This window comes from Burkholderia sp. YHN3-13 (assembly GCF_055810675.1).
In genome coordinates, this window is sequence record NZ_JBVVNQ010000007.1 from 230,687 (window position 1) to 286,706 (window position 56,020).

Consider the following 56,020-nt stretch of genomic DNA (forward strand, 5'->3'; position numbering starts at 1 on the left):
GATTACGCGGCGCCGGATCGACGACGGCACGAAGGATTGACGGCGCGTGGCGGTCGGCCGGCGCATGACCGGCGCATCAGCCGGCACGTAACACGCACGTCAACGACAAACGGCGCCCCGAGGGGCGCCGTCGCGCAGGGGTCCGCACCGGCCACCGCGCCGGCCGCGCCGCTCAGAACGGCTTGATCACGACCAGTGCGACCGCGGCAAGCATGCCGAGCACCGGCAGTTCGTTGAACACGCGATACCACTTGTCGGTACGCTTGTTCTCGCCGCGCTCGAACACTTTCAACAAGTGCCCGCAGTACGCGTGGTAGATCACGAGCAGCAGCACGACCGTCACCTTCGCATGGATCCAGCCCTGCCCCTGCCCGATGCCGATCACGAGCCACAGCCACAGCCCGCAGGCCAGCGCCGGCACCGCGATCATCGTCATGAAGCGGAACAGCTTGCGCGCCATCAGCAGTAGGCGGCGTACCGCGGCCGGATCGGTCTCCATGGCCAGGTTCACGTAGATGCGCGGCAGGTAGAAGAGCCCCGCGAACCACGCGGCGATCAGAACGATATGGAACGTCTTGACCCAGAGCATTGCCATTGGTGGTGCGCCTCGCGGGTTACTGGCGGCCTTCGCCGTGTCCGAGCACGACGTACTTCAGCGACGTCAGCCCTTCCAGGCCGACGGGGCCGCGTGCGTGCAGCTTGTCGTTCGAGATGCCGATTTCCGCGCCGAGGCCGAACTCGAAGCCGTCCGCGAAGCGGGTCGACGCGTTGACCATCACGCTCGCGGAATCGACCTCGCGCAGGAAACGCATCGCGCGGTCGTGATCCTCGGTAACGATCGCATCGGTGTGATGCGAGCCGTAGTGGTTGATGTGCTCGATCGCGGCGTCGAGGCCGTCGACGACCTTGATCGCGAGCACCGGCGCGAGATATTCGGTATGCCAGTCTTCTTCGGTCGCGTCGACGAGCGGACCGACGCCCGCATCGGCGAGCACCGCGCGCGCGGCCGCATCGACGCGCAGCTCGACCTGCTTGTCGCGATACAGCTTGCCGAGCGGCGGCAGCAGCGCAGCCGCGATGCCGCCCGACACGAGCAGCGTCTCCATCGTGTTGCAGGTGCCGTAGCGGTGCGTCTTCGCGTTGTCGCAGACGGTCAGCGCCTTGGCGAGATCGGCGCGATCGTCGACGTACACGTGGCAGATGCCGTCGAGGTGCTTGATCATCGGCACGCGCGCCTCGTTGATCAGGCGCTCGATCAGGCTCTTGCCGCCGCGCGGCACGATCACGTCGACGTATTCGGTCATCGTGATCAGCTTGCCGACCGCCGCGCGATCGGCCGTCGCGACGACCTGCACCGCGTCCTGCGGCAGGCCGGCCGCCTCGAGCCCTTCACCGATCAGCTTCGCGAGCGCCGCGTTCGATTCGAGCGCTTCGGAGCCGCCGCGCAGGATCGTCGCGTTGCCCGACTTCAGGCACAGCGCGGCCGCGTCGATCGTCACGTTCGGGCGCGATTCGTAGATGATGCCGATCACGCCGAGCGGCACGCGCATCTGGCCGACCTGGATCCCGCTCGGGCGATACTTGAGGTTGCCGATCTCGCCGATCGGATCGGCGAGCGACGCGACCTGGCGCAGCCCTTCGACCATCGTTTTCAGCGCCTTGTCCGACAGCGTCAGGCGGTCGACGAACGCTGCATCGAGCCCCTTTTCACGGGCGCGGGCGACGTCGCGCGCATTCGCGTCCTTCAGCACCTGCGCGTCGCGTTCGATCGCGCGGGCCACCGCGTCGAGCGCCGCGTTCTTCGCGGCCGTGCTGGCGCGCGCCATCGCGCGGGAAGCGTGCCGGGCGCGACGGCCCAGGTCGGTCATGTACTGATCGATATCCATCGTGTGACTCGAGAAGCGAGCCGCGCGGAGCGGCATGAATTCGTGGGGGAGCGCGCGGACGGCCATCCGGGGCGGCCATCCGCGCCAGGCCGCGGCAGACACGCCGCGCCGGCAATCGAAATATTGTAAGCGGGTTGCGCCGTGCGCGCTGACGGCCCGGACGGGACCTAGCGTCGCACGCGACCCGCGGTCGGCGGTCGTTCGCCGCGCGCGCCCGCGACCGTCATCGCGAGCTGGAACAGCCCGTCCCACGGATCGGGCGGCGGCTCGTCCTGCGTGCGGCGGCCCGGCACGACGGCCGTGAGCCCCTTGACCTGCCGGTCGAGCTTCGCGGCGAACGCGAGCGCCTTCTCGAGCACGCCTTCCGACACGCGGTTCAGCGCGGGGCCGATCAGCCGCTCGCGCGGCCCCCATACGCGGTTCTCGCGCAGCAGCGTCGCCAGCGGCTTGCCGGCCGTCGCGCCGCGCTTGATCCGCAGCAGCGTGCGCAGTTCCTCGACGACGGCCCACATCACGAGCACGATCGCCTCGCCCTCGCCCTTCAGCCCGTCGATCATCCGAGCGAGCCGCGCGGCGTCGCCGGCGAGCATCGCTTCGTTCAGCTTGAAGACGTCGTAGCGCGCGACGTTCAGCACCGCGTCGTGCACCTGCTCGAACGACAGCGTCCCTTGCGGATACAGCAGCCCGAGCTTCTGGATTTCCTGGTGCGCGGCGAGCAGGTTGCCTTCGACGCGCTCGGCAATGAACTGCAGCGCGCGCCGCCCGTCGTCGCCGGGCGCGGCCCGCTGGCCCTGCATCGCGAGACGCTGGCCGATCCAGTTCGGCAGTTGCGCGCGATCGACCGGATCGATCTTCAGCGCGACGCCGCCGTTCTGCAGCGCGGTAAACCACGCGGATTTCTGCGTGGCCGCATCGAGACGCGGCAACGTGACGAGCATCAGCGCGTCGGGATTGGGCGCGGCCGCGAGCGTCTTCAGCGCATCGGCGCCTTCCTTGCCGGGCTTGCCCGACGGAATGCGCAGCTCGATCAGCTGGCGCTCACCGAACAGCGACATCGCCTGGGTCGCGCCGAGCAGCACGCTCCAGTCGAAGCCGCGCTCGACCGTATGCACCGAACGCTCGGTGAAGCCGGCCGCGCGTGCGGCCGCACGAATGCGGTCGCACGCTTCCTGCGCGAGCAGCGGCTCGTCGCCGTAGACGGTATAGAGCCCGGCCAACCCCTTCGCGAGGTGCGGCTCCAGCGCATCAAGTCGCAATTGCATCGCTACGTGCGCCGTCGATCAGAGCGGCGGCGGCGGCAGCGGCGCGCGCGGCGCGACACCCGGCACCACGTCCTCCGGCGCCGGCGTCAGCGAATGGACGATCGCGAGACGTCGCATCAGCTGGTCGACCGCGTCGTTCTGCATGTCGCCGTACAGGATGTCGGCTTCCTGCGCCTTCGCGTTCGTGTACTGGTCGCTGTACGTCATCGCGCGGTTCAGCGCGATCGCGCTCGGCGGGATCAGCACGGTGCCGTCCTTGCTCGTCAGCGTGTAGTTCAGCGTATAGAACAGCGCGTATTCCTGCGCCGAGCCGAACTTGTTGAGCGTCAGCGTGTTCTGCCCACGCGACTCCCACATGCGCAGCACGGCGTCGGCGTCGTCCGCCGACTTGACGATCTTCGTGTCGCTGCCGGCCTCGACGAGGCGCGTGAGACGCGCCTCGACGGGCGCCGGCGCACCGGCCACCAGCAGGTGCTTGAACGCGTAGTCCTGCTGGCCGCGCAACTGGAAGCCGCATGCCGACAGCGCGACCGCGCTGCCGACGAGCATCAAAAACGATCTGCGGATCACCTTCGCTCCTTCTGGGTACGTCCGACGGCCGGCGGCCGTCAGACGACGATGTTCACGAGGCGGCCCGGCACGACGACGATCTTCTTCGCCGGCTTGCCGTCGCTGAACTTCGCGAATGCTTCGTCGGCCACCGCCGCGGCTTCGATCGCCTCGCGGCTCGCGTCCTTCGCCACCTTCAGCGCGCCGCGCACCTTGCCGTTCACCTGCAGCACGAGTTCGATCTCGGCCTGCTCGAGCGCGGCCTCGTCGACCTTCGGCCACGGCGCGTCGAGCAGCGGGCCGAATTCGTCCGCGTAGCCGAGTGCCTTCCACAGCTCGAACGTGACGTGCGGCACGACCGGGTACAACACGCGCAGCAGCACGCCGTACGCTTCGCGCAGCACGCCGGGCGTCGCGCCCTTCGCGCCGTCGATCGCGTTCAGCATCTTCATCGCGGCCGACACGACCGTGTTGTACTGCAGGCGCTGGTAGTCGAAATCGGCCTGCTTCAGCACGCTGTAGATCTCGCGGCGCAGCGCCTTGTCGGCTTCGCCGAGCGCGGCTGCATCGAAGCCCGCGCGCGCGGCGAGCGCCTCGCGGTTGCCGTAGCCGAAGCTCCACACGCGGCGCAGGAAGCGGCTCGCGCCTTCGACGCCCGCGCCCGACCATTCGAGCTGCTGCTCGGGCGGTGCGGCGAACATCGTGAACAGGCGCGCGGTGTCGGCGCCGTACAGGTCGATCAGCACCTGCGGATCGACGCCGTTGTTCTTCGACTTCGACATCTTCTCGATGCCGCCGAGCACGACCGGCTGGCCGTCCGTATTCAGCGTCGCGCCGACCGGGCGGCCCTTGTCGTCGTGCGTGACCGTCACGTCGGCCGGGTTGTACCAGGTCTTCTTGCCCGAAGCGTCCTCGCGGTAGAACGTCTCGTTCAGCACCATCCCCTGCGTGAGCAGGTTCTTCGCCGGCTCGCCGAACTTCACGAGGCCGAGGTCGCGCATCACCTTGGTCCAGAAGCGCGAATACAGCAGGTGCAGGATCGCGTGCTCGATGCCGCCGATGTATTGGTCCATCGGCATCCAGTAATCGGTGCGTGCGTCGACCATCGTGTCGGCGTCCGGCGCCGTGTAGCGCGAGAAGTACCACGACGAATCGACGAACGTGTCCATCGTGTCGGTTTCGCGCTTCGCGGCCGCGCCGCACTTCGGGCACGAACAGTTCAGGAACGCTTCCGACTTCGCGAGCGGGTTGCCCGAGCCGTCCGGCACGAGGTCTTCCGGCAGCACGACCGGCAGGTCCTGTTCCGGCACCGGCACGTCGCCGCACGACGGGCAGTGGATGATCGGGATCGGCGTGCCCCAGTAGCGCTGGCGCGATACGCCCCAGTCGCGCAGGCGCCACGTGACCTGCTTGTCGCCGAAGCCGCCGGCGTTCAGGTCGGCCGCGACCGCGTCGACCGCTTCCGCGTAGCGCAGGCCGTCGTACTTGCCGCTGTTCACGCAGACCGCGGTTTCCTTGTCGCCGTACCACTCCTGCCATGCGTCGAGCGAGTACGTCTGGCCTTCGGCCGAGATCACCTGCTTGATCGGCAGGTCGTACTTCTTCGCGAACGCGAAGTCGCGCTCGTCGTGGCCCGGCACGCCCATCACCGCGCCTTCGCCATAGCTCATCAGCACGTAGTTGCCGATCCACACCTCGACCGGCTCGCCGGTCAGCGGGTGCTTGACCGAGAAGCCCGTCGCGACGCCCTTCTTTTCCATCGTCGCGACGTCGGCTTCGGCGACGCCGCCGCGCTTGCATTCGTCGATGAACGCGAGCAGTTCCGGCTTGTCCTGCGCCAGACGCGTGGCGAGCGGGTGCTCGGCCGCGATCGCGCAGAACGTGACGCCCATGATCGTGTCGGCGCGCGTCGTGAACACGCGCAGCAGCTTCTGCTCGCCGTCGAGTTCGTACGGGAAGCCGAAGTTCACGCCGAAGCTCTTGCCGATCCAGTTCTGCTGCATGATCTTCACGCGCTCGGGCCAGCCGAGGCCGTCGAGGTCGTTCAGCAGTTCATCGGCGTACTGCGTGATGCGCAGGTAGTACATCGGGATCTCGCGCTTCTCGACGAGCGCGCCCGAGCGCCAGCCGCGCCCGTCGATCACCTGCTCGTTCGCGAGCACGGTCTGGTCGACCGGGTCCCAGTTCACGGTGCCCGTCTTCTTGTACGCGATGCCCTTCTCGAGCATCTTCAGGAACAGCCACTGGTTCCACTTGTAGTAGTCGGGCTTGCACGTCGCGATCTCGCGCGACCAGTCGATCGCGAGGCCCATCGACTGCATCTGGCCCTTCATGTAGTCGATGTTGTCGTAGGTCCACTTCGCGGGCGGCACGCCGTTCGCCATCGCGGCGTTCTCGGCCGGCATCCCGAACGCGTCCCAGCCCATCGGCATCAGCGTGTTGTAGCCGTTCATCCGCAGATAGCGGTACATCACGTCGTTGATCGTGTAGTTGCGCACGTGACCCATGTGCAGCTTGCCGGACGGGTACGGCAGCATCGACACGCAGTAGAACTTCGGCTTCTGCGAATCTTCCTGCGTCTTGTAGGCATCGGCTGCGCGCCAGTCGCCCTGGGCGGCGGCTTCGACGTCGGCGGGTACGTATCTTTCGTGCATGGTGTGGTTCGGGCTAGGCTTTAAGCGGCGCGACGGCTCGCGCGCAGAAGTGGATCGAAAGGCGTGCATGCCCGGCGCGGGAACAGGCGGGCTGTTGCCGGACCGGGAAAAACGACGATTATACCGCCCGCGCCGGCCCGCACGGCCGGTCTCGCGGGCCGGGGCCCGCAACCGGGGCGCGTCAGGGTTTCGCCGGGGCGGCGGCCGGCGCGGCGGCGCCCGCCTGCGGCGGCACGTCGGTCACGAAACCGATCCGCGTGAGGCCCGCGGCCTGCGCGGCGCCCATCACCTGCGCGATCACGTCGTAGCGCGTCGCGCGCGACGCGCGCAGCCGCAGCTCCGGCGGCGCGGCGCCCGCGGCGGCGGCCCGGAAGCGCGCGGGCAGCGCGTCGAGCGCGACGGGCGCGTCGTCCCAGTACAGCTTGCCGGCGTCGTCGATCGACAAGGTGACGGATAACGGCGTGTCGCGCGCGACGCTGGCCGCGACCTTCGGCAGGTCGAGCCGGATCGCGTGCGTCATCAGCGGCGCGGTGATGATGAAGATGACGAGCAGCACGAGCATCACGTCGATCAGCGGCGTCATGTTGATCTCCGCCATCGGCGCGGACGTCTTGTGGTGCTCGAGCCCGCCGAATGCCATGGTCGTTCCTCCCGCGCCCGTCGGTCAGGCGCCCGCCGCGCACACGAACACGTGCAGGTCGCGCGCGAAACCGTCGAGTTCCTCGGCGAGCTGCCGGACGAGCCGCCCGAGGATGTTGTAGGCCAGCACCGCGGGAATCGCGACGACGAGCCCGAACGCGGTCATGATCAGCGCCTCGCCGACCGGCCCCGCGACGTTCTCGATCTGCGCCTGCCCGCTCGCGGCGATGCTGCCGAGCGCGTGGTAGATGCCCCACACGGTGCCCAGCAGCCCGACGAACGGCGCGGTGCTGCCGATCGACGCGAGCAGCACCTGGCCGAATTCGAGACGCCGCTGCGAGCGCAGCATCGCGTGGCGCAGCGCGCGCAGCACGCGTTCGCCGCGCTCCACGCGCGCGGCCAGCGCGGCCGGGTCATGGTCGTCGGCCGCGTCGCGCGCGGCTTCGGCGAGCGGCACGAACACGCGCTCGCGATCCGCGCCGGCGAGCGCGGCAATGCCCGCGTCGAGCGACGGCGCGCGCCAGAACGCGGCGAGCGCGCGCGGCCCCTGGCGCTTCGCGCGGACCAGGAGCCAGGCTTTCATGAAAAGGAAGCACCAGCTGGCGACGGACATCGCCAGCAGCACATAGGCGACCGCATGCGTGATCGCATCGCCGCTTTCGAGGTAGTGGACAACGCCGGTGGGTATCGCCATCGGAGTTTCCCCGTGGGTCAGCGCAGGCCGAGCACGTCCTGCATGTCGAACAGGCCGGCGCCGCGCGCCGACAGGAAGCGGACCGCGCGCAACGCGCCCTGCGCGTACGACACGCGGCTCGACGATTTGTGCGTGATCTCGATGCGCTCGCCGATCCCGGCGAACAGCACCGTGTGATCGCCGACGATGTCGCCGCCGCGCACGGCCGCGAAGCCGATCGACGACGGGTCGCGCTCGCCCGTCACGCCGTGGCGGCCGTACACCGCGCACTCGTCGAGCGAGCGGCCGAGCGCGCCGGCGACGGCCTCGCCCATCATCAGCGCGGTGCCCGACGGCGCATCGACCTTGTGGCGGTGGTGCGCCTCGATGATCTCGATGTCGTAGCCGTGCGAGAAATGCTTCGCCGCGAATTCGAGCAGCTTCAGCGTGACGTTCACGCCGACGCTCATGTTCGCCGCGAACACGATGCCGATCCTGGCCGCCGCGGCCTGCAGCTCGGCCTTCTGCTCGGCGGTGAAGCCGGTCGTGCCGATCACGAGCTTCACGTCGTGGCGCAGCGCGGCCGCGATGTGGGCCATCGTGCCTTCCGGGCGCGTGAAATCGATCAGGTAGTCGGCCTGCGCGAACACGGCGTCGAGGTCGTCGGTCAGCTTGATCCCGGTTTCCTTGCCGAGGAACGCACCGGCGTCCTGGCCGAGGAACGGCGAATCGGCGCGGTCGAGCGCGCCGATGAGCTGCGCGTCGGCATCGTTGAGAACGGCTTCGATCAGCATCCGGCCCATTCGGCCCGATGCGCCGGCAATCGCAATCTTCATGGCTTTCTACACGACAGGTCTAAAGGCGGGCGGCGCGAGCCGCCCTGGTTCCGCAACCGCGCTTACTGCGCCGGCGCGGTGAGCGGCTGGTTCTGCAGGTTGTCCGAACCTTGCGGACCGACGGGCGGCGACGCCTCGTTCGACACGTTCGGCTGCGGCGGGCGGTGGAACTGGAACTGCGGCTGGATCGCCGGCGCGGCGCCCGGCGGCTGGCCGCCCGGCACCGGTGCGCCGCCCGAGGCCTGCGCGGACGGCGTGAAGCGGCGTGCGGCCGAACCCTGTCCCGACACCTGGTTGGTCGCGCGGTTCGCCGCACGGGCGGCCTGCGCGTTCGCATCCTGGTCGACCGCCGCGCCGGAGGCCGGCACGACGGACGGGCTGGCGACGACATCCGGCACCGGCGTACTCGCCGCCGCCTGCGCCTGCGCGGCGCTCGCGGCAGCGGCTTCCGACGCCTTCCGCGCCGCCGCGGCCGCCTTCGCCTTCTTGCCGCCGCGGTCACCGTCGATGTCGGCCAGCAGGTCGAGCTCGGACGGCAGGTTGTCGGCGCCCGTCCAGCCCGCGAGGCGATCGCCCGCGAACGTCACGACGAGATCGCGCTGCTGGACGATCGACGTCGAGCCGCGCTTGAAGTAGAAGAGGTAATCCCAGCGGTCGGCGTGGAACATGTCCGCCAGCAGCGGCGTGCCGAGCAATGCCCGGACCTGCTCGCGCGTCATGCCGACCTGCAGTTGCGCGGCTTTCTCCTGCGATACGAAGTTGCCCTGCACGACGGTGATCCGATAGGGCGTGATGCTCTGCGCAATGCGCTGCGTCACGCTGTCGTACGACGAACAACCCGCCAGCGCGACGACGGCGGCGGCAGCGATGATGGCACTCCGCATGCGACTCCTCTGAAAGTGCGAAAGCGATTCTGGGATCATTTCCTTCACCGTGCTGGCCCGCGTGCAGGCCGCGCGTGTTTCTGGAACGGCGAAAAGCCGGTAACATTGAAGCCCTGCATTGTACTCTAGGGATGCCTAGCCATGACCAATCCGACGGATCTCAAGAATATCGGGCTAAAGGCCACCCTACCGCGCCTCAAGATTCTCGAGATCTTCCAGCAGAGCCCGGTGCGCCACCTGACGGCCGAAGACGTCTACCGGAACCTGCTCAACGAGCAGCTCGACATCGGGCTCGCGACCGTCTACCGCGTGCTCACGCAGTTCGAGCAGGCCGGCCTGCTCACGCGCAGCAACTTCGAATCGGGCAAGGCCGTGTTCGAGCTGAACGAGGGCTCGCACCACGATCACCTCGTGTGCCTCGATTGCGGCCGCGTCGAGGAATTCTTCGATGCCGAGATCGAAAGCCGCCAGCAGGCGATCGCGAAGGAGCGCGGCTTCCGGCTCCAGGAGCACTCGCTCGCGATGTACGGCTCGTGCACGACCGAGAACTGCCCGCACCGCAAGCACTGAGCCGCCGATTCGCGTGCGTCGCGCACGCAGCACGGCCCGGCCGGCATCTCGCCGCCCGGGCCGTTTTTCTTTTCGGTCCGTGCCGCGCGGGGCGCGCGGGCCGGCCAATATTGCTTACGAATGCCCTTCGACGCTCGCGCAAGCCGGCTCGAATGCCAGCGTCCATGCGCACTCGAGCGGGATCTCGTCGCAGTTCGGCTGCGGGCCGCCGCGATCGACGATCACGAAATCGCTGAGCGCGTCGAGCGCGAGCAGCGGATGGTGCCAGACGCCCTTCGCGTAGTTCACGCCCTGCCAGCCTTCGGCCAGGAACGCGCGCATCGCGTCGGGCCGGAAGTCGCCGGCCGGCGCGACGACGATCGCATAACGCGACACGGCCGCGAGCGGAATGAATGCCTGGCTGCCGTGCGGGTGGCGCTCCATCAGCGTGACCGCGACCGGCAGCGCGCGCGGCTGCGCGCGAAACACGCTGACGAGCGGCCGGCCGCCGTCCGCGCACACGTCGATCGCCGCGAGATCGTGGAAGCGCTCGGTCGTGCCGCCGTTGATCGGGAAGTGCCGCGCGCCTTCGAGCGCGATCACGTCGCCGAACGGCGCGAACGCCTCGCGGGTCAGGCGTTCGACGCGCAGGATGCGGGATCCGGTCATGACGCTGCCCTCCTTCAGGCCGGCTCGCCCCACAGACGCAGGCGCGACACGCCGCCGTCCGGGAAGATGTTGAAGCGCACGTGCGTGACGGGGCCGAGCGCCGCGAGCTGGTCGAACGTGTGCACGTGATCCATCTGCAGCTTCTGCTCGCCGAGCAGTTCGGCCCAGAACATCGCCTGCGTGACGAGCGAATCGTCGGTGCCGCCCGCGACGTGCGCGGCCTGCAGCGAACAGCGGTCGGGGAAATTGCCCTTGAAGAACGCCGTGTCGACCTCGACGCGCCGGATGATGCCCGGCCGCGCGAGCGCGACGATCGCCCAGTCGTTGCCGGGCTCGCGGCGGCGCCGCGTTTCCCAGCCGTCGCCCATGTTCGCGCCGCGCCCCGGCATCAGCATCTGCGATGCCGGCCCGAAGTGCTGGTTGTTCGCGGCCACCAGATAACCGCCGTTCTCGATCGCCGCGAGATCGACGAGCTCGCCGGCCGGCACGTGGCGCCAGTCGCGCTGCGGCTGGCCGTACACGCGCAGCCGTGCGAGCCCGCCGTCCGGATACAGGTTCACGCGCAGATGCGTGACCGGCTGCGCGTCGTCGACGCTCACGTAGTGGTGTGAATTGCCCTGCAGCGTCGTCGCGGGGACGATCGTGCGCCACGCGGCGTCGTCGGGCGGCGTGTCGCCGTCGACGGCGCACGCCTCGATCGACGCGGCCGGCGGAAAATTGCCGGTGAAGTGGCTCGTATCGAGGTCGACGCCATGGATCACGCCCGGCCGCGCGAGGCGCACCACGCAGAAATCGTGGCCGGTCGTGCGCTTGCGGCGCGTTTCCCAGCCGTCCATCCACTTGCCGTGGTCGTCGTACTTGCCGGGAATGAACACGGCCGGCTCCGGATTCAGCATGCGCTCCTTCGGCGCGAAGAATTCGTCGCTGGCGAACAGCGCCTGCGCCCCGAGGCGCGGGTCGGCAAGGTTCATGTAGCGCCGCGCAAACGCGGGCGCGTTCGGATCGAGAATGGGGGCTGCCATGTCGTCTCCTGATTTCCGGTTATTTCTGGTGAAAGGCCGGCGCATCGAGGCGCCGGCGCATGCAAGACGAGCGCGCGCAACGGCCGGGGGCGAAGCCGGCCCGCGCGCCGAGCCGCGCTCAGAGCGCGTGAGCCTGGTCGCCGCCCACCGGCGCCGCGCGGCCTGCCTCGTCGGCCGGCACGTAGCGCAGCTCGCGGTTCAGCACGCGCGTCGCACGGGCGCGGTCGATGTCGTTTTCCCATACCGCGACGACGACCGTCGCGACGCAGTTGCCGATCAGGTTGGTCAGCGCGCGGGCGATGCCGACGAACCAGTCGACCGGCAGGATCAGCACGAGGCCGAGCACCGGGATCGCGGGGATCGCCGACAGCGTCGCCGCGAGGATCACGATCGCCGAACCGGGGATGCCGTGCGCGCCCTTCGACGTGACGAGCGACACGAGCAGCACGACGATCAGGTCATGGGTCGACAGCGGCGTGTTGGTCGCCTGCGCGATGAACAGCACCGCGAGCGTCAGGTAGATCGAGAAGCCGTCGAGGTTGAACGAATAGCCGGTCGGGATCACGAGGCCGACCGTCGAATCCTTGATGCCCATGTATTCGAGCTTGCTCATCACCTGCGGCAGCACCGCGTCCGACGACGCCGTGCCGAGCACGATCGACAGTTCCTCGCGCAGGTAGCGAATCAGCTTGAACACCGAGAAGCCCGCGATGCGCATCACGATGCCGAGCACGACCGTGACGAACACGAAGCAGCTCACGTAGAACACCGCGACGAGGTAGCCGAGCTGCTTGAGCGACGCGACGCCGTACTTGCCGGTCGTGAACGCGATCGCGCCGAGCACGCCGAGCGGCGCGAGCTTGATGATGAAGCCGATGATCCGGAAGAACACGTGCGACAGTTCCTCGATCAGCGAGTTGACGCGCTGCGCCTTGTCGCCCAGCAGCGACAGCGCGGAGCCGAACAGCACCGCGAACACGAGGATCTGCAGGATGTCGCCCTTCGCGAACGCGTCGATCGCGGTGTCGGGGATGATCTTCATCAGGTAGCCGGCCGTGTCCTTCAGGCTTTCGGCGTTCTTCGCGTACGACGCGAGCGACGCGGCGTCGAGCGAGCGCAGGTCGATGTTCATCCCGACGCCCGGGCGCGTGAACCACGCGAGCACCAGACCGATGCCGAGCGCGATCGTCGTCATCACCTCGAAGTAGACGACGGCCTTCAGGCCGACCCGGCCGACCTTCTTCAGGTCGCCCGCATTGGCCATCCCGCTGACCACGACGCAGAACACGATCGGGCCGATGACCATCTTGATCAGCTTCAGGAAGCCGTCGCCGAGTGGCCGCAGCGACTCGGCGAAGTGCGGGAAGAACGCGCCTAGCGCGACCCCCAGGATCAATGCGACGACTACCCGGCCAAACAGCGAATTGAGGAATTTCGACACGGCGCTCTCCCGATCCAACGGTTGCAGTTTCGTCTGTTCATACTGGTAAGACCAGTGATGTTATGGTGGATAGTAGGAAGCCGATATAGTGGCGTCAAGGACCGACAAAATAGGGATTTCCCGCCCCTGCCCGCCCGCTTGGGACGCATCTGACAGGGTCGGATCGTGGCTTTCCCGTAGGGGCGTCGTGCACTGCCCGCGTGCGGATTACAATGCCGGTCAGACCGGCCAAAGTCCACACCATGAAAAACGTTCCGCATACCGTGACCGACGCCGCCATCGCGACGATCCGCGACCGGATCGAGGCAGGCGTTTATCCGGTCGGCAGCCTGCTGCCGGCCCAGCGCCAGCTCTCCGAGGAGCTGGAAATCAGCCGCGCGTCGCTGCGCGAGGCGCTGTCGACGCTCGAGGCGCTCGGGATGCTGCGCATCCGGGCGGGCAAGGGTGTGTATGTCGAAAGCGCGCAGGCGTCGGCCGCGCATCCGTGGCAGTTCTCCGAACAGTCGTCGCCGCCCGATACGTACCAGATGCGCTATGCGCTCGAAGGGTTCGCCGCGCGGATGGCCGCGCGCGTCGTCAGCGACGCCGACATCGCATGGTTCGAGGACAACCTCGCCGACCTGCACGTCGCACTGACCGACAACGCGATCGACGAAGCGTCGCAGCTCGACTTCGACTTCCACATGCGGATCATCCATCTGGCCGGCAACGCGGCGATCGAATCGGTGCTGCGCAGCAGCGCGGACATCATGAAGGAAAGCCAGCGCATGCCGTTCTACCGGCGCGAGCTGCTGCTGTCGACGTGGCACGAGCACCGCGCGATCGTCGACGCGCTGATCGCGCGCGATGCGGCCGCCGCGGGCACCGCGATCGAAACGCACATCGCGAACGCCGCGCAGCGCGCAGGCATCTTCTTCCCGACGCCCGGCGCCTGACGCGCCCCCGGTTCCCAAACGGCCCGGGCGTCCCGGTCACCCGCCCGACGGATAGCGGAACGCGAGCGCGCGCTCGGTGAACGCGCGCGCCGCGACGCTGCGGTACGCGCCCTTGCGCGTGAGCAGCGCGGCCGTGCGGGCCGGCAGCGGCGGATCGATCTCCAGCGCGCACAGCTCGCCGCTCTCGCGCGCGATCGCATCGGGCAGCACCGTCGCAAGCCGGCCGCATCGCACGAGCTCCAGCACCGCGCTGATCGTATTCGTCTCGATCGCGATCGTCGGCCGCGCGCCATGCTCGATGAAGTACCGGTCGATGCGCTCGCGCGTCGCGAACGCGCGGCTCAGCAGCACCAGCGGCTCGCCGCCGAGCTCGGCCGGCGTCAGCGCGCGGCGGCGCCGCGCGAGACGGTGCGTGCGGCCCGTCACGAGCGCGAGCGGCTCGTCCCACAGCGGCAGCGCGTCGATGTCCGGCGCGCGCGGCGGCATGAACGCGAAACCCGCGTCGAGCCGGTCGTCGGCGAGCAGCGCCTCGATGCGCGCCTGCGGCATCGCGTCGATCGTCAGCGCGACGTTCGGGTAATCGGTGTGAAAACCGTCGATCAGCGAGCCGCTCAGGTAGGCCGCGAAGGTCGGCATCATCGCGAGCCGCAGCGACCCGCCACCGAGATCGGCAACGTCGTGCAGCGCGCGCTGCCCCGCATCGAGCTCGTGCAGCGCGGCGCGCGCATGGCGTGCATAGACTTCGCCGAATTCGGTGAGCCGCACCGTGCGGCCCGAGCGGTCGAACAGCTGCACGCCGAGCGTGTCCTCGAGCTGGCGCACCTGCTGCGACAGCGTGGGCTGCGACACGTGCAGCGCATCGGCCGCGCGCGTGAAACTGCGTTGCTCGGCGACGGCCAGGAAATAGCGGATGTGGCGAAGAAGCATCGCGGCCAACGTATTGGTTTCACCAATGAATACCATAACGATCCAGTCTTGGACGCTATGGAGCGATTCCCGCATCATACGCACATCCGTTCCCGTGCCTCGCACCTGTCCGCACCGGAGCGGCCCGCCCGGGCCCGCCCTGCCTGCGCCCGCCGCACGACGATCCGCCGCGCGCCCGATCCGGGCCCGGCCGCGATCCGCCCGGCGCGCATCGGCCCACCGCCGATCCGTCACACCGGCCCCGATTTCCGTCACCCCGCGCAACCGACGGCCCCGTGCCGCCGGCCGGCGCCGCCGTTTTTTCACGACCATGGAACCGCATCACGACAACCATCCTCCGCTGACCCGCGGCATGACGCTGCTGTTCGCCTGCGCGTGCGGCATCGTCATCGGCAACATCTATTATGCGCAGCCGCTGCTCGCCGCGATCGCGCGCAGCTTCGGCCGCGCGCCGGCCGAGCTCGGCTATCTCGTCACGCTGACGCAGCTCGGTTATGCGGCGAGCCTGCTGCTGATCGTCCCGCTCGGCGACGCGGTCAACCGCCACACGCTGATCGTGCGGCTGCTGATGCTCAACGTCGTCGCGCTGGCCGCCGTGACCGTCAGCACCAATTTCACGACGTTCGTCGTCGCGAACGTCGCGGTCGGCTTCGTCACCTGCTCGACGCAGCTGCTCGTCCCGTTCGCGGCATCGCTCGCCGACGCGCGCTCGCGCGGCCGCGCGGTCGGTACCGTGATGAGCGGCCTGTTGCTCGGCATCCTGCTCGCGCGCGTCGCGGCCGGCGCGATCGCCGACGGGTTCGGCTGGCGTGCGGTGTACGGCATCGCCGCGGTGATGGTGCTCGCGCTGACCGGCGTGCTCGCCGTGAAGCTGCCGCAGGATCGCCGCGACACGCGCGTCGACTATGCGGCGCTGATGAAGTCGCTCGTCGCGCTGGTGCGCGCGCAACCGCTGATCGCGCTGCGCTCGACCTACGGCGCGCTGGTGTTCGCGTGCTTCAGCCTGCTGTGGACGGGCCTCACGTTCCTGCTGAGCCAGCCGCCGTACGGCTATTCCGAAGGCCGGATCGGCCTGTTCGGCGTCGTCGGCGCGGTGGGCGCGCTCGCGGCGACGTCGGCCGGCCGGCTCGTCGATCGCGGCCACGGCAACGCGGCGACGGGGCTGTTCGCCGCGGCCGTGCTCGCGTCGTTCGCACTGATCGCGGCCGGCGCGCATTCGCTCGCGGCGCTGATCGCGGGCATCCTGCTGCTCGACGTCGGCGTGCAGGGCATGCACATCTCGAACCAGAGCGTGATCTACGCGCTGGCCGGGAACGCGCGCAGCCGCGTGACGACGATCTACCTGACGAGCTACTTCATCGGCGGCGCGCTCGGGTCGTTCGCGGCGAGCGTCGCGTACGGCATCGCCCGCTGGCGCGGCGTGTGCATCGCGGGCGCGGCGCTGTCGGGGGTGCTGATCGCGCTGTGGCTCGCCTCGCAGCGTGTCGGCACGCGGCAGGTCACGCCGTAACGCGATCCTCCGTTTCCGCGATACGACGACCGAGGCACGCCGCGCGAATCGCGGGCGTGCCTCGTGGCGACGGCGTCGAGGCCGTCGCGGGTCAGCGCCGCGCCGTCACGCGGTCTCGCCCGCGAAATCGATCAGCACCTTCATCGCGCGCTGCCGGTCGCCGGCCAGTTCGAACGCGAGATTCGCATCGCGCATCGGGAACACGCGCGTGACGGCCGGCCGCAGGTCGACGCGCCCCGCATTGATCAGCTGCACCGCGAGCGCGAATTCCGCGTGGAAGCGGAACGATCCGCAGATCGACAGCTCCTTCGCGACCACGACGTTCTGCGGCAGGCTGACGTCGCCGCCGAGCCCGAGCTGCACGACGACACCGCGCGGCCGCATCACGTCCAGCCCGTCTCGCAGCGCCCGCGCATTGCCCGAACACTCGATCATCACGTCGAACGTGCCCTTGTCGGCGGCGTAACGCGCGACCCAGCCGGCATCGGCGGCCGCGTTGATCGTGCGGTCGGCGCCGAGCGCACTGGCCACCGCCAGCGGCGCCTCGACGACGTCGGTCGCGACGATCTCCGTCGCGCCGTGCACGCGCGCGGCCGCGACCGCAAGCACGCCGATCGGCCCGCACCCCGACACGAGCACCCGCTTGCCGATCAGCGGGCCCGCGCGCGACACCGCATGCAGCCCGACCGCGAACGGCTCGGCGAGCGCCGCGAGCGACAGCGGCACGTGATCGGCAACCTTCACGCACTGCACGGCGTCGCATACGAGCGCGTTGCGGAACGCGCCCTGCACGTGCGGCATGCGCATCGCGCTGCCGTAGAAGCGCATGTCGAGACACTGGTTCGGCAGCCCTTCGAGGCAGTAGCGGCACGCGCCGCACGGCCGGCTCGGATTGACCGCGACGCGGTCGCCGACTTTCACCGACGTCACGTCCGGCGCGACCTCCGCGACCGTGCCGGCCACCTCGTGGCCGAGCACCATCGGCTGCTGCAGCCGGATCGCGCCGAAGCCGCCATGCCGGAAGTAATGCAGGTCGGAGCCGCAGATGCCGCCCATCGCGACGTCGACGCGCACCTGGCCCGGGCCGATCTCGCCCGCGTCCTGCTCCTCGACCCGCAGGTCGTTCGGCCCGTGGATCACCACACACATGCAACGCATACGCATGACCCTCTCCTCTCGTCAAACGGCGCTGGTCAGGCCACCATCCACGAACAGCGTCTGGCCGTTCACGAAATCGGAGGCGGCCGACGCGAGAAAGATCGCCGCGCCGCACAGCTCGTCGACGCGCCCCCAGCGACCGGCCGGCGTGCGCTTGCACAGCCAGTCCGAGAACGCCGCGTCGTCGACCAGCGCGCGATTCAGTTCGGTTTCGAAATAGCCGGGCGCGAGGCCGTTCGCCTGGATGCCGTGGCGCGCCCAGTCGGCGCACATCCCCTTCGTCAGCATCCGCACCGCGCCCTTGGTCGCCGCATACGGCGCGATCGTCGGCCGCGCGAGTTCGCTCTGCACCGAGCAGATGTTGATGATCTTCCCGTGGCCGCGCGCGATCATGTGCCGCGCGACGGCCTGCGCGACGTTGAACACGCCGTCGAGGTTCACGCGCATCAGCGCATGCCAGTCGTCCGGATCGAACGTGTCGAGCGGCGCGCGGCGCTGGATGCCCGCGTTGTTCACGAGGATGTCGATCGCGCCGATGCGCGCCTCGGCATCGTCGATCGCCGCGCGCACCTGCGCGTGCTCGGCCACGTCGAACACCGCATGGTCGGCCGTGAAGCCTTCGTCGCGGAAACGGCGCGCGAGCGTCGCGGCCTTCTCCTCATTGCGATCGTTGATGACGATCGCCGCGCCGGCTTCCGCGAGTCCGCGGGCGAGCGTCAGCCCGATCCCGCGTCCGGAGCCGGTAATCAGTGCGCGGCGGCCGTCGAGGCGGAACCGGTCAAGCGCGTGGGTCATCGATGTCTCCTCATCTCAGGGGAGCCGGCTGCCCGTCGCGGCCGGTCTCGCGTCGACGTTATCTTCCACCGGCGGCCGGGCCCCGCGCCAATGCTTGTTTTTGATCCGGTTATCATGAAATCTGATTACCGCCCACGGGGGCCCGCCGACCATGGAACTCAAGCAATTACGCGCCTTCGTCACGCTCGCGGAAGAGCTGCATTTCGGGCGCGCCGCGCGGCGCCTGTGCATCGTGCAACCCGCGTTGAGCATGCAGATCAAGGCACTCGAGGAAGCACTCGGCGCGCGCCTGTTCGAGCGCGACCGGCACAAGGTCGAACTGAGCGACACCGGGCGCGTGTTCCTGCCCGAAGCACGCGCCACGCTGCAGCAGGCCGCGCGCGCGGAGCAGATGGCGCGGCTGTCGAGCCGCGGCGAAATCGGCACGCTGCGGATCGCGTTCGTGTCGTCGGTGCTGCCCGCGGTGCTGCCGGCCGTGCTGCGCACGATGCGCGAGCGTTATCCGCTGATCGCGCTCGACCTGAAGGACATGCCGACGCCCGACCAGATCGCCGCACTGCGCGACCGGCGGATCGATTTCGGGATGATCCGGCTGCCGGCCGCGTATGCGGGCATCGACACGCGCGTGATCCTGGAAGAAGGCTTCGTCGTCGCGCTGCCGCTCGATCATCCGCTCGCGGTGCACGACCCGATCCCGCCGGCCGCGCTGCGCGGCCGGCCGGTGTTCGTGCTCGCGCGCCGCTACGCGCCCGGCTTTCACGACGACATGCTGCTCGCGCTGAGCCGCGCGGGCACGACGCTCGAGATTGCCCAGGAGTTCGGCGAATTCACGACGATGCTCGCGCTCGTCGCGGCGGGCATGGGGATCGGACTGATCCCGGCGGAAGCCGCGAGCGCGCTGCCGCCGAACGTGCTCGCGCGGCCGCTCGACCTGGCCGGGCACCGCACCGGCATCGGCCTCGCGTGGACCGATCTCGACAGCCCGCTGAAGCGTGCGTTCGCCGCCGCGCTCGAGCAGGTGACCGCGGCGTGAGCCACCGAACGCGGCAACAAAAAAGCCCGACCGGAAAAACCGGCCGGGCTCGTTCGCCGCGCAGGCCGCGTCGCGGCGGCCGCGCAACGTGCGGGATTACTTCGCGTTCGCGAATGCGACAGCGGTATCCAGCATGCGGTTCGAGAAACCCCACTCGTTGTCGTACCAGCTCGACACCTTGACGAGACGGCCCGACACCTTGGTCAGCGTCGCGTCGAACGTCGACGAAGCCGGGTTGTGGTTGAAGTCGATCGACACCAGCGGTGCGTCGTTGTAGCCGAGGATGCCCTTCAGCGCGCCTTCCGATGCTTCCTTCATGATCGCGTTGACTTCCTCGACCGTCGTGTCGCGCTTTGCGATGAACGACAGGTCGACGATCGACACGTTGATCGTCGGGACGCGGATCGCGTAACCGTCGAGCTTGCCGTTCAGTTCCGGCAGCACGAGGCCGACGGCCGACGCCGCGCCGGTCTTCGTCGGGATCTGGCTGTGCGTGGCCGAACGCGCGCGGCGCAGGTCTTCGTGATAGACGTCCGTCAGCACCTGGTCGTTCGTGTATGCGTGGATCGTCGTCATCAGGCCGGTTTCGAGGCCGATCTTGTCGTTCAGCGGCTTGACGAGCGGCGCGAGGCAGTTCGTCGTGCACGATGCGTTCGAGATGACGGTGTGCTCGGCCTTCAGCACGTCGTGGTTCACGCCGTAGACGATCGTCGCGTCGACGTCCTTGCCGCCCGGCGCCGAGATGATGACCTTCTTCGCGCCGCCCTTCAGGTGCGCGCTCGCCTTTTCCTTCGTCGTGAAGAAGCCCGTGCATTCCATCACGACGTCGACGCCCAACTCGCCCCACGGCAGTTCGGCCGGGTTGCGGTTCGCCAGCACGCGGATCTTGTCGCCGTTCACGACGAGGTAGTCGCCGTCGACCGACACTTCGCCCGGGAACTTGCCGTGCGCGGTGTCGTACTGGGTCAGGTGCGCGTTGGTCTTCGCATCGCCCAGGTCGTTGATCGCGACGATCTCGAGATCGTGCTTCTTGCCGTTTTCATAAAACGCGCGCAGCGTGTTGCGGCCGATACGGCCGTAGCCGTTGATTGCGACGCGAATCGTCATGGTCTATCTCCTGATGGCTGAAAAAATTCGTTTCGTGCAGCTTCACGGTGCGACGCGCGCGACGGGTGGCGCGCGTCGCGTATGTTGTCAGGCCAGTACGGCCTCGGCGGTCTCGACGACGTGCTCGACGGTGAAGCCGAAGTACTTGAACAGCACGCCGGCCGGCGCCGATTCGCCGAACGTGTCGATCCCGACGACGCCGCCTTCCAGGCCGACGTACTTGTGCCAGAAGGCCGTCACGCCCGCTTCGATCGCGACGCGGCGCACGCCGTGCGGCAGCACGCGCTCACGGTATTCGGCGTCCTGGCGGTCGAACACGTTGGTCGACGGCATCGACACGACGCGGGCCGCGATACCCTGCTGCGCGAGCGGCTCGACGGCCTTCATCGCGAGTTCCACTTCCGAGCCCGTCGCGATCAGGATGATCTTGCGCGCGACGATCTCTTCGTCCCAGTCCTTCAGCACGTAACCGCCCTTCTCGATGTTCGCGATCTGCGCATCGGTACGCGGGTTGAACGCGAGGTTCTGGCGGCTGAAGATCAGGCTCGACGGTCGGTCGGCGGCGACCGCGTGGGTCCACGCGACGGCCGTCTCGACCGTGTCGGCCGGACGCCACACGTCGTGGTTCGGGATCAGGCGCAGGCTCGACACGTGCTCGATCGACTGGTGCGTCGGGCCATCCTCGCCGAGGCCAATCGAATCGTGCGTGAACACGAAGATCGACGGCACCTTCATCAGCGCGGCCACGCGCAGCGCGTTGCGGCTGTAGTCGGAGAACGTCAGGAACGTGCCGCCGAACGGCTTGTGGCCGCCGTGCAGCGCGAGGCCGTTGATCGCGGCGCTCATGCCGAATTCGCGCACGCCGTAGTTGATGTGGTTGCCCAGCACGACGCCCGGGCCTTCCGGATTCGCGCGGACCGCCTTCGACGCCTTCCAGTTGGTCAGGTTCGAGCCGGTCAGGTCGGCCGAGCCGCCGAGCAGTTCGGGCAGCGCGGCGGCCAGGCCTTCGATCGCCTGCTGCGACGCCTTGCGGGTCGCGACCGTTTCGGCGCGCTCGTTCGCGCCGGCGATGATCGCCGCGGCCTTTTCAGCCCAGTCGGCCGGCAGCTTGTTGGCCATCCGGCGCTCGAATTCGGCGGCTTCCGCCGGGAACTTCGCGCGATAGGCGGCGAACGTCGCGTCCCATTCGGTTTCGGCGCGTTTGCCGGCTTCCTTCGCGTCCCATGCCGCGTAGACTTCCTGCGGAATCACGAACGGCTCCCACTTCCAGCCGAGCGCTTCGCGCGTCTTCGCGATTTCTTCCGCGCCGAGCGCCGCGCCGTGCACGTCGTGGCCGCCGGCCTTCGTGGCCGCGCCCTGGCCGATCACCGTCTTGCAGCAGATCAGCGTCGGCTTGTCCGACAGCTTCGCCTTCGCGATCGCCGCGTCGACCGCGTCGACGTCATGGCCGTTCACGTTCGGGATCACGTTCCAGCCGTACGCTTCGAAACGCTTCGGCGTGTCGTCGTGGAACCAGTTCACGACGTCGCCGTCGATCGAGATGCCGTTGTCGTCGTACAGCGCGATCAGCTTGTTCAGCTTCAGCGTGCCGGCGAGCGAGCAGGCTTCGTGCGAGATGCCTTCCATCAGGCAGCCGTCGCCGAGGAACACGTACGTGTGGTGATCGACGATCTTCGCGCCGTCACGGTTGAACTCGTCGGCCATCAGCGCTTCGCCGAGCGCCATGCCGACCGCGTTCGCGAGGCCCTGGCCGAGCGGGCCGGTGGTCGTCTCGACGCCCGGCGTGATGCCGTATTCCGGGTGGCCCGGCGTCTTCGAGTGCAGCTGGCGGAAGTTCTTCAGCTCTTCCATCGGCAGGTCGTAGCCGGTCAGGTGCAACAGCGAGTACAGCAGCATCGAGCCATGACCGTTCGACAGCACGAAGCGGTCGCGATCGGCCCAGTGCGGGTTCGTCGGGTTGTGCTTCAGATGGCGCGACCAGAGCGCGACGCCGATTTCGGCCATGCCCATCGGCATGCCGGGGTGACCGGAGTTCGCTTGCTGGACGGCGTCCATCGCGAGCGCACGGATCGCGTTGGCCATCAGGGTGGTGGAGGCGGGAGACGAAGTCGTCATGTCGAGTCCGGAGAACGAGTCGAGGAAACGGGGGCACGGCGGCATCCGGAAGCGCGAGCGTCGATCGTTCCCGGCGCGTGGTGCGGCGCCTGACGGACGCGAAGCGGACGGAGCCTACGGACGGGGCTGCAAAGCTCGTCATTTTAACAGATGGGCTGACATTTCCCTTGTCGGCGCGTAGTGTTCCGGCACGGTTTTCCGTCGAACCGCCCGCCTCCTATAATTCAGACGTCGGAACTGCCTGCCCCAAGGGTCCGCCCGTGAGCACCACGCTTCTCTTCCACCCTACGCCCCACGCCACCTACGGCTTCCCGAATGCCCGGCGGCTCGCGCGCGTCGCGTCCTCGCACCAGCAGATCGAGGTCTGGGAAACCCCGCAGCTCGGCCGCCTGTTCACGCTGGACGGCCGGCCGATGACGTCGGTCGGCGACGAGTACGTGTATCACGAGTGCATGACGCACCCGGCCGCGCTCGCGCACCCGTCGCCGAAGAAGGCGCTCGTGCTCGGCGGCGGCGACGGCGGCGCGGCCCGCCAGCTGCTCAAGCACGCGTGCATCGAGCGGATCGTGATCGCGGAGCTGGACGACGAGGTGGTCGGGATGGCGCGCCGCTATCTCGACGACGTGCACCAGGGCGCGCTCGACGACCCGCGCGTCGAGGTCGTGATCGGCGACGCCGCGCACTTCGTCGAGTCGACCGTCGAGCATTTCGATCTCGTCGTGTTCGATCTCACGCCGCCCGATTCGCCGGCGGCCGGCCTCTACACGCGTGCGTTCTACGCACGCCTCAAGCGCATTCTCACGCCGTGCGGCGCGATTTCGATGCACCTCGGCTCGCCGATATTCCACGCCGCGCGCATCGCCGCGCTGCTCGACGACCTGCGCGCGAGCTTCGCGGTCGTCGATCCGTTGTCCGCGCACGTGCCGCTGTACGGCTCGCAGTGGCTGATGGCGATCGCGAGCGACACGCTCGACGCGGCCGCGCTGTTCGCGCACGACATCGACGATCGCCTCGCGGCCCGCCGCGTCCACGACCTGCGCTACTACGATGCGCGGTTGCATGCGTCCCTCTTTGCCCTGCCGCGCGCGCTGCGCGATACACTGGGCGTTCGCCGCTGAGCGTCCGGGCGGCCGCATCGTTCCGTTTTTCCCGTGGGGTTGCGCATGGTTCGCCGTGCGAAACGCGGAACCGGAATGACCCGGATGCAGCGCCCACCTGGTCCCACAGGAGATTTTCATGACCGATCCACGTCCGGCCAACGTGCCTTGGTTGACGCCCTACCTGGCCGTACGCAACGCGCGCGCGGCCATCGATTTCTTCAAGGCCGCCTTCGGCTTCGCGCTGCGCGACGTGCACGACGAGGACGGTGCGATCATGCACGTCGAGATGACCTACCGCGGCCAGCTGATCGTGATGTTCGCGCCCGAAGGCGCGTTCGGCTCGACCGCGCTCACGCCGAGAAGCGCGAACATGACCGCGCCGCAATCCTTCTATCTGTATGTCGACGACGTCGACGCCACCTGGCAGCGCGCGCTCGACGCGGGCGCGAAATCGCTGAGCGCGCCGCAGGACCAGTTCTGGGGCGACCGCTTCGCGCAGATCGAGGATCTCGACGGCTACCGATGGGCGCTTGGACACCGTCTCGACGCATGACCGACACCGCAACACGCATGAACGAAGCCACCACCACCGCGGCCGTGCCGCGCTTTTTCGTCGACGCCGCGTTGCGCGCCGACGCCACGCTCGCGTTGCCGGCCGACGTCGCGCGCCACGCCCAGGTGCTGCGCCTGCGGCCGGGCGACGTGCTCGCGCTGTTCGACGGCACCGGCGGCCAGTACCGCGCCCGGCTCGTCGAGATCGACAAGCGCAACGCGATCGCGCAGATCGAAACGTTCGAACCGGCCGAAGCCGAGCCGCCCTATCGCGTGACGCTCGCGCAGGGAATCGCCGGCGGCGACAAGATGGACTGGGTGATCGAGAAGGCCGTCGAGCTTGGCGTCGCGGCGGTCGTGCCGCTGTCGACCGCGCGCGGCGTCGTGAAGCTGTCCGGCGAACGCGCGGACAAGCGCGTCGCGCACTGGCGCGGCGTCGTGCGTGCGTCGTGCGAGCAGTGCGGACGCAACCGTGTGCCCGACGTCGCGCCGGTCGCCGGCTTCCATACGTGGCTCGACGCGCTGCCGGCCGCACCGGCCGACGGCGAACTGCGGCTGCTGCTGTCGCCGCGCGCGAGCATCCCGTTCGCGTCGCTGCCCGGCACGCCGCCCGCCGCCGCCGTCACGCTGCTGATCGGCCCCGAAGGCGGGCTGTCGCCCGACGAGGAAAACGCGGCGCGCGCCCGCGGCTTCACCGCGCTGTCGCTCGGGCCGCGCGTATTGCGCACCGAAACGGCCGGCGCGGCCGTGCTCGCGGCGCTGGCCGCGCGTTGGGGCGGGTGGTGACGAGCAGGGTGTGCCGCCGCGAGGCAGCACGGCCCTTCCCCGCTCGCACGCGACGCGGACGCCGCGGTTCGTCGCACGTTACTTGTCGCTCGACGAGCCGTGCGGCATCGAATCGGACAACGCGTCGACCACCGGCGTCAGCACGTCTCCCGGACTACCGGTCGTCCAGCCGCCTTCCTTGAGGCTGTAGATGTCGATCTTGCCCGCCACCGGATGCGTCACCGGTGCATCGTCCAGCACCTGCGCGATGCCCGAGAAGATCGTCTTGAGCGACGCAATGCGCGCCGCCTCGCTCTTCAGGCGCCGATTCGGCCCCAGCTTCGCCTCCAGCGCCTTCGCGCCTGGCCCCGCATCGGCCACGCGACACGCGAATTCGACTGTCGCGATCGTCGCGCCCTCGACGTCCGGGTTCGGTTGCTGCGATGACCCGGTCGTCTTGCATGTCGAGCGATTGAGCGCGCGCTGATACGCGGCGGCCATGCTCTCGACCGACGGACGCAACGCGGCACTGGCCTTCGGCGGCATCGGCGCCAGTATCCCGTCGGCCATGTCCCTGCGCATCGACTCGCCCATCGTCGACAGCACGCCGATGTCGAGCGCGTCCTTGCCGCTGTAGCTCTCACGAACCGCGTCGTTGAATTCGCGCGCTTTCGACACGTCGCCGTTGACGAGCGCGCCGATGTAAAGGTCGACGGTCTGCTCGGGCGTCAGCGGTGCGGCATGCGCGGCGCCGGCCGCGACCAGCAGGGGCAGCACGACGGCGCGTGCGGAACGGGAAATATTCATGGGAAGACAGCCCTCTCTCGATGGTTTGTTGTACGCACCCGGTGCGGCGGCTGCCACAGCCAGGCCGACCGGATTGTCCCGAAAAACGGCGCCGGATGAAAGGCAGATGTCGGCAAGCGGCGCGCGCACCGGCCCGGACGCATCGCGCAGGCGCAAAAAAGCCCGCTCGAGGCGGGCTTCCTGCCGGATCGGCCGCGGGCCGGTGCGTGCTTACGCGAACGAGTAGAACACGCGGAACGCGACCTTGCGCTCGGCCCAGAACTCGGCCGCCTCGCGGAACACGTCGAGCAGCGTCTCGCGCCCTTCCTTGTCGAATTTCTGCGCGATCGGCAGCCCTTCGAGAACGATCACGAAACCGGGCTGCGCGCCGGCCTTCGCGACGAGGTCGGTCAGGCAGTCGTACAGTGCATCGTAGTTCTTCCCGAAATGCTTCGGGAACAGGAACGACGTCGCGATCGTTTCCATCACTTCCTGCTTCGACTGCGCGGCGCCGCAATACGCGAACAGGAAGTGCTGGCCGAGCCGGGTGGCTTCGTCGGCGAGATCCTGCACGCGGAACGCGCGGATCGACTGCACGAGATTGGGTCGCACGGTCGTGAAAAGGCTCATAGGCTCCTCGTTCGATGAAAGCCCGGGTTCGGCTTCCTGTTGCTCCGGCGTGCTGCCAGCCTGCGCCGCCGCGTGCAGCTGGATCACGCGCTGAAACAGATTGCCGTCGCCGGCAGCGAACAGATCCGCCGCCGCCGTATCGTGCGCGTAGATGGAGTCGCTCATGCCATTCGTCCCGAAGTCATTCAACAATACGTTTAAAACTGTTGTAGTGGTCGCCCGTGTAGTAACAGTTGTCGATCCGGCGCAAGGGCCCGCCACAGACGATCCGGCGCGCCCCGCGATTGCGGGCACGCGGCGTCGGCACCGTGTACTCATGGTAGTAGCCGCGCTTCGCCTTCGGCAGGATCCGCTCGCGGTTGCCGAATACGACGCCGTCTTTCTCGTACGGATAGGGGCCGCCCGCGCCGATCAGGCCCAGCGTGGTCACGGCCTCGCGCGGAAGACTGGCAACCGGAATCGTATCGAGCCCGCTGGCGGCCACGTCGGCCGGAACGGCCTCCCGTGCGTAAGCGGCGGAAACCAGACTGCCCGTCGGCGTGCCGACGATACCCATCGCGAACATCGCGAAGACGGACGCGAGCGCGCCGTTGCGGAGCCACTTGCGTGCCATGAACCAGGGTTCCCGCTGTTAAATCAAGTAGTTGACGACCAACAAAGGCGTTAGCGTAGCGTTATTGGCCGCGCGAATCAATGTCCGTTTGGGAATCGAAAGCGTCGTGATACCCGGAATCGCGCATTTCTTACCGAAATTACACTACATTTATCTTACATAGGATAAAATCCGGATGGCATCTCGCTGTTGGCAGGACCTGCCTCCCTGCCGCGCTCGCTGTCTGGAGTGGAGAGATGCTGCTTGTTGCTTGCGGGAAGCGCGTTTGCGCCCTGCCCGGCGGCGTGCCCGTTGCGGGCACGCCTCTTTTTGCTTTTGTTTACAATTTTCCCGACGCGCCACGCCGGTTCGACCGGCCTGGCGCGTTCGTTTTGGCTCAGCGCGCCGCGTTCACGTCGGCGACCAGCAGCGCCGCCATGTTGACGATGCGGCGAACGGTCGCCGATTCGGTCAGCACGTGCACCGGCTGCGCGGCGCCCAGCAGGATCGGCCCGATCGCGATGTTGTTGCCGGCGGCCGTCTTCAGCAGGTTGTACGCGATGTTCGCGGCGTCGATGTTGGGCAGGATCAGCAGGTTCGCTTCGCCTTCCAGCGTCGATTCCGGCAGGATTTCCTTGCGCAGCGCCGCGTCGAGCGCGACGTCGCCGTGCATTTCGCCGTCGACCTTCAGCTCCGGCGCGGTTTCCTGCAGGATCGCGAGCGTATCGCGCATCTTCTTCGCCGAAGGCGCGTTGCTCGTGCCGAAATTCGAGTGCGACACCAGCGCGACCTTCGGCTCGATGCCGAAGCGGCGCACTTCCTCTGCCGCCATGATCGTGATCTCGGCCAGTTGCTCCGGGGTCGGATCGACGTTCACGTGCGTGTCGACGAGGAAAATCTGGCGGCCCGGCAGCACGAGGCCGTTCATCGCCGCGTACACGCTGCAGCCCGGGCGCTTGCCGATCACCTGGTCGATGAAGTGCAGGTGGCGGTGCGTGGTGCTGATCGTGCCGCAGATCATCCCGTCCGCTTCCCCCTTCTTCACCAGCATCGAGCCGATCAGCGTCGTGCGGCGGCGCATCTCGACGCGCGCGAGCTGCTCGCTGATGCCCTTGCGCGCCATCATCTTGTAGTACGTCTGCCAGAAGTCGCGGTAGCGCTCGTCGTGCTCGGTGTTGACGACCGTGAAATCGGTGCCCGGCGTCAGGCGCAGGCCGTAGCGCTGGATACGGTGCTCGATCACCGACGGGCGGCCGATCAGGATCGGCCTGGCCAGCTTCTCGTCGACGATGATCTGAACGGCCCGCAACACGCGCTCTTCCTCGCCTTCCGCGAACACCACGCGCTTCTTCTCTTCCGACGCGGCGCGCGCGATCTGGAAGATCGGCTTCATCGTCGTGCCGCTGTGATACACGAACTGCTGCAGGTGCTGCTTGTAGGCTTCCATGTCCTCGATCGGGCGCGTCGCGACGCCGCCGTCCATCGCGGCCTGCGCGACGGCCGGCGCGATCTTCACGATCAGGCGCGGATCGAACGGCTTCGGGATCAGGTATTCGGGCCCGAACGACAGATCCTGGATGCCGTACGCGGTCGCGACGATGTCGCTCTGCTCGTGCTGGGCCAGCTCGGCGATCGCGTTGACGGCCGCGATCTCCATTTCACGCGTGATCGTCGTCGCGCCGACGTCGAGCGCGCCGCGGAAGATGAACGGGAAGCACAGGACGTTGTTGACCTGGTTCGGGTAGTCGGTGCGGCCGGTCGCGAGAATCGCGTCGGGGCGCACTTCGAGCGCCGCTTCGGGCAGGATTTCCGGCGTCGGGTTCGCGAGCGCGAGGATCAGCGGACGCTCGGCCATGCCCTTCACCATCTCCTGCTTCAGCACGCCCGCCGCCGACAGGCCGAGGAAGATGTCCGCGCCGTCGATCACTTCGGCCAGCGTCCGGGCGTCGGTTTCGCGCGCGAAACGCTCCTTGTCCGGATCCATCAGCTCGGTGCGGCCCTTGTAGACCACGCCGGCCAGGTCGGTCACCGTGATGTTCTCGAGCGGCAGGCCGATGTCGACCAGCAGGTCGAGACACGCGAGCGCCGCCGCGCCCGCGCCCGAGGCGACGAGCTTGACCTTCTTGATGTCCTTGTTGACGACCTTCAGGCCGTTCGTGACGGCCGCGGCCACGACGATCGCGGTGCCGTGCTGGTCGTCGTGGAACACCGGGATCTTCATCCGCTTGCGCGCTTCGCGCTCGACGATGAAGCAGTCCGGCGCCTTGATGTCTTCCAGGTTGATCCCGCCGAAGGTCGGCTCCAGCGCGGCGATCACGTCGACGAGCTTGTGCGGGTCCGACTCGTTCAGCTCGATGTCGAACACGTCGATGCCCGCGAACTTCTTGAACAGCACGGCCTTGCCTTCCATCACCGGCTTCGACGCGAGCGGGCCGATGTTGCCGAGACCGAGCACCGCCGTGCCGTTCGTGACGACGCCGACCAGGTTGCTGCGCGCGGTGAAGCGCGCGGCGTTGAGCGGATTCTCGACGATCTCCTCGCACGCGTACGCCACACCCGGCGAGTACGCGAGCGCGAGGTCGCGCTGGTTGATCATCTGCTTGGTCGGGGCGATCGCAATTTTCCCGGGCGTCGGGAATTCGTGATAGTCGAGTGCGGCTTCGCGGAGCTTGGCTTTGGAGGAGGCTTGGGTGGACATGTGTCTCGTGACGGGCGGATTAGAATAACTGTTCGACGGCATTGTAGCGCCAATCATCGGCCGCCAGACCTGCGATTCGGGTGCAACAGCCGCGACAAAAATGTACCGGATGGTGCAGAAGCGCCGCCGTTCGCCTCGTACAATGCCGTTCCTTCAACCGTTCCGGATCGCCCGACGTGCCAGCCGCCCTCTCCGAGTTTTCGCTGATCGAACGCTTCTTCACGCGCCGCGCCGCGCAGGGGGCGCGCGCGTCGACGCTCGGGATCGGCGACGATTGCGCGCTGATCACGCCGCGATCCGGGAAATTGCTGGCCATTTCGACGGACATGCTGGTGGAAGGCCGCCATTTCTTTCCCGATGTCGCGCCCGACGCGCTCGGCCACAAGACGCTCGCGGTCAACCTGTCCGATCTCGCGGCAATGGGCGCCGAACCGCGCGCGTTCACGCTCGCCTGCGCGCTGCCGCGCGCCGACGCGGCGTGGCTCGAGGCCTTCAGCAACGGGCTGTTCGCGCTCGCCGAGCGCTACGGCTGCGAGCTGATCGGCGGCGACACGACGAGCGGGCCGCTGAACCTGTGCGTGACCGTGTTCGGCGAAGTCGCACCCGACGCGGCGCTGCGGCGCGACGCCGCGCGCGACGGCGACGACGTGTGGGTGTCCGGCACGCTCGGCGACGCCCGCGCGGGCCTCGGCGTCGCGCGCGGCGAATGGGCGGCCGGCGCGGCCGAAGCGGCCGCGTTCCGGCGCGCGCTCGAGCGGCCCGAGCCGCGCATCGCGCTCGGCCTGGCGCTCGCGGGCGTCGCGCACGCGGCGCTCGACCTCTCCGACGGCCTCGCCGGCGACCTGCAGCACATCCTGACGCGTTCGAACGTGCGCGCCGAGATCGACGCCGACGCGGTGCCGCGCTCGGCCGCGCTCGCGACGCTGCCGCCCGACGTGCAGCGCCGTTGCACGCTGGCGGGCGGCGACGACTACGAACTGTGCTTCACCGCGCCGGCCGCGGCCCGCGCGGCGGTCGAGGCGGCCGGCGCAACGGCCGGCGTGCCGGTCACGCGAATCGGTACAATACGCGCGTTGTCCGCGCCGTCGGCGCTCCCCGCGATCGCGTGGCACGACGCCGCCGGCGCGCCCCTCGCTCTCACGTTGCACGGCTTCGACCACTTCCATGCAGACTGACCCGACGCCCGCGCCTGCCGCGGCCGAGACCGGCGCCGCACCCGACGCGCCGCAGCGCGTGACCGCGCGCTTCATGCTGTCGCACCCGGCGCACATCGTGTCGCTCGGTTTCGGCAGCGGGCTCGCGCCGATCATGCCCGGCACGTTCGGCTCGCTGTTCGGCTGGCTGACGTTCGTCGTGCTCAACCGCTACCTGACGGTGCCCGAATGGTGGGCGCTGATCGCCGTCGGCTTCGCGGCGGGCACGTGGATCACCGGTTTCACCGCGAGGAAGACGGGCAGGTCCGATCCGGGCGCCGTCGTCTGGGACGAGATCGTCGCGATCTGGCTCGTGATGCTGTTCGTCACGCCGGCGACCTTCATCGGCCAGCTGTGGGCGTTCGTCGCGTTCCGCTTCTTCGACATGCTCAAGCCGCCGCCGATCCGCTATTTCGACCGCCGCCTGAAAGGCGGGCTCGGCATCATGGCCGACGACCTGGTCGCCGCGTTCATGACGCTGCTCGTGATCGCCCTGTGGCGCTCCGTCGTCGGCTGACCGATTTCCCGACTCCCGTATCCCGACGCGCATGCCAACCGATTCCGTCGTCCATCAGCTTGCGATCCGCGCAGGCAACAAGCTGCGTGACGAGCACCTGACGCTCGCCACCGCCGAATCCTGCACCGGCGGGATGATCGCCGCGGCGATCACCGACATTTCCGGCAGCAGCCAGTGGTTCGAGCGCGGGTTCGTCACGTACTCGAACCAGGCCAAGATCGAGATGATCGGCGTGCCGCCCGACCTGATCGACAAGCACGGCGCCGTCAGCGAGCCCGTCGCGCGCGCGATGGCCGAAGGCGCGCTGCGCAACAGCCGCGCGCAGGTCGCGCTGTCCGTCACGGGCATCGCCGGCCCGGCCGGCGGCAGCGAGAAGAAGCCGGTCGGCACCGTGTCGTTCGGCTGGAGCAACCGGCTGCATACCGACGTCGAGACGCTCGTGTTCAAGGGCGACCGCGAGCAGATCCGCACGCAGGCGGCCGCGCATGCGCTGCGCGGGCTGCTGAAGCTGCTCGACGAGCGCGAAGGCTGACCGGGCCGGGGCGCGCGACGCGCCCCGCTTGCCGCTTACTGGATCGCGTCGGGCTTCACGACGATCCAGTTCTTGTCCGCCGTCACCGGCAGGCCGAGCGATTTCTGCTTCGCGGCCGATTCGGCCGACCACGCGCGGATCTGCGTCATCTGCTTGTCCTTCTTGTTGACCCACACGCGCACGCCGCCGCGCGCGACGTCGGTCGCGTTCAGCAGCATGTAGCCGTCGGACGCCGGCGTGTCGCCCGCGACCAGCACCGGCTTCTTCCACTGGTCGATCCAGCCGACGATCGAACCGAGCTTGCCTTCGTACCACGTCATCGGGTTCATCAGGAACGGCGTGATCACCAGGCTGCGGTTCGCCGCCTCGTCGTACTTGCCGGCCTTGATCTGCAGCCGCGACGTCGTCAGCGCACCGGTCGCCGGGTTGCGCAGCAGCGTCGTCACGCCGATCACGTTCTGCGGCTTCACGTGGTAGCCGTACTTCGGGTCGGACAGCACGAGCCGCGCGAGCTCCTCGTGCGCGGCCGTCATCACGTAGACGTCGATGCCGTTCTCGCGCAGCGCGGTGTACAGCTCCTGCATGCCGCGGAAGAAGCGCGGCGGGTTCACCGTGCCGTCGACCACCTTGTCGCCCTGCCAGTAGCGGACCGGAACCGGCTTGCCGTCGGCGAGCATCGCGTCGACGTGGCGCTTCAGGTCGGCGAGCGACTGCCCGGCGAACGCCTGCGCGATCCACGGGTAGCAGACGAGGTCGTCGATCTCGCACAGCCGGTAGTAATAGCTCGTCAGCGACTCCCGGTAGTCGGCGGAATCCTTGAACGGGATCAGCTTCAGCGACGGGTCGAGCGTGTCGCGCGTCAGCACGCCGTGGTTCTCGAGGTACGGCAGCAGCGATTCCTCGAGGTCGTAGCGGTAGGTCGTGTTGTCGGCGTCGAACACCGCGTAGTCGCCGCGGTGCGCGTGCGCGGCGATCATCGCGTTCAGCGCCTTCGCGCTGTCGGCCGGCCAGTGCGACAGGTCCGCCGCATGGGCGAACGTCATGCACCACGATGCGGCGAACGCGCTCAGGACACGGCGGGACAGCTTGGGCATGGCGTCACTCCCTTTCTTGACATTTTCGTTACAGATCGATGACAAGCGGCAGCATCGCGCGAATGAACGGCGGGCATGCGGTGCGGAAGCGACGGGAAGTTGTTCGTGTGCGCCAGCGCGGCACACACGCGATGAAGGCGCGCGGCCCGCGGGCGCGGGCGCGGCCGGTGGCCGCCCGAACGGGCGGCCGGCATGTCAGCGATGCGCGTTGATCGTGTCGCGCGTCTTCTGCGCGGCGAGCGCCGCGGCTTCGGCGAAGTCCTCGCCCTTGCTCGCGTACAGGATCGCGCGCGACGAGTTGATCATCATGCCGGTGCCGTCGGCCGTGCGGCCCGCGCTGACGGTCGCCTGCACGTCGCCGCCCTGCGCGCCGATGCCGGGGATCAGCAGCGGCATGTCGCCGACGATCCCGCGCACGATCTCGATTTCCTTCGGGAACGTGGCGCCGACCACGAGGCCGAGCTGGCCGTTCCTCGCGTTCCACTTGTTCGCCGCGAGGTCGGCGACGACCTGGTACAGCGGCCGGCCCGGATGGCCGGCCCCGCCCGTTTCGAGGAACTGCAGGTCGGAACCGCCCGGGTTCGACGTGCGGCACAGCACGATCACACCCTTGCCTTCGTGCTCGAAGTACGGCTCGACCGAGTCGTAGCCCATGTACGGGTTCACCGTGACGGCGTCCGCGCGATAGCGCTCGAACGCTTCGCGCGCGTACTGCTCGGCCGTGCTGCCGATGTCGCCGCGCTTCGCGTCGAGGATCACGGGCAGGCCCGGATGCTGGAGGTGGATGTGCGCGATCAGGCGCTCGAGCTGGTCTTCCGCGCGATGCGCGGCGAAGTAGGCGATCTGCGGCTTGAACGCGCTCGCGTACGGCGCGGTCGCGTCGACGATCTGCCGGCAGAATTCGAAGATCGCGTCGGGCTGGCCGTCGAACTGCACGGGAAAGCGCGACGGCTCGGGATCGAGGCCGACACACAGCAGCGAGTCGGTGCGCTGCCACGCGGCGCGCAGCGATTCGATGAAAGTAAGCGGGGAAGACATGGCGGGTACTCGCGGCAAACCGTTGGTAGACCGCGTATTTTACCCGCGTCGCCGGCGTCCCTCGCGTGTCGCGGCATGGCCGCGTGCATCGGCGCGTTCGACGGTGAACGCGAAGCGCCGCGTGAGGCGCTCGCCGGGCGCGAGCAGCGTCATCCCGTGCGCGGCCGCGCCGCCCGGCAGGTTCACCGCATTGATCGGATGATCGACCGGCTCGAAGCAGAAGAAATCCTCGCCCGGCGGCGTGTAGAGCACGTACGCGTCGGCGTCCGCCGCGACGGTCAGCGACAGCCCGCGGCGCGGCCAGCTCACCGTCGCGTGGCCGCCCCAGCCGGTGAACGCGTGATTGACGAGCGCGGCCGGCAGCGGATACGCGACGCCGAACTGCCAGGCCGGCGGCACGCTCACGTGCCGCACCGGCAGGAAATCGGCGCCGGACAACCACAGCCCGCCGGCCGCCGCGGCCAGCTCGGTCACGCTGTCGCGCACGAGAAACGGATGCACGCCGAGCCCGAACGGCAGCCGCGCGCGCCCCGCGTTCTCGATCGTCAGCGCGATCGACAGCGTCGCATCGTCGAGTTCGAACGACTGGATCGCGCGGAACGCATACGGCGCGCCGCCCGCGCGGTCGAGCGACAACTGCAGCGTCGTGCCGGTCGCATCGTCCACCTGCCACGGCGCGAGCCAGCCGTCGCCGTGGATCGGCAGCGGTTCGTCGCGGCGGTTGCGCGGCACCGCGATCTTGCGCCCGTCGCATTCGAAGCGCCCGTCGCCGATCCGGTTCGAGTAAGGCAGCAGCGGATAACACGCGAGCTCGTTCGGGTCCGTCGCCGTCTCCGGGTGCTCGCAGCGGCGGAACACCGGCATCAGCGCGCCGTTGTCGCCGCGCCAGTCGAAGCGCGCGATGCCGCCGCCGAGGTGCGGCAGCACGTCGAGCCGCAACGACGCGTTCGACAGCGTGACGGCCGCCGCATGCGCGGCGCCGACGCCCTGCGCGAACGCGGCCGTCTGCGGGCCGGGGCTGACCGGCTGCGCGGCGGCGGCCAGGCGCGCGCGGCGCGACTGGCTGGTGGACGACGATGCGTGCGAGGACGGGGCGGTCATGGCGAACTCCTTTCCTTCGTCGAGGAAACGATGCAGGTCGGTGCGAACGGGTCAGGCCCAGCCGCCGTCGACGATCACGTCCTGCGCGGTGATCATCCGGCTGTCGTCGGCCGCGAGAAACAGCGCCATCCGCGCGAGGTCGGCCGGCAGCAGCTCGGCGTCGATGCACTGGCCGGCCTTGATCGCCGCGCGGCCCGCGTCGTCGAGCCACAGCCGGCGCTGCTTGTCGGTCATCACCCAGCCCGGCACCAGCGAATTCACGCGGATGCCGAACGGGCCGAGGTCGCGCGCGAGCCCGCGCGTGAGCCCCTGCACGGCGGCCTTCGCCATCACGTAGACGGGATAACCGCCGTTTTTCAGCATCCAGCTGATCGAGCCGAGATTGATGATCGCGCCGCCGCCCTGCTGCTTCATGTCGTCGATCACCGCCTGCGCGGCGAAGAACTGGTGGCGCAGGTTCACCGCGATGCCCGCGTCGAACGCGTCGGGCGTCACGTCGCCGATCGCGTGGCGCGCGTCGTTCGCCGCGTTGTTCACGAGCACCGCGATCGCGCCGATGCGCGCGCGGATCGCGTCGATCGCACGGCGCAGCGCGTCGATGTCGGTCAGGTCGCACTGGATGAACAGCGGCGCGTGGCGCACGTGCGCGAGGCTGTCCGCCAGCGCGGCGCCCGCGGCCGCGTCGAGGTCGACGAACGCGACGCGCGCGCCCTGCGCGGCGAAGTGCTCGACGAACGCCGCGCCGATGCCGGTCGCGCCGCCCGTGATCAGCACCGCGCGATCCTCGAGGCTCGGGTATCGCGCGTATCGCGCGGCGCTCGCGCCAAGCGCGGAAGTGTCGATGGTCATGCGGTTCGTCTCCGTGGAAACCGGTCGGTCAGTCGCGTACGCCGCGGTTCTTCAGCTGGTCGAGCAGCACGGCCGCGAGCAGGATCGCGCCGCGCACGAGGTACTGGTAGAACGCGTCGATGTTCAACAGGTTCATCACGTTCTCGACGGTGCCCATGATCAGCACGCCGATCACGACGCCGGAGATCGTCGCACGGCCGCCCATCAGCGACACGCCGCCGAGCACGCACGCGGAAATCACGTTCAGTTCGAAGCCCTGCGCGGCGTTCGGCTGGCCCGACGTGATGCGCGATGCGAGGATCACGCCCGCGAGCGCCGTCACCGCGCCCTGGATCAGGAAGATGTAGACGCGCGTGCGTTCGACGTTGATCCCCGCGAGCCGCGATGCCTCGGGGTTGCCGCCGATCGCGAGCGTGTTGCGGCCGTATACCGTCTGGTTCAGCAGCACGCCGAACGCAATGAAGCACAGCAGCGTGACCCAGATCGGCAACGACACGCCGAAGAGCGTGAGCCCGCCGAGCGCGATGAAGGTATCCGACGACACGCCGACCGCCTGCCCTTTCGACACGATGAAGCCGAGCCCGCGCACGATCTCCATCGTCGCGAGCGTCGTGATCAGCGCGTTGATGCGCAGGTACGCGATCACCGCGCCGTTCACGAAGCCGATCGCGGCGCCGGCCGCGACCGCCGCGACGATCGCGACGAACGTGTTGTCGGTCGCGTTCAGCACCATCGCGCACAGCACGCCGGAGAACGCGACGGTCGAGCCGATCGACAGGTCGAAGTCGCGCGACGCGAGACAGAACATCATCGTGCACGCGACCATGCCGATCTGCGAGATCGACAACGCGAGGCCGAGCATGTTGTCGATCGAGAAGAAATGATCGACCGTCAGCGACATCGTGATGAACATCACCGCGAAGATCGCGATCAGGCTGTATTCGGTCAGGTGCTGCCACCACTTCTGGCGGTCGCCCTGCTGTGGAACCAGCGCGTCGGCCGTCGGCTTCACGGCGGCGCTGGCGAGGTTTTCGTTGACTTGCATGGTGTGTCTCCTGCTCCTGCTTCGCGCGGCCCGCGCCGCGCAGGTTCGATTCGATTGTCGCCGGTCGCGTCAGGCTGCCTCGACCGCGCTCGTCTGCGGCAGCGCGAGGCTCAGCACCGCGTGCTCGTTCGCCCGTTCGCGCGGCAGCTCGCCGGCGATCCGGCCTTCGCGCATCACGACGATGCGGTCGGACACGCCGAGCACTTCCGGCAGCTCCGACGACACCATCACGATCGCGCAGCCGCGCTCCGCGAGCCGGTAGATCACGTCGTAGATCTCGTGCTTCGCGCCGACGTCGATCCCGCGCGTCGGCTCGTCGAGGATCACGACCTTCAGGTCGGGCTCCGCCAGCCAGCGCGACAGGATCGCCTTCTGCTGGTTGCCGCCCGACAGGAAGCGGATCTTCTGGCGCCGGTTCGGCGTCTTGATCTTCAGCCGCTGGATGAAGCGGTCGGCCGTTTCGCTTTCGGCCTTGCGGTTGATGAACAGCCCCGCGCGCAGCGAATGGCGGCGGCAACTGATGTTGATGTTCTCCGCGACCGACGCGATCGCGATGATCCCTTCTTCCTTGCGGTCCTCGGGGCACAGCACGATGCCGTGGCGGATCGCGTCGCCGGTGCGCTTCACGTCGATGCGCGCGCCGTCGAGCGTCAGCACGCCCGCGCGCCGGTGGTCCGCGCCGTACACGAGCCGCATCAGTTCGCTGCGGCCCGCGCCCACCAGCCCGAAGAAGCCGACGATCTCGCCCGCGCGCACCGAGAAGCTCGCGGGTGCGCGCAGCGCATGGCCGTCGATGCCTTCGGCGGAGAACCGCACGTCGCCGAGCGCGCGCGGCGCGTAATGGTAGATGTCCGAAATCTCGCGCCCGACCATCTCGGCGACGAGCCGTTCGCGCGGCACGTCGCCGAGCGACTCGTGCGACGCGATCTTGCGCCCGTCGCGGAAAATCGTGCACGCATTGCAGAGCCGGTAGATCTCGTCCATCCGGTGCGAGATGTAGATCAGCGCGCGGCCCTGCGCGCGCAGGTCGTCGACGAGCTTGAACAGCACCTCGGTCTCGCGATGCGACAGCGAACTGGTCGGTTCGTCGAGCGCGATCACGCGCGCATTGCGCATCAGCGCCTTGCAGATCTCGACCATCTGCCGCTGCGCGATCGACAGCCGCCCGAGCTTCGCGTCGGGATCGAGGTCGACGCCCATCGCCGCGAGCCGCTCGCGCACGTAGCGCTTCGCCTCGCGCTTCCTCACCCAGCCGAACGCGTTCGGCAGGCGGCCGAGCAGCAGGTTTTCCGCGACCGTCAGGTCGGGGACGTACTGCAGCTCCTGGTGAATCACCGCGATGCCGGCCGCGATCGACGCGGCCGCATTCGCGAACTGCACGGGCTGGCCGTCGACCAGCACGCTGCCCGCATCGGGCTGGTATTCGCCGCCGAGAATCTTCAACAGCGTCGACTTGCCCGCGCCGTTCTCGCCCATCAGGCCATGCACTTCGCCCGCCTGCACGTCGAACGAAATGCCGTCGAGTGCGCGCACGCCGGGAAATACCTTGCCGATATTGTCAAAACGCAGTGCCGCTGACACGTCGTCTCTCCACTTCCGAAATCGATCGACCGCCGGCCGCCGCATCGCCGCGGCAGCCGGCGGGCCGCTTACTTCGACGCGAGCCCCATCTCGTCGCGTACCTTCGACACGTTGTCGCGCGTCGCGAGCATGCCCGTCGTCAGCGTCAGCGGCGGCGGCGCCTTGCCCTGCGTGATCCACGTGTACATCAGGTCCGAGGTTTCCTCGCCGTGGCGCTTCGGGCTGATGATCACGGTGCCGTAGAAGCCCGTCGGCTGCGGCTTCTTGAACTCGTTCAGCGCCGAGTCGGACCCGCCGATGCCGATGCCGATCATGTTGTCGGCCTTGAAGCCGCGCCCTTCGGCCGCGCGTACCGCGCCGAGCACGGCCTCGTCGTTCAGCCCGTACGCGACCCAGTGCTTGAACTGCGGGTTCTTCGTGAGCGCGATGTTCGCCGCGTTGAACGCGTTTTCCGTGTCTGTCTTCGCCTGCGGCGCCGCGATCACGTTCGCCTTCGGGAAGCCGGCGGCCACCAGCGCGTCGGTCGCGCCGCTCGTGCGGTCGTGCGCGGTCGGCAGCTGCTCGTAGGTGATGTCGATCGCGCCGACGTCCTTCATGTCCCAGCCGCGCTTCTTGATCTCGGCCGCGATGCCGTCGCCGACCTGCTTGCCGATGTTGTACGCGGAGATCCCCATGTGCGGGACCGACTCGATCGGCTTGCCCGCGCCGTCGACGAGGCGGTCGTCGACCGTCATCATCTTCAGGTTGTGCGACTTCGCCTTCGCGACGATGCCCGGCCCGAGCTTCACGTCGGGCGTGCAGATGATGAAGCCCTGCGCCTTCTGCGCGGACAGGTTGTCGATCGCGCTCATCACCTTCTCGCCGGACGGCGCGCCGATCTTCACGAGCGTGAAGCCCTTTTGTTTCGCCGCGATTTCGGCGAACTTCCACTCGTCCTGGAACCACGGCTCTTCCGGCTGCTTCACCAGGAAACCGATCTTGACCGGGTCGGCCGCGTGCGCGACCGGGCTGCCCATCACCACCGCGGCCGCGGCCGCCAGCGTTACGAACGTTCTGCGTTTCATCTCCAGTGTCTCCTTGTTTTCATCGAACAGGATGCAGCCGCTTGTTGGTTTCGACGCAGCGTGCGCGCGGCCGTCGCACGTGCGGTCTTTCGAATCGTTGCGTCAGTCGTGGTACAGCGCCGCGCGCCCGCCGTCGACGGTGATGCAGGCGGCATTGATGAACGGTGCCTCGTCGGACGCCAGGAACACGGCTGTCATCGCGACCTCCTCCGGCCGGCCGATCCGCTTCATCGGCTGCAGCGCGAGCGTCGCGGCGCGCGCGGCGGCCGGATCGGGTTGCGCGTCCCACCAGTCGCGCGTGAGCTGTGTCTCGATGTAGCCCGGCGCGATCGCGTTCACGCGCACGTTGCGCGCCGCGTATTCGATGCCGAGCGCGCGCGTGAGACCGAGCACGCCGTGCTTCGCGACCGGGTACGGAAAGCAGCCCGGGATGATCCTGAATGCATGCGTCGACGCGATGTTCACGATGCTGCCGCGGCCGCGCTCGACCATTCCCTCCAGCGCCGCGCGGCAACCGTGCCACACGCCGTCGAGATCGACCGCGAAGCAGCGGCGCCAGTCGTCGTCGGTCATCGTCAGCGGATCGGCGAACACGTTGATGCCCGCGTTGTTCACGAGCACGTCGAGCGGACCGAACGCCGCTTCGGTCCGCGCGAGCGCATCGCGCACCGCATCCTGCCGCGCGACGTCGGCCTGCAGCGGCAACACGCGCGCGCCGTCGAATTCGCGCGCGATCGCGGCGGCCGTGTGCTGCGCCTGCGGGAAATCGAGATCGACGAGCGCGACGGCCGCGCCATCGCGAACGAACGCGCGGGCGATCGCGGCGCCGATACCCCGGCCCGCGCCCGTCACCATCGCGACCTTGCCCGCGAGGCGGCCCATCATGCCGCTCCGCCGCGCGCGACGCGCAAGCCGGCCTGGAACGCGCGCGCGTTCGCCGCCGTCGTGTCGGCCGACTGGCCGGGCCGGTACAGCGCCGAGCCAAGGCCGAAGCCGTTCGCGCCCGCGTCGAGGAACGGCGCCATGTTGTCGGGCGAAATGCCGCCGACCGGGATCAGCGGCACCGCGCGGTCGATCACCGCGCGCCATGCCTTCACGACCGGCACGCCGAGCTGTTCGGCCGGGAACATCTTCAGCACGTCGGCACCGTGCGTCAGGGCCGCGAACGCCTCGGTCGGCGTCGCGACGCCCGGTGCGCTCGCGAGGCCGCGCTCGCGGGCGCGGCGGATCACCGCCGCGTCGCTGTGCGGCATCACGATCAGCGCGCCGCCCGCATCCTGCACGCGGTCGACGTACTCGGCACGCAGCACGGTGCCCGCGCCGACGATCGCGTCGTCCGGCAGCGCGCGCCGCAGCGCCGCGATGCTGTCGAACGGATCCGGCGAGTTGAGCGGCACTTCGACGATCCGGAAGCCGGCCTCGTACAGCGCGCGGCCGTGGTCGGCCGCCTCGGCGGGCGTGATGCCGCGCATGATCGCGATCAGCGGACACGCGTCGAACGCGCGCATCAGGGCGGCGTGGGGCGTGTACGGCGCGGGCAAGGTCAGGTCGGACGGCATCGAAGATTCCTCTGCAAGCAGTTCATTGGTCGGCGCAGACGGGCTCGCCGTCCGCGCGCACGAGCCCGGCACGCGACGCGATGCGCCACAGGCCGCGCTCGGTCGCATGCGCGGCAACGCGCGCATGCGCATGGCCGAATACCTCGAGCGCGTCGACGTAGCGCGCGCACAAGCCGTCGTCGCCGATCAGCAAGAGCGGCTGGTCCGCGAGCGCGATGCCGCGCTCCGCGAGCATCGCGTCGAGCGCATTGAGTTCATGGCCGATCAGCAGGCCCGACAGGTAGTCGCCCTGCGCATCGGGCGCGAGCCGGTCGGTCAGCCCCAGCGTGCGCGTGCTGAAAATCGTCGCGAGCAGCCCGGTGCGCTGCGCGCCGCGCGCGACCGACACGCCGCGCACGAATGCGTCGCGGTCGGGCGAGGCGCCCGCGCGCATCGTGCGGCCGAGGATCGTGTGATCGCGCAGCACGGCAAACAGCTCGCCCGTCATGAAGGTCTGGAAACGTTCGATCAACCCGTGCTTCACCCACGCCCATTTCGCATGCGTGCCCGGCAAGCCGATCAGTACCCCTGAACGATCGGCGCCAAGCGTGGGATCGCTCGCGAGTGCGCCGACGATCTGCGTTTCTTCGCCGCGCATCACGTCGGGCAGTTCGCCCGTCGCGATCACGCCCGGCACGATCGAGACCGTCGCGCCGCGCGACGTCGTCACCGTGATGAGGCCCGCGACGAGCGCGTCGGCGCCGGCCGGCACCGCGACGTACGGCGCCTCGCGCCAGCCCTGCGCGCTGCCCACCATCCCGGCGGCAAGCACCGGCAGGCCGGGCGTGCGGTCGAGCCAGTCGCCGCACGCTTCCTCGAAGACGGCGTCGAACGCGCGCGCACCGCCGCCCGGCACATGCATCACGCCCGCCGCGCGGCTGCGCGTGTCGAGCAGCGCGCCGCGCGCGTCGTACAGGTAGGCGCGCAGCGACGTCGTGCCCCAGTCGAGCGCGATCAGCGACGGAAAGGCGGTGCTGGCGTCCGGAGCGGGCCGGGTCGAAGTGGTCATCGTTTGATCCTGCGGGTACCCTGCGGCGGGCTCCAGCCCAGTTCCGCGGAAATGGCTCGCGCTTCGCGCTGCACGAGCGGAATCAGTTCGTCCATCCGGTCGTGCGGCATGTACGGAATGGTGCTGGCGACCGACACGGCCGCGACGATCGCGCCCGACGCGTCGCGGATCGGTGCGGCCACGCAGCGGATCGACGCCTCGTTCTCCTCGAGGTCGAACGTATAGCCGCCGGCCGCGTAGTGGGCCATGCGCTGCAGGAACGCGCTCGTCTCGGGCCGGTTGTCGGGCTTGAAATTGACGCCGGCCAGCGCGCGTCGCGCGGCCTCGAACAGCGAACGCCACAGGTCCGGATCGAGGTCGAGCATCATTGCCTTGCCGATGCCGGTCGACGCGAGCGGCATCCGGTGGCCGACGCGCGAGCGCATCTCGAGGCCGCGCGTGCCGGGAATCTTGTCGATGTACAGCACGTCGTCGCCGTCGCGCACGCCGAGGTGGATCGTGTCGAGCGTCGCTTCCGCGAGCGCTTCGAGATGCGGCCGCGCCACCGCGGTGAGCGGCATCTGCTCGAGCGCGATCGTGCCGAGCTCGATCAGCTTCGGGCCGAGCAGGTAGCCGCCCTGCACCTGGCGCAGGTAGCGCGCCTGCACGAGGCTGCTGACGAGACGGTGCGTCGTGCTGCGCGTCGTCCCGAGCGCCGCGCCGATCGCGCGCATGTCGCGCGCGCCGTTCGCGATCGCCTCGAGGATCGCGAGGCCGCGCAGCAGCGTCTGCGTGCCCGCCTGCTGCGCGGCGAGATCGAGCGGCGTGCTGGTCGCGCCGATGCTGTCGGTCAGCGAGACATCGGCCGGCGTCGCGCGCCGGGCGTCGAGGGCAAGGGAATCGGGCATCTTGGTCATGGAACGGGCTTCTTCAACGGAATCGGTGAAGCCGCACGCGCGGCGCCGGAACGAGGTCCCGTGCTGCGGCGTGGCGGCGGTCGATGCACCGAGTAAAGCGCCCGGCGAACTTCATGGAAGGTGTCTCCGTGTGCGACGGGCGCCGCGCGATGCGTGGGTCCGAAGCTGTCGATGTGCTTCGGATTGTAGGAGCGCGCGCACTCGGCTCCAATATTTGAATGCGTTGTCCAGATAATGAGAATCCGGCGGAAACCGGCCGCGGGTGCGAGGCAACGGCCGCGCCATGAACACGGGGGCGGAACCCGCCGTGTCGCGGGTTCCGCCCCCGTTGGTTCACGATCCGCCGCGCTTACTGCTGGCTGCTCGTGCTGCGTGCCTGCATGTAGCGCTGCACGTCGGCGAACGACACGCGGCCGTTGCCGCCCGCATCGATCTGCCGGAAGTGATTCGCGACATAGCCGAGGCCGGCCGCGCGCGCCTGCGACTCGGTGATCGAGCCCGTGTTCTGCGTGTCGGCCGCGCTGAACTGGCTCGCGAGCTTGCGCACCACCTGCGCATGCAGCGCGGCGCCGGTCGTCTGCGTGCCGGCGGTCGCGCGGCGCGCGGCCGGCGGCACGTACGGATCGCCGAGCTGCGCCTGGCGCGCACGCGCCGGTGCGGCGGCATCGCTCGCCTGCGCGAACGCGGATACGGATGCTGCGGCGCCGACCCATGCGAGCGCCGCGGCAACGACGATGAAACGGTTCTTCATATCAGGCTCCAGTCTGGAATGAGGTCGTCGACGGCCGGCGGACGGCGCCATCGCGGGCGCCCGACGCCGGCCCGGCGCTGCATCAGTGCGCGGCCGCGTTGTAGAAGGTCACGAGGTCGGCTTTCTCCTGCGGACGCGACGTATCGTCGAGATAGACCATGTGTCCGCCCTGATAGTCCTTGATCGTCAGGTTCGGCTGCGTCCCGAGCCGCGCGAGGTCGAGCTCGGTCTGGTAGAACGGCGTCGCGATGTCGTGATACCCGTTCAACGACAGCACCTTCAGCTGCGGGTTCAGCGTCAGCGCCGCGGCGAGGTCGGGAATCGTGTCGGGCATCGCGAGCCCGTCGTGCGTCCAGTCCCACGTGTTGATCGCGTTGCTGCTCACCGAGTAGGCCGACTGCGCGGTGTACTTCAGTTCGTTCGGCAGGTAGCGGCCGATCGTGTCGGTGAACGGCTTCGTGATGAACGAGCTCGACGGATCGCCGTCCGCCGCGAGCGGGCTCGACACGGGCACGTTCACGCGCGCGTCGTAGCGGCCGATCAGCGTGCCCGGGACCAGCGACAGCTGGAAGCTGTTGTCGAAGAAGGTCGGGATCACGTTGAAGTCCGCATTCCACAGCGACTGCTTCACGCCGGTCGCATTCACCATCGTCGTCACGAGGTTCGGCGGCGGCGGCGTATGGCTCGCGAGGTACGCGTTCACGGCGGGCGCGTAGCTGCCGGCCGTCAGCAGGCGCATCTGGTCCGCGTACTGCGGCAGGTTCGACGGGTTCGGATTGTCGAGCTGATAGTAAGCGCCGACGGCCCCGTACGACGGCACGAAGCCCGCGCAACTCACCGGGCTCGACCCGTTGTTCGAGTTGCCGACGTAGTCGCTCGCCATGTCGCAGTTCGTGTTGTAGTTCAGGATCGACGACTGCAGCACGATGCCGTCGAGCTTCACGCCGGCCGTCTCGAGCAGGTTCGCGAGCACGTCGGTGCGCGGCGTGCCGTACGATTCGCCGAACAGGTATTTCGGCGAACCGGTGCGCTGGTTCACGGTCAGGTAGCGCGTGACGAAATCGCGGAAGGCGCCGCCGTCCTGGTCGACGCCCCAGAATGTCTGGTTCGTGTTCGGCGCGATCGCTTCGGAAAAGCCGGTGCCGATCGCATCGACGAACACGAGGTCGGTCGTGTCGAGCAGGCTTTCCTGGTTGTCGACGAACGGGAACGTCGACGTATTCGCGTTCGGGTCGCCCGTCTGGATCCGGCGCGGGCCGAACGAACCGAGGTGCAGCCACACCGATGCCGAGCCCGGGCCGCCGTTGTACAGGAACGTGACGGGCCGCTTCGCCGCGGGCTGGTTGTCGGCCGTGTAGGCGACGTAGAAGAACGAGGCTTCGGGCGCGCCGGTCTGCGGATTGCGCGCGACGAGGTGGCCGGCCGTGGCCGTGTAGCGGATCGTCTTGCCGTTCAGCGTGATCTGGTGATGCGTGACGGCGGCCTTTTCAACCGCGGCGGCGGGGTCGAGCGACGCGTTCGCGCTCGACGAATAACTGTTCGGATCGTTGTAAGCCTGGTCCGCCTGACCGGCGGGATCGGCTGAATTGGCGGCGTTCGCAGCGGCGGACGATGTCACGTCGTCGTTGCAGGCCGTCAGGATCAGCGAAGAAAACACTACCCCCAACAACAGCTTCGCTTTGCTCGCTGGCATCGTTGCTTTCCTTCTCTCGGATGTTTTTTGTGTCGAGCAGCCGGATAAGCCGCCCCCCGCCTCGCTTGCGGCCGATGAGCCGAGGCGCTGGCCAATATACGCGAGCCCGTCAGCTTTGAAAAATTTTGAAATATTTGGCCGGCCAAGGGTGCGGCGCACACCTTTCAGGAATGCTTCGAATCGTGAAACGTTGCATTTCACGTCGCTTTCATCGGCTTTCGCGTTTACCCGCAGCGACTAAAAAAGGGCGAAATTCGTGCCATGCAGGCAAACAAAAACGCACGGTCGCCCGCATTGCTCAGGAAAGCGAAATAGACGAATTCGTCTAACGGATGTGGCCCGACATGCGCGCGACACGAATGCGCTGCGGCGCAGCAATGGCGCACGGGCGACGGAACGGACAATGCGACGGCGCGCTCGCGCCGCTCACTCCGATTGCGGCAGTTCGGCCGTCCCCATCCGGCGCGCGATGACCGCCGCGCGCTGTGCCTGGTAGGCCGAGCCGCGATGCGCGTCGAACCAGCGCGGCTTCGGCAGCATCACCGCGAGACGCGCCGACTGCCACGCACCGAGCCGGCTCGCGGGAACCTTGTAGTAATAGCGTGCGGCCGCCTCGGCGCCGTACACGCCGCGGCCCCATTCGACGGAATTCAGGTAGATCTCGAAGATGCGCTCCTTGTCGAGCACCGCTTCGAGCATCCACGTGATGATGAGCTCCTGCCCCTTGCGGATGTAGCTCTTCTCGCGCGACAGGAACAGGTTGCGCGCGAGTTGCTGCGTGATCGTCGAGCCGCCCGCGACGATCCTGCCGCGCGCCTTGTTCTTCTCCCACGCCTGCAGGATCGCGTCGACGTCGTAGCCGTTGTTGGTCGCGAAGGTCGCGTCCTCGGACGCGATCAGCGCGCGCTTCAGGTTGCGCGAGATCTGGTCGTACGGCACCCACTGGTGCTGGATCTGCGCGGGCGGCGTCGCGCGCGACAGCCACCACGCGTCGGTGCGCATGAACGCGGTCGAGCCCGGGTTCACGAACGACCACAACGCGATCTGCGCAAGATAGAACAGCTGCGTCGCGAGCCACGCGAGCGCGAACACCGATCCCGCATACGCGATCCAGCGAGCGAGGCTCACCGATCGCGTGCGCTGCGTGCTGCTCACCGCCACCACGTGCCGCGCTCCGGTCAGCTCGCCGCGAGCGCCTGGCGCAGCGCGGCCAGCACCGGTGCGCCGTCCGGCCGCACGCCGCGCCAGATGAAGAACGATTCGGCCGCCTGTTCGACGAGCATCCCGAGCCCGTCGGCCGTGCGCGCGCCGAGCGACGCCGCGTGCTGCATGAACACCGTCGGCTGCGCGCCGTACATCATGTCGTATGCGAGCGTGCCCGCGCCGAACGCGGCCGCGTCGCATTCCGGCAACGCGGCGTCGAGGCTGCCGGCCGTCGCATTGATCACCACGTCGTACGGCTCCGCGCGCACGACGTCGGGGCCGCCGCCCGCGAGCGTGCAGCCCGCATCGTGCGCGGCCTGCATGAACTGGCCGACGAGTGCCTCGGCCTTGCTCGCGGTGCGGTTCACGATCGTGATCGACAGCGGCGCGCGGTCGAGCAGCGGCAGCACGACGCCGCGCGCCGCACCGCCCGCGCCGAGCAGCAGGATGCGCGCGCCCGCGAGCGACACGCCGAGATTCGCTTCGATGTCGCGCACGAGGCCGACGCCATCGGTGTTGTCGCCGTGAATACGGCCGTCGGCATCGATGCGCAGCGTGTTCACCGCACCCGCCGCCGCCGCGCGCGGCGACAGCGAGTCGGCCAGCGCATGCGCCTCGAGCTTGAACGGCACCGTCACGTTCGCGCCGCGGCCGCCTTCGGCGACGAAGGCGCGCACGGCGGCTTCAAAGCCGTCGACCGGCGCAAGCCGGTGCGCATACTCGATCGGCTCGCCCGTCTGCGCGGCGAACTGCGCGTGGATGAACGGCGACTTGCTGTGCGCCACCGGGTTGCCGAACACGACATAGCGGTCGGCACCGCTCGTCGACACCGCCGCGGTCATGATGCGCGCCCTTCTTCGCCGTCGTTGCCGTTCGCGGCTTCGCCGCCCGCCTGCGATGCCGCGCCGTCCGCTTCGGCCAGCGCTTCGGCCAGCGCTTCGGCTTCGGTTTCCGCCGACGCGTCTTCCGCGTCGACCAGCGTGTCGTCGCCGCCTTCGGCGTCATCCTCTTCGTCGGCCGCGTCGCCGCTCGTCACGGTCGGCGCGTCGAGCACGTTCAGCAGGCGCACCGACGCCTCGATCGTCAGCTCGTCGAGCGACATCACGTCGAGCAGCACGCGCGTGCCGCGCGCATGCACGCCGAGCCCCGGCACATGCAGCAGCAGCGGAATGTCCTCCAGGCGCACGAGATCACCCTTCACGACGCTCGCGACCACCTGCTTCTTCTGCTCCTGCGCGAGCCAGCGCAGGCACCAGAAGTACTCCATGCGGCGCTGGTAATCGGCATAGGCCGTATAGGTATCGTCGAAACCCTGCACGACCGCGTACAGGTCGGCGTCCTTCGGCTTGAACGGCGCGGCGAGCTTCGCGGTGACGCCATGCTGCACGCACGCGAGCAGCTGCCACTGGTTCACGAGGTCGACATAGCGGCGCAGCGGCGACGTGCTCCATGCGTACTGGGCCACGCCGAGGCCTTCGTGCGGCGCGGCCGTCGTCTGCATCCGCGTGCGCTTCGGGCCCGGCGCGCCGAAGCCGCGCTGCGAGCGATAGATGCCCGGCACCGTGTGGTCGTGCAGGAACGCGCCCCAGGTCGAGTTCGCGAGGATCGCGAGCTCCGACACGATCAGGTCGAGCGGCGACCCGCGGCGACGCGGCGTGATCGACACGTGCTCGCCTTCGACGTAGAAGTTGTAGTCGGTGTTGCGCTGCACCTCGCGCTTCAGGCCGTAGCCCGCGCGGGCGACCTGGCGCTTCTCGAACAGCGCCTGCGCGAGCGGCCACAGCACGGCGATGTCGTCCTTGTGCGGATAGTCGCCGGTGCCGGCCGCGAGCGTCTCTTCGGTGACGAGCTCGTCGAGCGTGTTGTGGCGCAGGTTGTTCTTCACGAACACGAGCTCGGCGCGCGTCTCGTTCGCGACGATCTCCTGCGTTTCGCGGTTGACGATGATGTACAGCGACAGCGCCGGACGGTAATCGCCCTCCTTCAGCGTGAACACGTCGACGACGTCGTCCGGCAGCATCGTGATCTTGTCGCCCGGCATGTAGACGGTCGACAGGCGCGTGCGCGCGATCGCATCGACCGCGTCGCCGCGCACGATGCCGAGCGCCGGCGCCGCGATGTGCACGCCGATCCGCACGCGGCCGTCGGACAGGTGCTCGACCGAGAACGCATCGTCGATCTCGGTCGTCGTGATGTCGTCGATCGAAAATGCCTCGACGTTCGCGCGCGGCAGGTCGTCCGGCAGCGGGCCGACCGCGACGGGCGGAAAGCCCGTGCCGTGCGGGAAGAATTCCGCGAGGAAGCGCGCCTCGTGCAGCGCACGCGGCGACGCGATGCCGCCGCAGTCGAGCATCAGCCGCGCCGGCGACACGCCGCGCGCGCCGGCCGCCGCTTCCATCGCCTTGTATTCGATCGCGTTCTTGTCCGGCCGCGTCAGCAGCCCGAGCACCTTGCCCGCGAACGCGTCGGGCAGCTTGCCGGCCTTCAGTTCCTCTTCGTACTGCGCCTGGACCAGCGCCTGCTGGCGCTTGCGCTCGAGCGACGCGAGCGCCATCTTGAGCTGCTCTTCCGGCGCGCGCTGATACTGGCCGCGCCCCTTGCGGCGGAAGTAGACGGGCGAGCCATGCAGCCGCAGCACCAGCGCCGCGCGCTCGACCGGGCCGTAGGCCGCGCCGAAATACTCGGCGGCCAGCGCCGTATACGCAAACTCGTCGGCCGGCGCGCATTCCCACAGGAAATCCAGGTCGATCTGCTGCGCGGCCGTGTCGGCCTCCTGCATCAGCTCGCTCGCGGCCGGCTTCTCGAATTCGATCAGCACGTCTTTCGCACGGACCTTCGCGCGCCGCCCGCCGGGCAACTCGACCTGAAATGCATCGCCCTGGCGCGACAGCACGCTGCCCGCCTTGAAACTGCCCGATTCCTCGAAGAAAACGTTCACTCAGTACTCTCGTTCAGACTGCCCGGCGCCGCGTCGGCGGCACCGCATGATGATGGGAATTCGATCGGCACAGGGCCGGTTTATGACGTCTTTCCGTCGCAAAATGCGAGAACGTCGTCGACATAGTCGGCAAATTCGCTGATCCCGTGATCGCTGCCTTCGATCACGCGCGTTTTCGCACCCGGGTAATGCGCCAGCATCTCGCGATAGTCGAGCACTTCGTCGCCGGTCGCCGCGAACAGATAGTAGCGTTCGGCGCGCGTGATTGCCGGCACGCGCAGCGCGTCGAGCTCATGCAGGTGACGGCGCTCGACGACGATCGTGCCGCCGCCGTGCCACAGCGGCTGTTCGCCCAGGTGCTGCTCGAGATCGCGTTGCGGCACGATGGCCGGATTCAGCAGCACGGCCTTCCAGCCGTGCTTTTCCGCCAGCCACGTCGCGTAATAGCCGCCGAGCGAGCTGCCGATGACGGTCACGTCGCGCGCGCCCGCCACTTCCGCTTCGGCCACCGCGATCGCCTCGAGCGGCGACACCGACAGCGACGGGCACCGCCACTCGCCGGTACGGCCGAGTTCGGCCATGCGCGCGGCGAGCAGTCGCGATTTCTGCGATTCCGGCGACGACCGGAAGCCGTGCAGATACAGGATCACGTGCGGCTCCCGAGCGCATCGAGCAGCTTCTGGTGCACGCCGCCGAAGCCGCCGTTGCTCATCACGAGCACGTGGTCGCCCGGGCGCGCGGCCTCGACGACGGCCTTCACCAGCAAGTGGAGATCGTCGAACGCGCGTGCCTTGTCGCCCAGCGGCGCCAGCGACTCGCCGAGATTCCAGCCGAGCGCGTCGCGCCCCGTCGGGGCGCCGTAGCCGAACACGAGATCGGCATCGGCGAGGCTGGCCGGCAATTGCGACTTCATCACGCCGAGCTTCATCGTGTTCGAGCGCGGCTCGAGCACGGCGAGGATGCGGGCATTCTGGCGGCCGATGCGCGCACGAAGGCCGGCGATCGTGGTTTCGATCGCGGTCGGATGGTGCGCGAAATCGTCGTAGACGGTCACGCCGTCGATGCTGCCGCGCACTTCCATCCGGCGCTTCACGTTGCGGAACGACGCGAGCGACGCCGCCGCCTGCGCGGGCGGCACGCCGACGTGGCGCGCGGCGGCGATCGCCGCGAGCGCGTTCATCCGGTTGTGGTCGCCCTGCACCTGCCACGCGACTTCGCCGACGCGCTCGGCCTGCGAGTACACCGCGAAGCGCTCGTCGACCGGCACGCCGTCCTCGGCCGGCAGCGCCTGCCAGCCGCCGTCGACGCCGAAGCGCTCGACCTCGCTCCAGCAGCCGCGCGCCAGCACGCGTTCGAGCGCGTCCGAGCGGCCGTTCGTGACGATCCGGCCGACGCCCGGCACGGTGCGCACGAGATGGTGGAATTGCGTCTCGATCGCGGCGAGATCCGGGAAGATGTCGGCGTGATCGAATTCAAGGTTGTTCAGCACCGCGGTGCGCGGCCGGTAGTGGACGAACTTCGAACGCTTGTCGAAGAACGCCGTGTCGTACTCGTCGGCCTCGATCACGAAGAAGCTCGAGTCGGTGAGCCGTGCCGACACGCCGAAATTCAGCGGCACGCCGCCGATCAGGAAACCGGGGTTCAGGCCCGCGTCCTCCAGCAGCCACGCGAGCATCGACGACGTAGTCGTCTTGCCGTGCGTGCCCGCGACCGCGAGCACCCACTTGCCGGCGAGCACGTGCTCGCCGAGCCACTGCGGGCCCGACACGTACGGCAGGCCGCGATCGAGGATCGCCTCCATCAGCGGATTACCGCGCGTGACGACGTTGCCGATCACGAACAGGTCCGGTTTCAGGTCGATCTGTTCGGCGCCGTAGCCTTCGATCAGCGTGATGCCCTGTGCCTCGAGCTGGGTGCTCATCGGCGGATAGACGCCCGCGTCGCAACCCGTCACCGTGTGGCCCGCTTCGCGCGCGAGTACGGCGAGACCGCCCATGAAGGTGCCGCAGATGCCAAGAATATGGATGTGCATAGAGATGAATGCTTTCGCGCCGCCGGGCGCCGTCGATTCGGAAAGGATGCATGTGCGGCGCGCCGGACGGACCGCGCGACCGGCGCCGACCCACGACTTTTGCCGCGACACAAAGATGGCTATTGTAACTGACGGCCTGCGCTGCCCGGCGGCCCGAACGATGCGGGCGAACCCCGGCCGGCTGGCCGGCGGCGGCCCGCCGTACCCGTGCTCGGGCCCGTCGGCGATCGAGTATGATTGCCGGATCATGTCTCGCAAATCCCTTCTCGACCCGCGGCGCGTCCGCGAGGAAATCGCCCAATCCGCCGCCCGCCTGATCGCGGAGGACGGCCTGGACTATGCCGGCGCGAAGCGCAAGGCCGCGCGCCAGTTGCTGGGCGATTCGCGCGTTGCCGGCGAATGGCTGCCGGATAACGACCAGATCGAGGAAGAACTGCGCGAATACCTCGCGCTGTTCCAGAGCGATACCCAGCCGGACGAACTGCGCCGCCTGCGCGAGATCGCGCTCGACTGGATGCGCCGGCTCGCCGAGTTCCATCCCTATGTGACGGGCGCCGTGCTGAACGGCACCGCGAACGCCCATTCGGATATCCATTTGCAGGCATTCACCGACAACCCGAAGGACGTCGCCATCTACCTGCTGAACCAGAACGTCCAGTACGACGTCTCCGAGACGCGGCACTTCGCGGGCCGCGCCGACGTCGAGACGCTCAGTTTCCTGTGGCGCCCGCGGCGCGACATGGACGCGATCGGCATCCATCTCGCGCTCTATGCGAGCGACGACCTGCGCGGCGCGGTCAAGGCCGACGCGCGCGGCCGCGTCGCCCGCGCCGATGCCGCCGCGCTGCGCGCGCTCGTCGAGGCAGGCAAGACCCCTTCCGAACCGGAATGATTCAACGATGATGATGAAACGCATGTTGGCGCTCGCGGTGGTCGCGGCCGCCGCCGTCGCCGGCGGACTGACCGCCGGCCATTGGTTCCGCGGCAGTGCCGACGACGGCGTCGCCGTCGCCGCGCCCGCCGCGCAGGGCAACCCGGTCGACCAGCTGTGGGCGTCGTCGCTGACGGGCACCGACGGCAAGCCGGCCTCGCTGGCCGCTTTCAAGGGCCAGAAGGTCGTCGTCAATTTCTGGGCATCGTGGTGCGGCCCCTGCGTCGAGGAAATGCCCGAGCTCGTCGCACTGTCGCACCAGTACAAGCAGAAAGGCATCCGTTTCATCGGGATCGGCGTCGATTCCGAGCAGAACGTGAAGAACTTCCTGCAGAAGGTGAAGGTCGACTATCCGGTCTTCGTCAGCGGTTACGCAGGCGCCGATCTGGCCCGTAATTTTGGAAATACCGCCGGCGCGCTGCCGTTTACGGTCGTGATCGACGAAACCGGCAAGATTCGCGAGACAAAATTGGGACAAATCCAGCCGGCCGAGCTGAAAAAGACGCTCGACGCGCTGTAACCGGCCCGAACGACGGCCCGCACGTTGGCGGCGATTTGCCTGTCGATCGCCGCAATTTCGCGTGAATTCGCCGATACTTTGCCTCCATGCCGGTAATTCTTGCAGGTCCGTCGCGCCCGGCCGTTCGGCAAAACTAGACAAATTTCTCTAAATAGCGCTAAAGTTCGCGCAATTCCGCAGAAATAGAAGCGACCATGACACGATTGCTGGTGCTGCACGGCCCCAACCTGAACCTTCTCGGCACCCGGGAACCGGAGGTGTACGGCCGCGTCACGCTCGCTCAGATCGATCAGGCGCTTGCCGCGCGCGCCCGGGAAGCCGGCGCCGAGCTGTCGTCGTTCCAGAGCAACCATGAAGGTGCGCTGGTCGACCGCATCCAGGCCGCGCGGGAGGAACAGACCGATTTCATCCTGATCAATCCGGCCGCGTACACGCACACGAGCGTTGCGATCCGGGACGCGATCGCCGGCGTTGGCATCCCGTTCGTCGAGGTTCACTTGTCGAACGTGCATCGCCGCGAAGCGTTCAGGCACCACTCCTACTTTTCCGACCAGGCCGAAGGCGTGATCTGCGGGCTCGGCTGGAAAGGTTATCTGTACGCGCTCGAGTACGCGCTGGACAAGCTGCAAGGCACGTCGCGCGGCTGATTTCGCGATCTAGATTCAGCGCCGGCCCCTAACCGGCGCTTTCACGTATTGAAAGGGGAATTCCCGATGGATCTTCGTAAGCTGAAAACTCTGATCGACCTCGTTTCCGAATCCGGCATCTCCGAGCTGGAAGTGACGGAAGGCGAAGGCAAGGTGCGCATCGTCAAGAACGCACCGCCGGTCTACGTGCAGCCGACGGCTGGGTATGCCCCGCAAGTCAGCGCGCCCGCTCCGTCGGCCGCGCTGCCGACCGAAGGCGCTGCCGCGCCGGCCGCGGGCGCCCCCGCCGCACCGGCCGCACCGCAAGGCCACGTCGTGACGTCGCCGATGGTCGGCACGTTCTATCGCGCACCGTCGCCGGGCGCGGACCCGTTCGTCCAGGTCGGCGACACGGTCAAGGAAGGCCAGACCATCTGCATCATCGAAGCGATGAAGCTGCTCAACGAGATCGAGTCGGACAAGGCCGGCGTGATCAAGGAAATCCTCGTCGAGAACGGCCAGGCCGTCGAATACGGCCAGCCGCTTTTCGTGATCGGCTAAGCCCGCCGCGCGGCCGTCCCGGCCGCGCGCCGCCGAGATGCTCGCCTGGCGCCGTTCGCGCGCCCCTCGAAGAGACGAATACTCGCTATGTTTGAAAAAATCCTCATTGCCAACCGCGGTGAAATCGCGCTGCGCATCCAGCGCGCATGCCGCGAGCTCGGCGTCAAGACGGTGGTCGTCTACTCGGAAGCCGACAAGGAAGCCAAGTACGTGCGCCTCGCGGACGAAGCCGTCTGCATCGGCCCGGCTCCGTCGAACCTGAGCTACCTGAACATGCCGGCGCTAATCAGCGCCGCGGAAGTCACCGATGCCGAGGCGATCCACCCCGGCTACGGCTTCCTGTCGGAAAACGCCGATTTCGCGGAGCGGGTCGAGCAGTCGGGCTTCACGTTCATCGGCCCGCGCCCGGAAACGATCCGGATGATGGGCGACAAGGTCACCGCGAAGCAGACGATGATCAAGACCGGCGTGCCGTGCGTGCCGGGCTCGGAAGGCGCGTTGCCGGACGATCCGAAGGAGATCGTCAAGATTGCGCGCGCGATCGGCTATCCGGTCATCATCAAGGCGGCCGGCGGCGGCGGCGGGCGCGGGATGCGCGTCGTGCACACCGAGGCTGCGCTCGTCAACGCGGTCAACATGACCCGCGAGGAAGCCGGCCGTGCGTTCGGCAACCCGCAGGTGTACATGGAGAAGTTCCTCGAGAACCCGCGTCACATCGAGATCCAGGTGCTGTCGGACGCGTACAAGAACGCGATCTGGCTGGGCGAGCGCGACTGCTCGATGCAGCGCCGCCACCAGAAGGTGATCGAGGAAGCGCCGGCGCCCGGCATTCCGCGGCGCCTGATCGACCGCATCGGCGACCGCTGCGCGGACGCCTGCAAGAAGATGGGCTACCTCGGTGCGGGCACGTTCGAATTCCTGTACGAAAACGGCGAGTTCTACTTCATCGAGATGAACACGCGCGTGCAGGTCGAGCACCCGGTATCGGAGCTGATCACGGGCGTCGACATCGTGCAGGAACAGATCCGCATCGCGGCCGGCGAGAAGCTCGCGCTGCGCCAGCGCGACATCCAGTTCCGCGGACATGCGATCGAATGCCGGATCAACGCCGAGGATCCGTTCAAGTTCACGCCGTCGCCGGGCCGGATCACGTCGTGGCATACGCCGGGCGGCCCCGGCGTGCGCGTCGACTCGCATGCCTACAATGGCTATTTCGTGCCGCCGAACTATGATTCGATGATCGGCAAGCTGATCACCTACGGCGCGACGCGCGAGCAGGCGATCCGCCGCATGCGCATCGCGCTGTCGGAAATGGTCGTCGAAGGCATCCAGACCAACATCCCGCTGCACCGCGAGCTGATGATCGACTCGAAGTTCGTCGAAGGCGGCACCAGCATCCACTATCTCGAAAACCGGCTCGCGCAGAAGCAGCAGGTCGCACCGGAAGAAGCGTAAGCATGAGCTATCGCGAACTCGTCGTC

At 68.5% G+C, this 56,020-nt stretch carries 56 protein-coding genes (2 of these 56 cut by a window edge); 17 read left to right on the plus strand and 39 right to left on the minus strand.

Translation table 11 applies throughout. The annotated features are described in order from the left end of the window. A protein-coding gene (locus AC0KUR_RS18510) for a MurR/RpiR family transcriptional regulator (protein ID WP_021158790.1) crosses the window boundary here: on the plus strand, positions 1-40 show its 3' end. It extends 809 nt beyond the left edge of the window; 40 of the gene's 849 nt are visible here — the last part of the coding sequence; its start codon lies off the left edge, out of view; it ends in the stop codon at positions 38-40. A gap of 132 nt (positions 41-172) precedes the next feature. On the opposite strand, the gene AC0KUR_RS18515 is transcribed toward AC0KUR_RS18510, so the two are convergent. From AC0KUR_RS18515 to AC0KUR_RS18555, 9 genes are all read right to left on the minus strand, one after another. Then, entirely contained in the window at positions 173-595 is a 423-nt protein-coding gene (locus tag AC0KUR_RS18515) for a CopD family protein (RefSeq protein WP_107938103.1), read from the minus strand. A gap of 19 nt (positions 596-614) precedes the next feature. After that, the gene (locus AC0KUR_RS18520; protein ID WP_034186430.1) at positions 615-1,886 is read right to left on the minus strand and encodes a glutamate-5-semialdehyde dehydrogenase; all 1,272 of its coding nucleotides are present in this window, start codon (positions 1,884-1,886) and stop codon (positions 615-617) included. Positions 1,887-2,053: 167 nt separating this feature from the next. Then, positions 2,054-3,148: a DNA polymerase III subunit delta gene (gene holA, locus AC0KUR_RS18525; protein ID WP_034186429.1), complete on the minus strand. Its 1,095-nt coding sequence runs from the start codon at positions 3,146-3,148 to the stop codon at positions 2,054-2,056. Positions 3,149-3,166: 18 nt separating this feature from the next. Beyond that, on the minus strand, positions 3,167-3,718 hold the full coding sequence (locus tag AC0KUR_RS18530; protein WP_034186428.1) for an LPS-assembly lipoprotein LptE: 552 nt from the start codon (positions 3,716-3,718) through the stop codon (positions 3,167-3,169). 38 nt (positions 3,719-3,756) lie between these two features. After that, a complete protein-coding gene (leuS, locus tag AC0KUR_RS18535; protein WP_034186427.1) occupies positions 3,757-6,351 on the minus strand; it encodes a leucine--tRNA ligase in 2,595 nt (864 codons plus the stop codon). A gap of 181 nt (positions 6,352-6,532) precedes the next feature. After that, on the minus strand, positions 6,533-6,991 hold the full coding sequence (locus AC0KUR_RS18540) for an ExbD/TolR family protein (RefSeq protein ID WP_034186426.1): 459 nt from the start codon (positions 6,989-6,991) through the stop codon (positions 6,533-6,535). A 24-nt stretch (positions 6,992-7,015) separates the two neighbouring features. Beyond that, entirely contained in the window at positions 7,016-7,684 is a 669-nt protein-coding gene (locus AC0KUR_RS18545; protein WP_069706498.1) for a MotA/TolQ/ExbB proton channel family protein, read from the minus strand. Between the two features lie 17 nt (positions 7,685-7,701). Beyond that, positions 7,702-8,499, minus strand: a complete 798-nt coding sequence (gene dapB / locus AC0KUR_RS18550; RefSeq protein ID WP_473376275.1) for a 4-hydroxy-tetrahydrodipicolinate reductase — start codon at positions 8,497-8,499, stop codon at positions 7,702-7,704. A 62-nt stretch (positions 8,500-8,561) separates the two neighbouring features. Further along, entirely contained in the window at positions 8,562-9,383 is an 822-nt protein-coding gene (locus tag AC0KUR_RS18555) for an outer membrane protein assembly factor BamE (RefSeq protein ID WP_034186423.1), read from the minus strand. Positions 9,384-9,524: 141 nt separating this feature from the next. On the opposite strand from AC0KUR_RS18555, the gene fur reads away from it, so the two are divergent. Continuing rightward, the gene (fur, locus tag AC0KUR_RS18560; protein ID WP_006753314.1) at positions 9,525-9,953 is read left to right on the plus strand and encodes a ferric iron uptake transcriptional regulator; all 429 of its coding nucleotides are present in this window, start codon (positions 9,525-9,527) and stop codon (positions 9,951-9,953) included. A gap of 114 nt (positions 9,954-10,067) precedes the next feature. Here fur and AC0KUR_RS18565 read toward each other — a convergent pair whose 3' ends face one another. From AC0KUR_RS18565 to AC0KUR_RS18575, 3 genes are all read right to left on the minus strand, one after another. Next, a complete protein-coding gene (locus AC0KUR_RS18565; protein ID WP_034186449.1) occupies positions 10,068-10,601 on the minus strand; it encodes an ureidoglycolate lyase in 534 nt (177 codons plus the stop codon). A gap of 14 nt (positions 10,602-10,615) precedes the next feature. Then, positions 10,616-11,623 carry an allantoicase gene (gene alc, locus AC0KUR_RS18570; protein WP_034186422.1) on the minus strand — a complete coding sequence of 336 codons (1,008 nt, stop codon included), beginning with the start codon at positions 11,621-11,623 and terminating at the stop codon, positions 10,616-10,618. A gap of 118 nt (positions 11,624-11,741) precedes the next feature. Beyond that, a complete protein-coding gene (locus AC0KUR_RS18575) occupies positions 11,742-13,064 on the minus strand; it encodes a C4-dicarboxylate transporter DctA (protein ID WP_034186448.1) in 1,323 nt (440 codons plus the stop codon). Positions 13,065-13,276: 212 nt separating this feature from the next. Between AC0KUR_RS18575 and AC0KUR_RS18580 the strand changes: the two genes are divergently transcribed. Further along, entirely contained in the window at positions 13,277-13,999 is a 723-nt protein-coding gene (locus tag AC0KUR_RS18580) for a FadR/GntR family transcriptional regulator (RefSeq protein ID WP_175029127.1), read from the plus strand. Positions 14,000-14,035: 36 nt separating this feature from the next. Here the strand turns inward: AC0KUR_RS18580 and cynR are convergent, their stop codons facing one another. Next, a complete protein-coding gene (cynR, locus tag AC0KUR_RS18585; RefSeq protein ID WP_473376276.1) occupies positions 14,036-14,926 on the minus strand; it encodes a transcriptional regulator CynR in 891 nt (296 codons plus the stop codon). Positions 14,927-15,236: 310 nt separating this feature from the next. Here cynR and AC0KUR_RS18590 point away from each other — a divergent pair, with 310 nt between their 5' ends. Continuing rightward, positions 15,237-16,436, plus strand: coding sequence for an MFS transporter (locus AC0KUR_RS18590; RefSeq protein ID WP_473376277.1), 1,200 nt, complete (start codon positions 15,237-15,239; stop codon positions 16,434-16,436). A gap of 105 nt (positions 16,437-16,541) precedes the next feature. Here the strand turns inward: AC0KUR_RS18590 and AC0KUR_RS18595 are convergent, their stop codons facing one another. Continuing rightward, a complete protein-coding gene (locus AC0KUR_RS18595) occupies positions 16,542-17,600 on the minus strand; it encodes an L-idonate 5-dehydrogenase (protein WP_034186419.1) in 1,059 nt (352 codons plus the stop codon). Between the two features lie 15 nt (positions 17,601-17,615). After that, the gene (locus AC0KUR_RS18600) at positions 17,616-18,389 is read right to left on the minus strand and encodes an SDR family NAD(P)-dependent oxidoreductase (RefSeq protein ID WP_034186418.1); all 774 of its coding nucleotides are present in this window, start codon (positions 18,387-18,389) and stop codon (positions 17,616-17,618) included. Between the two features lie 151 nt (positions 18,390-18,540). Here AC0KUR_RS18600 and AC0KUR_RS18605 point away from each other — a divergent pair, with 151 nt between their 5' ends. Then, a complete protein-coding gene (locus AC0KUR_RS18605; RefSeq protein ID WP_473376278.1) occupies positions 18,541-19,422 on the plus strand; it encodes a LysR family transcriptional regulator in 882 nt (293 codons plus the stop codon). A 96-nt stretch (positions 19,423-19,518) separates the two neighbouring features. Here the strand turns inward: AC0KUR_RS18605 and gap are convergent, their stop codons facing one another. Further along, positions 19,519-20,529, minus strand: a complete 1,011-nt coding sequence (gap, locus tag AC0KUR_RS18610) for a type I glyceraldehyde-3-phosphate dehydrogenase (protein ID WP_006485712.1) — start codon at positions 20,527-20,529, stop codon at positions 19,519-19,521. An 87-nt stretch (positions 20,530-20,616) separates the two neighbouring features. Further along, positions 20,617-22,689: a transketolase gene (tkt, locus tag AC0KUR_RS18615; protein ID WP_473376279.1), complete on the minus strand. Its 2,073-nt coding sequence runs from the start codon at positions 22,687-22,689 to the stop codon at positions 20,617-20,619. A 215-nt stretch (positions 22,690-22,904) separates the two neighbouring features. On the opposite strand from tkt, the gene speE reads away from it, so the two are divergent. From speE to AC0KUR_RS18630, 3 genes are all read left to right on the plus strand, one after another. After that, positions 22,905-23,762: a polyamine aminopropyltransferase gene (gene speE, locus AC0KUR_RS18620; RefSeq protein WP_059558038.1), complete on the plus strand. Its 858-nt coding sequence runs from the start codon at positions 22,905-22,907 to the stop codon at positions 23,760-23,762. Between the two features lie 118 nt (positions 23,763-23,880). Next, positions 23,881-24,297, plus strand: a complete 417-nt coding sequence (locus tag AC0KUR_RS18625) for a VOC family protein (protein WP_034186414.1) — start codon at positions 23,881-23,883, stop codon at positions 24,295-24,297. Between the two features lie 17 nt (positions 24,298-24,314). Further along, the gene (locus tag AC0KUR_RS18630) at positions 24,315-25,082 is read left to right on the plus strand and encodes a 16S rRNA (uracil(1498)-N(3))-methyltransferase (protein ID WP_226227360.1); all 768 of its coding nucleotides are present in this window, start codon (positions 24,315-24,317) and stop codon (positions 25,080-25,082) included. Between the two features lie 78 nt (positions 25,083-25,160). Here the strand turns inward: AC0KUR_RS18630 and AC0KUR_RS18635 are convergent, their stop codons facing one another. The 4 genes from AC0KUR_RS18635 to AC0KUR_RS18650 all read right to left on the minus strand — a co-directional run bounded on the left by AC0KUR_RS18635 (position 25,161) and on the right by AC0KUR_RS18650 (position 29,809). Next, positions 25,161-25,868 (minus strand): hypothetical protein, encoded by a 708-nt coding sequence (locus AC0KUR_RS18635; RefSeq protein ID WP_049028426.1) that lies wholly within the window; start codon positions 25,866-25,868, stop codon positions 25,161-25,163. A gap of 210 nt (positions 25,869-26,078) precedes the next feature. Beyond that, a complete protein-coding gene (locus AC0KUR_RS18640) occupies positions 26,079-26,642 on the minus strand; it encodes a barstar family protein (RefSeq protein WP_034186412.1) in 564 nt (187 codons plus the stop codon). Positions 26,643-26,658: 16 nt separating this feature from the next. After that, positions 26,659-27,090 carry a guanyl-specific ribonuclease gene (locus tag AC0KUR_RS18645; protein WP_034186411.1) on the minus strand — a complete coding sequence of 144 codons (432 nt, stop codon included), beginning with the start codon at positions 27,088-27,090 and terminating at the stop codon, positions 26,659-26,661. Positions 27,091-27,466: 376 nt separating this feature from the next. After that, on the minus strand, positions 27,467-29,809 hold the full coding sequence (locus tag AC0KUR_RS18650) for an NADP-dependent malic enzyme (protein WP_473376280.1): 2,343 nt from the start codon (positions 29,807-29,809) through the stop codon (positions 27,467-27,469). A gap of 134 nt (positions 29,810-29,943) precedes the next feature. On the opposite strand from AC0KUR_RS18650, the gene thiL reads away from it, so the two are divergent. Genes thiL through AC0KUR_RS18665 form a run of 3 tightly spaced genes read left to right on the plus strand, consistent with a single transcriptional unit; the run spans position 29,944 to position 32,009 of the window. Beyond that, on the plus strand, positions 29,944-30,942 hold the full coding sequence (thiL, locus tag AC0KUR_RS18655; protein WP_473376281.1) for a thiamine-phosphate kinase: 999 nt from the start codon (positions 29,944-29,946) through the stop codon (positions 30,940-30,942). Continuing rightward, positions 30,932-31,477: a phosphatidylglycerophosphatase A family protein gene (locus AC0KUR_RS18660; protein ID WP_034186408.1), complete on the plus strand. Its 546-nt coding sequence runs from the start codon at positions 30,932-30,934 to the stop codon at positions 31,475-31,477. Before thiL ends, AC0KUR_RS18660 begins: the two co-directional genes overlap by 11 nt. A 31-nt stretch (positions 31,478-31,508) precedes the next feature. Then, positions 31,509-32,009 (plus strand): CinA family protein, encoded by a 501-nt coding sequence (locus tag AC0KUR_RS18665; RefSeq protein WP_034186407.1) that lies wholly within the window; start codon positions 31,509-31,511, stop codon positions 32,007-32,009. A gap of 35 nt (positions 32,010-32,044) precedes the next feature. Here AC0KUR_RS18665 and AC0KUR_RS18670 read toward each other — a convergent pair whose 3' ends face one another. From AC0KUR_RS18670 to mpl, 18 genes are all read right to left on the minus strand, one after another. Continuing rightward, positions 32,045-33,103, minus strand: coding sequence for a haloacid dehalogenase-like hydrolase (locus tag AC0KUR_RS18670; RefSeq protein WP_473376282.1), 1,059 nt, complete (start codon positions 33,101-33,103; stop codon positions 32,045-32,047). Between the two features lie 195 nt (positions 33,104-33,298). Beyond that, a complete protein-coding gene (gene pyrF, locus AC0KUR_RS18675; protein ID WP_034186405.1) occupies positions 33,299-34,141 on the minus strand; it encodes an orotidine-5'-phosphate decarboxylase in 843 nt (280 codons plus the stop codon). Positions 34,142-34,180: 39 nt separating this feature from the next. Further along, positions 34,181-35,242 (minus strand): aldose 1-epimerase, encoded by a 1,062-nt coding sequence (locus AC0KUR_RS18680; protein WP_034186404.1) that lies wholly within the window; start codon positions 35,240-35,242, stop codon positions 34,181-34,183. Between the two features lie 51 nt (positions 35,243-35,293). Then, entirely contained in the window at positions 35,294-36,091 is a 798-nt protein-coding gene (locus AC0KUR_RS18685) for an SDR family NAD(P)-dependent oxidoreductase (RefSeq protein WP_473376283.1), read from the minus strand. A 28-nt stretch (positions 36,092-36,119) separates the two neighbouring features. Beyond that, positions 36,120-37,136, minus strand: coding sequence for an L-arabinose ABC transporter permease AraH (araH, locus tag AC0KUR_RS18690; protein ID WP_034186402.1), 1,017 nt, complete (start codon positions 37,134-37,136; stop codon positions 36,120-36,122). 69 nt (positions 37,137-37,205) lie between these two features. Further along, a complete protein-coding gene (araG, locus tag AC0KUR_RS18695) occupies positions 37,206-38,717 on the minus strand; it encodes an L-arabinose ABC transporter ATP-binding protein AraG (protein WP_343727926.1) in 1,512 nt (503 codons plus the stop codon). A gap of 68 nt (positions 38,718-38,785) precedes the next feature. Next, positions 38,786-39,781, minus strand: a complete 996-nt coding sequence (locus tag AC0KUR_RS18700; protein WP_049030988.1) for an arabinose ABC transporter substrate-binding protein — start codon at positions 39,779-39,781, stop codon at positions 38,786-38,788. 102 nt (positions 39,782-39,883) lie between these two features. Then, complete coding sequence (locus AC0KUR_RS18705) at positions 39,884-40,663, minus strand: SDR family oxidoreductase (RefSeq protein ID WP_473376296.1); 780 nt, start codon at positions 40,661-40,663, stop codon at positions 39,884-39,886. Then, on the minus strand, positions 40,663-41,340 hold the full coding sequence (locus AC0KUR_RS18710) for a 2-dehydro-3-deoxy-6-phosphogalactonate aldolase (protein WP_034186399.1): 678 nt from the start codon (positions 41,338-41,340) through the stop codon (positions 40,663-40,665). Before AC0KUR_RS18710 ends, AC0KUR_RS18705 begins: the two co-directional genes overlap by 1 nt. 22 nt (positions 41,341-41,362) lie before the next feature. Next, positions 41,363-42,388 carry a 2-dehydro-3-deoxygalactonokinase gene (locus tag AC0KUR_RS18715; RefSeq protein WP_034186398.1) on the minus strand — a complete coding sequence of 342 codons (1,026 nt, stop codon included), beginning with the start codon at positions 42,386-42,388 and terminating at the stop codon, positions 41,363-41,365. Beyond that, positions 42,385-43,284: an IclR family transcriptional regulator gene (locus AC0KUR_RS18720; protein ID WP_034186397.1), complete on the minus strand. Its 900-nt coding sequence runs from the start codon at positions 43,282-43,284 to the stop codon at positions 42,385-42,387. Before AC0KUR_RS18720 ends, AC0KUR_RS18715 begins: the two co-directional genes overlap by 4 nt. A 349-nt stretch (positions 43,285-43,633) precedes the next feature. Continuing rightward, positions 43,634-44,035: an EF-hand domain-containing protein gene (locus AC0KUR_RS18725; protein ID WP_034186396.1), complete on the minus strand. Its 402-nt coding sequence runs from the start codon at positions 44,033-44,035 to the stop codon at positions 43,634-43,636. A gap of 82 nt (positions 44,036-44,117) precedes the next feature. Beyond that, positions 44,118-45,728 carry a S10 family peptidase gene (locus AC0KUR_RS18730; protein ID WP_034186395.1) on the minus strand — a complete coding sequence of 537 codons (1,611 nt, stop codon included), beginning with the start codon at positions 45,726-45,728 and terminating at the stop codon, positions 44,118-44,120. 426 nt (positions 45,729-46,154) lie between these two features. Next, positions 46,155-46,892 carry a monofunctional biosynthetic peptidoglycan transglycosylase gene (gene mtgA, locus AC0KUR_RS18735; protein ID WP_034186394.1) on the minus strand — a complete coding sequence of 246 codons (738 nt, stop codon included), beginning with the start codon at positions 46,890-46,892 and terminating at the stop codon, positions 46,155-46,157. A gap of 14 nt (positions 46,893-46,906) precedes the next feature. Beyond that, the gene (gene aroE / locus AC0KUR_RS18740) at positions 46,907-47,773 is read right to left on the minus strand and encodes a shikimate dehydrogenase (RefSeq protein WP_034186393.1); all 867 of its coding nucleotides are present in this window, start codon (positions 47,771-47,773) and stop codon (positions 46,907-46,909) included. Next, positions 47,770-49,869, minus strand: a complete 2,100-nt coding sequence (locus AC0KUR_RS18745; protein WP_473376284.1) for a ribonuclease catalytic domain-containing protein — start codon at positions 49,867-49,869, stop codon at positions 47,770-47,772. Before AC0KUR_RS18745 ends, aroE begins: the two co-directional genes overlap by 4 nt. Before the next feature lie 80 nt (positions 49,870-49,949). Beyond that, complete coding sequence (locus AC0KUR_RS18750; RefSeq protein WP_034186391.1) at positions 49,950-50,519, minus strand: YqiA/YcfP family alpha/beta fold hydrolase; 570 nt, start codon at positions 50,517-50,519, stop codon at positions 49,950-49,952. Then, positions 50,516-51,901 (minus strand): UDP-N-acetylmuramate:L-alanyl-gamma-D-glutamyl-meso-diaminopimelate ligase, encoded by a 1,386-nt coding sequence (gene mpl, locus AC0KUR_RS18755; protein ID WP_034186390.1) that lies wholly within the window; start codon positions 51,899-51,901, stop codon positions 50,516-50,518. Before mpl ends, AC0KUR_RS18750 begins: the two co-directional genes overlap by 4 nt. A 247-nt stretch (positions 51,902-52,148) precedes the next feature. On the opposite strand from mpl, the gene AC0KUR_RS18760 reads away from it, so the two are divergent. The 6 genes from AC0KUR_RS18760 to prmA form a co-directional block, all read left to right on the plus strand. Continuing rightward, positions 52,149-52,793 carry a hypothetical protein gene (locus AC0KUR_RS18760; RefSeq protein WP_034186444.1) on the plus strand — a complete coding sequence of 215 codons (645 nt, stop codon included), beginning with the start codon at positions 52,149-52,151 and terminating at the stop codon, positions 52,791-52,793. A 7-nt stretch (positions 52,794-52,800) separates the two neighbouring features. Beyond that, a complete protein-coding gene (locus AC0KUR_RS18765) occupies positions 52,801-53,352 on the plus strand; it encodes a TlpA family protein disulfide reductase (RefSeq protein WP_069706789.1) in 552 nt (183 codons plus the stop codon). Between the two features lie 194 nt (positions 53,353-53,546). Further along, complete coding sequence (gene aroQ / locus AC0KUR_RS18770) at positions 53,547-53,999, plus strand: type II 3-dehydroquinate dehydratase (RefSeq protein WP_011350880.1); 453 nt, start codon at positions 53,547-53,549, stop codon at positions 53,997-53,999. 66 nt (positions 54,000-54,065) lie between these two features. Then, on the plus strand, positions 54,066-54,539 hold the full coding sequence (gene accB, locus AC0KUR_RS18775) for an acetyl-CoA carboxylase biotin carboxyl carrier protein (protein ID WP_034186388.1): 474 nt from the start codon (positions 54,066-54,068) through the stop codon (positions 54,537-54,539). An 87-nt stretch (positions 54,540-54,626) separates the two neighbouring features. Continuing rightward, entirely contained in the window at positions 54,627-55,994 is a 1,368-nt protein-coding gene (gene accC / locus AC0KUR_RS18780; protein WP_034186387.1) for an acetyl-CoA carboxylase biotin carboxylase subunit, read from the plus strand. Positions 55,995-55,996: 2 nt separating this feature from the next. After that, positions 55,997-56,020, plus strand: the start of a protein-coding gene (gene prmA / locus AC0KUR_RS18785; protein ID WP_034186386.1) for a 50S ribosomal protein L11 methyltransferase. It continues 879 nt past the right edge of the window; 24 of the gene's 903 nt are visible here — the first part of the coding sequence; it begins with the start codon at positions 55,997-55,999; its stop codon lies off the right edge, out of view.

Coding starts and splice junctions, on each gene's coding strand:
- AC0KUR_RS18515 (WP_107938103.1), bottom strand. CDS start 595: ATGGCAATGCTCTGGGTCAAGACGTTCCATATCGTTCTGATCGCCGCG.
- AC0KUR_RS18520 (WP_034186430.1), bottom strand. CDS start 1,886: ATGGATATCGATCAGTACATGACCGACCTGGGCCGTCGCGCCCGGCAC.
- holA (WP_034186429.1), bottom strand. CDS start 3,148: ATGCAATTGCGACTTGATGCGCTGGAGCCGCACCTCGCGAAGGGGTTG.
- leuS (WP_034186427.1), bottom strand. CDS start 6,351: ATGCACGAAAGATACGTACCCGCCGACGTCGAAGCCGCCGCCCAGGGC.
- AC0KUR_RS18540 (WP_034186426.1), bottom strand. CDS start 6,991: ATGGCATTCGGCGGGCTCGAGCACCACAAGACGTCCGCGCCGATGGCG.
- AC0KUR_RS18545 (WP_069706498.1), bottom strand. CDS start 7,684: ATGGCGATACCCACCGGCGTTGTCCACTACCTCGAAAGCGGCGATGCG.
- dapB (WP_473376275.1), bottom strand. CDS start 8,499: ATGAAGATTGCGATTGCCGGCGCATCGGGCCGAATGGGCCGGATGCTG.
- AC0KUR_RS18555 (WP_034186423.1), bottom strand. CDS start 9,383: ATGCGGAGTGCCATCATCGCTGCCGCCGCCGTCGTCGCGCTGGCGGGT.
- fur (WP_006753314.1), top strand. CDS start 9,525: ATGACCAATCCGACGGATCTCAAGAATATCGGGCTAAAGGCCACCCTA.
- AC0KUR_RS18565 (WP_034186449.1), bottom strand. CDS start 10,601: ATGACCGGATCCCGCATCCTGCGCGTCGAACGCCTGACCCGCGAGGCG.
- alc (WP_034186422.1), bottom strand. CDS start 11,623: ATGGCAGCCCCCATTCTCGATCCGAACGCGCCCGCGTTTGCGCGGCGC.
- AC0KUR_RS18580 (WP_175029127.1), top strand. CDS start 13,277: ATGCCGGTCAGACCGGCCAAAGTCCACACCATGAAAAACGTTCCGCAT.
- cynR (WP_473376276.1), bottom strand. CDS start 14,926: ATGCTTCTTCGCCACATCCGCTATTTCCTGGCCGTCGCCGAGCAACGC.
- AC0KUR_RS18590 (WP_473376277.1), top strand. CDS start 15,237: ATGGAACCGCATCACGACAACCATCCTCCGCTGACCCGCGGCATGACG.
- AC0KUR_RS18595 (WP_034186419.1), bottom strand. CDS start 17,600: ATGCGTATGCGTTGCATGTGTGTGGTGATCCACGGGCCGAACGACCTG.
- AC0KUR_RS18600 (WP_034186418.1), bottom strand. CDS start 18,389: ATGACCCACGCGCTTGACCGGTTCCGCCTCGACGGCCGCCGCGCACTG.
- AC0KUR_RS18605 (WP_473376278.1), top strand. CDS start 18,541: ATGGAACTCAAGCAATTACGCGCCTTCGTCACGCTCGCGGAAGAGCTG.
- gap (WP_006485712.1), bottom strand. CDS start 20,529: ATGACGATTCGCGTCGCAATCAACGGCTACGGCCGTATCGGCCGCAAC.
- tkt (WP_473376279.1), bottom strand. CDS start 22,689: ATGCCGCCGTGCCCCCGTTTCCTCGACTCGTTCTCCGGACTCGACATG.
- AC0KUR_RS18625 (WP_034186414.1), top strand. CDS start 23,881: ATGACCGATCCACGTCCGGCCAACGTGCCTTGGTTGACGCCCTACCTG.
- AC0KUR_RS18630 (WP_226227360.1), top strand. CDS start 24,315: ATGAACGAAGCCACCACCACCGCGGCCGTGCCGCGCTTTTTCGTCGAC.
- AC0KUR_RS18635 (WP_049028426.1), bottom strand. CDS start 25,868: ATGAATATTTCCCGTTCCGCACGCGCCGTCGTGCTGCCCCTGCTGGTC.
- AC0KUR_RS18640 (WP_034186412.1), bottom strand. CDS start 26,642: ATGAGCGACTCCATCTACGCGCACGATACGGCGGCGGCGGATCTGTTC.
- AC0KUR_RS18645 (WP_034186411.1), bottom strand. CDS start 27,090: ATGGCACGCAAGTGGCTCCGCAACGGCGCGCTCGCGTCCGTCTTCGCG.
- AC0KUR_RS18650 (WP_473376280.1), bottom strand. CDS start 29,809: ATGCCGTCGAACAGTTATTCTAATCCGCCCGTCACGAGACACATGTCC.
- AC0KUR_RS18660 (WP_034186408.1), top strand. CDS start 30,932: ATGCAGACTGACCCGACGCCCGCGCCTGCCGCGGCCGAGACCGGCGCC.
- AC0KUR_RS18665 (WP_034186407.1), top strand. CDS start 31,509: ATGCCAACCGATTCCGTCGTCCATCAGCTTGCGATCCGCGCAGGCAAC.
- AC0KUR_RS18670 (WP_473376282.1), bottom strand. CDS start 33,103: ATGCCCAAGCTGTCCCGCCGTGTCCTGAGCGCGTTCGCCGCATCGTGG.
- pyrF (WP_034186405.1), bottom strand. CDS start 34,141: ATGTCTTCCCCGCTTACTTTCATCGAATCGCTGCGCGCCGCGTGGCAG.
- AC0KUR_RS18680 (WP_034186404.1), bottom strand. CDS start 35,242: ATGACCGCCCCGTCCTCGCACGCATCGTCGTCCACCAGCCAGTCGCGC.
- AC0KUR_RS18685 (WP_473376283.1), bottom strand. CDS start 36,091: ATGACCATCGACACTTCCGCGCTTGGCGCGAGCGCCGCGCGATACGCG.
- araH (WP_034186402.1), bottom strand. CDS start 37,136: ATGCAAGTCAACGAAAACCTCGCCAGCGCCGCCGTGAAGCCGACGGCC.
- AC0KUR_RS18700 (WP_049030988.1), bottom strand. CDS start 39,781: ATGAAACGCAGAACGTTCGTAACGCTGGCGGCCGCGGCCGCGGTGGTG.
- AC0KUR_RS18705 (WP_473376296.1), bottom strand. CDS start 40,663: ATGGGCCGCCTCGCGGGCAAGGTCGCGATGGTGACGGGCGCGGGCCGG.
- AC0KUR_RS18710 (WP_034186399.1), bottom strand. CDS start 41,340: ATGCCGTCCGACCTGACCTTGCCCGCGCCGTACACGCCCCACGCCGCC.
- AC0KUR_RS18715 (WP_034186398.1), bottom strand. CDS start 42,388: ATGACCACTTCGACCCGGCCCGCTCCGGACGCCAGCACCGCCTTTCCG.
- AC0KUR_RS18720 (WP_034186397.1), bottom strand. CDS start 43,284: ATGACCAAGATGCCCGATTCCCTTGCCCTCGACGCCCGGCGCGCGACG.
- AC0KUR_RS18725 (WP_034186396.1), bottom strand. CDS start 44,035: ATGAAGAACCGTTTCATCGTCGTTGCCGCGGCGCTCGCATGGGTCGGC.
- AC0KUR_RS18730 (WP_034186395.1), bottom strand. CDS start 45,728: ATGCCAGCGAGCAAAGCGAAGCTGTTGTTGGGGGTAGTGTTTTCTTCG.
- aroE (WP_034186393.1), bottom strand. CDS start 47,773: ATGACCGCGGCGGTGTCGACGAGCGGTGCCGACCGCTATGTCGTGTTC.
- mpl (WP_034186390.1), bottom strand. CDS start 51,901: ATGCACATCCATATTCTTGGCATCTGCGGCACCTTCATGGGCGGTCTC.
- AC0KUR_RS18760 (WP_034186444.1), top strand. CDS start 52,149: ATGTCTCGCAAATCCCTTCTCGACCCGCGGCGCGTCCGCGAGGAAATC.
- AC0KUR_RS18765 (WP_069706789.1), top strand. CDS start 52,801: ATGATGATGAAACGCATGTTGGCGCTCGCGGTGGTCGCGGCCGCCGCC.
- aroQ (WP_011350880.1), top strand. CDS start 53,547: ATGACACGATTGCTGGTGCTGCACGGCCCCAACCTGAACCTTCTCGGC.
- accB (WP_034186388.1), top strand. CDS start 54,066: ATGGATCTTCGTAAGCTGAAAACTCTGATCGACCTCGTTTCCGAATCC.
- accC (WP_034186387.1), top strand. CDS start 54,627: ATGTTTGAAAAAATCCTCATTGCCAACCGCGGTGAAATCGCGCTGCGC.